The following is a 57,671-nucleotide window of genomic DNA, read 5'->3' on the forward strand; positions in this document are numbered from 1 at the left end:
GGCGTGTTGGCACCACCAGCGTAGTGGCGGCGGGGAGGCACGGTGGCCATTATTCGGTGACCGGGATTGGTCAAAATCGTTTGACTATTAGCGGCTAAAATCGCCCGGCGCTAACAACGCAACTTATCGATTCTCGATGCTACCGATATTTTTGAGCTCGATGGAGATGAGGCCGTTAGGCTCATTGACGAACTCAATGTACTCGGAATTCGAACCCATCTCTGCCGGGAAGCTGATCTCGATGCCCGTATCGGTACGAATCTTGTGATTGCGCACCGCCGCGCGTTCGACCTGCTTGCGCTCCACGGGCACACGCTCAGGCACCTTCTCCTCGGTCAGTGCCGCGCGCACGCTCTCCTTGATGACCGGCTCGTCCTCAAAGACCTCGTCGACGATATCCCAAGGCGGCAGCTCCTCGTCATCCTCGACCTTCTCGGCCACAGCGGCCTTAACCTTTGCGAGCGCCACGGCCGTGTTGGCACCGTGCTCCCCGGCGACTTCCTCGACCACACGCGTCACGGTGTCGATGACCTCCTTGCCCGATACGCCCGTGTCGCACTGCAGCAGGCCATCGGGGATAAGCATACGGTCCTCGCCGGCGATCTTGCGTTTCTTGTCCACATAGCCGATCTCCATGGTGCTCGCGCGCACGATGGCATAGCTCGGCACCTTTTGCGAGGGGTTCGGCAGAATGGCGTAGTGGCGCGCGATGTCGTTGCGCACCTCCCCTTCCTCGCGGCCCACTTCGTGCATAAAGGCCTGCTTGGAGCCCAGCAGCATCACGGCAAACCAGCGGGCATCCTCATCGTCGTCAAAATCAGCCACGAGCACGTCGGTGGACTCAGCTTTCTCGGCCTTGGTGAGTTCGGAAGAGATGAACTCCGCAATCTGCTGCGACAGGTCCACGAACTCACGCTCACCAAAGAAATAGCTCTTGAGCTCGCCGCCGAATGCGGAGTTCTCGGCAAACGTGGCACGCTTGTTATCGGCCGAAGTGCGCGCGCGACGCAGATGTGTGGTCACGAAGTTGCGGACGGTACGGCTCTCGATATCGAGCTCGCGCTGGCTCATGACGTTGACGGCAGAGTCAAAGTCCAGGATATGCAGAATCGCGTGATTGATTTTCATATACGGCATTCCGTTCTAGATCGATTTCGGCACGAATCAGTATAGCGGTCGAGCCCGCCCCAGGCGCTTCGAAGATTGGTGCATCGGGGACAGGTTGCTTGCACCAATGGTTAGCGCAGGAGCTCGGACTGCCAAGCCTCGAGCTGTTCTGCCAAACTCTTGCCGGCAGCGGGCACGTCGATCTGGGGTCGTTTGGGCAGCAGCGCACACTTAAGAATCGCAACGATGGTCTGCGAGACAAAGCGTCGTGTATCCTCGTCAAAGCCTTGCGCAGCCTGGAGCATCACGGGCAGGCTCTCGCGCAGATTCCCAGCGATATCCGCAAACCGCTCAGCACCCGTAGCCTCAAACACGGAGAACAACGCATCTACAAAACGCTCGCGTTCGCTAGGCGACACTGCAAGCAGCATCTCACGAATGGAACCATCAACGTATCGAGCACCGGCAGACAGGCGCTCACAGTACACGAAGTCGTGACCATCAACCACCCAGCTAAAGGGATTGTGCTGCAGCAGGCTGAACTCGGTGCTCTCAACGATGGCATAGTCCTCCTGTGTCTCGAACATCATGCCAAAGATCGACGACCGAGGTAGCGTCTTGTCGATTCGACCGGAAAGATCGGCAAAGGCGTCGCCGTTCAGAAACTCCTCGACGAAGCCCGGGCCATCATGGGAATACGCCCGTTCGATTCGTTCACGGGCAACATCGGAGCACATCGCTGCACCGTACACCGCAAGGTTTCCACCCTTGGAATGACCCCCGCACAAAAGCGGCCCGCCAATCGCATCCGCCGCCTCGTCCACATAACGTGCCGCGGATTCCTGGGCCGGCACAGGACACCGGAACGCCATGTTAAAGTCTTCTTTCCAGCCCACAATCGTACTATCGGTCCCCCGGAAGGAAAGATAACTAAACCCCGCCGGAAACCGGAACGCCATGGCTGCAAACTGCTCCGTCGCCACCATATCGCTCACAGCACGATAGCCGCAAACGTGCACGCCACGGTAGCGAGGACTTGCTGCCACGGCCTCCAACAAGGCCCTGCTCCCCTCCGGGTCCCACAAGTCGTCAATCATGTCCCGGTAGCACTCGGCACGCAGCAGCTCGCGTACGTCTAGGCCCTGCCAGTTCGTCAGCTCCGCCATATCACCCGGCAAACGCAAATAGGACAACCACGCAAAGACGAGGCTATCCACCGCGCAGAACGGCCGCTCCTCAAACGGATCAAACGCCGTCTGGGCATAGGTCAAAAAATTAGGCGAATCCGACATGGCCCTCCCATCAACTATGGTGCATTGGGGTCAGGTTACTTTGCACCAAAAAGGCGCCCGGACCGTGTGGGCCCGGACGCCTTCATTGTAGCTTTTCGCTCTAGCGAGCTTGATTTAGCAGGAGAAATCGACGCTGTCGATGATGCCCTTGAGGGCCTTGGCGGAGACGGTGAGCTCATGCTGCTCGTCGTCGTTCAGCGGCACGGGGACGCGGCAGACAACGCCGTCGCGGCCAACGACGGTCGGCATGGAGATGGCAAGATCGGACAGGCCATACTCGCCCACCATGAGCGAAGAGACGGGCAGAACGGTCTGCTCATCGCGCATGACGGCGGTGCAGATGCGCTTGACGGCCATGGCGACGCCATAGTAGGTGGCGTGCTTCTTCTCGATGATGGTGTAGGCGGAGTTCTTGACGTCCTCGGCGATGCGCTTCTCGGCAGCCTCATGCTCCAGGTGGCCGTGAAGCTCACAGAAGGTGTTCAGCGGAACACCGGCAACCTGAGCGCTGGACCAAGCGACAAACTCGGAGTCGCCGTGCTCGCCCATGACATAGGCCTGGACATCGCGCGGGTCAACCTCGACGTGGGCACCAAGCATCTGCTGCAGGCGACCGGTGTCGAGCACGGTGCCGGAACCGATGACGTGGCCCTCGGGCAGGCCGGACATCTTGATGGCGGCGTAGGTCAGAACATCGACCGGGTTGGAGACGATGAGCAGAATGCCGTCGAAGCCGGACTTCTTAATCTCGGGGATAATGGACTTAAAGATGCTGACGTTCTTGTTGACCAGGTCCAGGCGGGTCTCACCGGGCTTCTGGGCAGCGCCAGCAGTGACGACGATCATGGCGGCGTCGGCGACATCGGAATAATCGCCGGCGTAGATCTTCATCGGCTCGGCAAACGTCATGCCGTGCGCGATATCCAGGGCCTCACCCTCGGCACGGTTCTTGTCCACGTCGATGAGGACCATCTCGGAGAACAGACTACTCTGCATCAGTGCGAACGCCGAAGACGAACCGACGAAACCGCAGCCGACAATAGCGACCTTCTTCTCGTTAACCATTAGAAACTCCCATCTCTCTCCACAAACAAGCCGCCCGGGAACGACCCGAGCGGCTTGTCGTAATCCCAATACATCCAATCGGGACTTTGATTATGCCCCTATTCGCAGCCAAAAATCGACCGTTTACCGAAATTGTTTGCAGTATTCGTAAAATAACTGCGCGAAATCGGTTTCGAGCTATTGACGAGTCGAAATAGGTTTCTAATACAGGCCCGCCTCGCGAATGGCCTCGACAGCCAAAGCGATCTGATCGGGCGGCAGGACCAGCGCCATGCGCACGTGTCCCTCGCCCGAAGGACCAAAACTCGCGCCCGGCGTCACCACAACGCCGGCCTTCTCCATGAGCTCCTCGCAAAACGCCATGGAATCGGTGCGACCACCGGGAAGCTTGGCCCACACAAACATAGAGCCATGCGCGTTGGGACGCTCCCAGCCCAGACCCTCAAGACCATCGCACAGGGCATCGCGGCGCTCCTGGTACTTCAGACGCTGCGCCTCGACCTCATCGCGCGGGCCATTAAGGCACGCGATGGCGGCCTTCTGGATCGGGAAGAACATGCCAAAGTCAATCTGGCTGCGCAGCTTGGCGAAGGCCGAGACCACATCCTCGCGACCGACCAAAAAGCCGATACGCGCACCGGTGACGTTAAACGACTTGGAGAGCGAGAAGAACTCAACGCCCACCTCGAGCGCGCCGGGATACTGCAAGAAGCTGCCGCCCGGCTCGCCGTCGAACACGATGTCGGAGTATGCGTTGTCGTGAACGATGAGCAGGTCGTGCTCGCGGGCGAAAGTGATGATCTCCTCGTAGATCTCGGGCGTGCCCACCGAGCCGACCGGGTTCGCGGGCAGCGACACGATCATATACTTGGCACGATCGGCCACCTCGGGATCGATACCCGCCACATAGGGCAGGTAATTATGCTCGGCAACCAGCGGATAGTATTCGAGCTTGGCATCGGCGATCTTGGCACCCGCCTCAAAGACCGGGTAGCACGGATCGGGAACCAGAATGGTGTCACCCGGATCGAGCAGGGCCAGGCCCAAATGGCCCACGCCCTCCTGCGTGCCGTTGCACGACTGCACCATAGACGGCGTAATGCCCGAAACGCCAAAGCGACGCTCATAGTAATCGCACACGGCTTGCTTGAGTTCGGGCAGGTCGCGCAGGGCATACTTCCACATCTCGGGATCTTGGGCTGCCTGCGTGAGCGCCTCGACCACGTGGTCGTACGGCTTAAAGTCGGGCGTGCCCACGCTCATGTTGTAAATGGTCTTGCCCTGAGCCTTCAGCGCGAGAAGCTTGTTGTTGAGCGAAGCGAAGACCTCCGCGCCAAAGCGGTCGAGACGCTGCGATGCCTGCATGGTGCCACCTTTCGATATAAAAAACGCGGCGCTCCGACAAGAGCGCCGCGCGATACGGGCCATCAGATTGCAAAAGTGTAACGCTTGCAACCCCCGCATTGGTTCAATTTAGCCAACCTTAGTCAATTGGATTGAGCGCGTCGATCTGCGCAAGCCACAAACGCGAACTGGCGTCACTCGGCATACGCCAATCGCCGCGCGGGCTGAGCGTCACCGAGCCCACCTTGGGACCATCGGGCAGGCAGCTGCGCTTAAACTGCTGGGCAAAGAAGCGACGATAGAACGTACGCAGCCACGTGTGGACGGTCTTGGCGTCGTAGACACCCTCGAAACTCTTGAGCGCCATGCGGTAGATCTTGCCCGGCTCAAAGCCAAAACGCAGCAGGTAGTAGAGGAAGTAGTCGTGCAACTCGTACGGGCCCACCAAATCCTCAGTCTTCTGCGCAATCTCGCCGTCGCCCGTGGGCGGCAGAAGCTCGGGAGATACCGGCGTATCGAGGATATCGAGCAAGACCTCGGCAATACGCCCGCCAAAGACATCAGCCGCATAGCGCACCAGATGGCGCACAAGCGTCTTGGGCACGCTCGCATTGACGGCATACATGCTCATGTGGTCTCCGTTATAGGTAGCCCAGCCGAGCGCCAGCTCCGACAGATCGCCCGTACCGATGACAAAACCGCCAGCCTGGTTGGCCAGATCCATCAGAATCTGCGTGCGCTCGCGGGCCTGGCTGTTCTCGTAAGTCACGTCCTGCACGGCAGGATCGTGCTCAATGTCCTTGAAGTGCTGCTCCACGGCCGCGTGGATCGAAACCTCGCGGAAGCTCACACCCAGGTCGCGGGCGAGCGACTCGGCATTCGACTTGGTGCGATGCGTCGTGCCAAAGCCGGGCATGGACACGGCCGTGATACCGGTGCGCGGCAGCCCCAGCGCATCAAAGGCGCGCACGGTCACAAGCAGTGCCAACGTGGAGTCCAGGCCGCCCGAAAGACCGATGACGGCCGCCTTGGTACCCGTATGGGCAAGGCGGGTCTTGAGGCCGGCGGTCTGCAGGTCGAGGATGGTCTCGCAACGCTCGGCCAGGTCGCCATGGTCGGCCGGCACAAAGGGCGCACGGGGGAAGACACGGTCGATGTCGCAGGCGTTGCGCAGGACGGGAGCCTCGGAGAGTGTGCTCTCAAAAGAGAACTCAACGGTCGTGGCCTCCGGCGCATCGTCCGCGCGCGCCCACGTCGTCGAGCGGCGGCGCTCGGCAACCAGACGGTCAAGATCGATATCGGCGACGGCCATATCGCAGGTAAGCAGTTTGGTGGCGGCGAGCTTGGAGCCATTTTCGTAGATAAGGTTCTCGCCCGCAAAGACCATATCGGTCGTGGACTCGCCCTCGCTCGCATCCGCATAGGCATAGGCGCAGTACAGGCGTGCGCTTTGGTTAGAGATAAGGCTGCGGCGATAGTCTGCCTTGCCGATGATCTCGTCGGAAGCAGAGGGATTAAGGATCACCGTAGCGCCGGCAAGCGCCATCTCGGTCGAAGGGGGTGCCGGCACCCACAGGTCCTCGCAGATCTCAACGCCCAGCACCATATCCTCGGCACCTTCATCACAGCAGCGGTAGACAAGCCCCGAACCCAGCGGAACCGGACCCTGACCGGCAAACTCGACCCACACGGGATCTGCGGGCGCCGGAGCAAACCAGCGGCGCTCGTAGAACTCGCCATAGTTGGGCAGATACTTCTTGGCCGTGAGGCCCAAAAGCTCGCCCGCGCAGCACACGGCGGCGCAGTTGTAGATATTCTCGGCAACTGCAACGGGAAGACCGATAGTAAAGACAATCGGCAGCTCACGAGTCTCATCGAGGATATGCACCAAAGCAGCCTCGCAGGCATGCAGTAATGTGCGGTTATGGAACAGATCGGCCGCGGTATAGCCGCACAAGTTGAGCTCGGGCAGTACCAGCGCGCGAACGCCGCGCTCAACAGCCGCGCGAACAGCCGCTAACGCAACCTCGGCATTGCCCTCGACATCGGCCACGCGAATCTGCGGCGACGCCGCCGCCACACGCAAAAAGCCATCGTTCTTATTAGCCGAAACGCAGCATTGCCTTGTTGATCTGGACACTGGAGGCCCCTTCTACCCTGAGATTCAGTCTAACGGACGTTCACATATCTCTAACTAGCCAAAGCAACCTCCCAGTTTACTGAGAGGCCAACCTGTGCTAAAAGCATGTATTTCAAAAATATCTTTAATTAAAAAAGGAGAAATCGATAATCGACTTCTCCTTTAAGCGAGGCGAGTAAATTCCGAAACTAATGGCAGAATTTATCCATGTAGTCCTCAAAGTCGAACACTTCCACCACGACGCCCTCTTCCTGAAACTCTTTCAGTTGCTCCAAGAGATCTTTGTTAATAACGTCCATGCAGAAACCTCCTCTATCTAATCAATTGTAGTATATCTGCTTTCATGCAATTATCAACCAACTTGTTTAATTGCTCCTCGTTTGCCGATAGTCCCTCTTTTTTCAAAATGTCGCGCACCTCGTTCTTAGTAATCGGCTTTTCAAACAACGAAAGCAAAGCGAACGAAAAATCATTAACCGCACACATTCTATGGGTGGCACAACTCAGCAGTACTCTTAACCCCTCTTTTGAGCGTCCGACTTCTTTCACAAACGAACTTTTAACCAATTGAAAACCATTATCGTGCATTACATAATCGGCATCGATATTTGTATTCAGCAATCCATAATGCAACAGTTCTTCTATCGCCCTTGTCAGCTCGAGGTCGCCCTGATCAAGGATAAGAGAAATGCTACAATCGGCCTCCAATAAACGGGCCAACTTAAGGTATACCAACTGGGAAACAGCATAGACATGATGGTATTCAGAATTATAGAAGTAGGCAAATGGCTCAACGAGCACGACAGAGGTCTTGGAATCCAGCCAGATTCGATCAGCTGGATTTAGACTAGTTAGCCGTCGCTTTACTTTGGTCAAATGTCCCTTATACCTGACAGCGTGAATAGAATCTAGGATCCAGGTCACCTCTGAAATATGAAGCCGCTGGGGCAAGTCAATTGTGTCGCTACCGTTTATGACCTCTTGCATATAAAAATCAATATGATGCTCATCAGATAAGGATTTTGCTTCATTTAAAGTTAAACCAGTGCCTGAAACATAATCCACTTCGAGGCGCAAATCCTCATATTGGGACTTCGGCATTACAGAGACACCATACTTATCGGGATGATTCCAAACATCCGACCCCATAACGAGACCAAAATTCGTAAATCCTCTCGTGGAATATGGAACACCACATACCTGTTTTGAATAATTCAAAACATTCTCTGTATAAGCTAAGGTGTTCAGAGCCTCTTCTTTAGTTTCGGTCGGGAAGCCAATCATAAAGAATAGATGAACAGGAATACCCGCATTGAGACAATCATGGATATTGCGATCAATCCAATCAACTCTCGTGTTCTTCTTCATTAGATCAAGAACTCTTTGGTTGTATGACTCGAGGCCAAACTGAATCTGCCTACATCCACTTTGGTATATCTTGTTGAAAACGTCTGTACTTAGGGTTGGAGAGAACCTCGTTTCTCCATGCCAGAAAAACGTTTTTCCCGATGCGTTTATTTCATCCGCGAGTTGCTCCATTCTTTTGCCTTCGAATGTTTCATCCACAAAAGAGAAAACTCTCGTGCCGTATTTTTCATTTAACCGACACATTATTTCAAATACTCTCGATATAGGCATCTTTCGGTAACAACCACCGGTAGCACCGGGAATGGTGCAGAAGGCGCAATGATTAAAACACTGCCTAGAGGAATAAACCGGCAATATTAACTCAGGCATGAAGTATTTAGAAAGGGCGAAGCCATCGAAATCGGGAACTGTATCGTTGATAAATGTTTGCTCAATCCGATGGTTTTTATATATCTTTCCACCTTTAGCATGGCAAAGGTTTGGAACACAGTCGAGATTGTCATCACCGGAGTCAAGAGCCTCAAGAAGACGTGCAAGCGGCTCTTCGCCGTCATACATCATTATCGAATCAATGTATTCAAAAAAGGGATGCCATTCTTTCATGCAGTCATCTGCTAAACGAGTAATGTAATTGCCGCCCAATGAGACGTGTTTAACAGATGGACATTCTTCTTTAATCAGTTTCGCTAACGTAACTGCAGAAATCAATTGGAAACAGCCGCTCACCGAAATCCCAATAAACTCAATTTTTTCCCTCTGAATACGCTTAAGAAAGGCAGTTTCATAGAAGGAAATAAACGGATTATGCAAGGTATCCGCAAGCGATTTCATTATTTCTGGTGTCGAATAATAATCATAGGGCAGATCTATGGAGTTGAACGTGTATTTAACTCCATACGAGACGTGATTTATGATATAGAGTGCATTTCTAAAAATGTTTTCAGCATATTGTCTTTCTTTTAGATTAAAGTATCTCTTCGATCTGAAAATATCTTTTGCCTCGTCAACATTAAGTGCTGACTTTTGTATCAACTCGATTGTTAATTGAACATTCGAACTAAACGAATCCTTTGATTCCCGATACCTTTTACAGCACTCTTCGACATGTCTAAAAGATAGGAGGTCATCGTAAAATTCCACGTTTAAGTCAACAATGTCAACTTTATATTGTTCAACCTCTTGAAGATATGACTTCAAAACAGGCAAGGCAAGATACGGCCCCACTGGACTCCATCCTGGGGGAAATACTAAAAGCGTTTTAGGCATATCAACGTCACATCTTTCGCAAATAATTCAATTGAAACGCAGCTACCATCATAATTGAAAATACACCAAGTCCTGTAACGAGAATTGAGAACATCGCGGTGCTCGTGAACAGCGAAACAAGGAGTGTTGAAATAACAACAGCAACCGATTGCAAAGACTCCCTAATTGAAAACAGGCTTATCGATTCAGATTCGTCTCTCGCCAAATCCTGCAGCGATGTTATGAGAAGCACATCTTGAATGGCGTTTCCGGCACCGACGATAAAAAGGAAAATAAACGATATCCCAGACGCATAACGATAGCCAAACGCCAGATACGCACCGAGCGCAAGATACGTCACAAAACAATATGATTTAACGCAATCGGAACCACTAATTAAACGACCATATATTGTATTTCCGAACAACAGTCCGATTGTAAGACTACTCTGAAGGAATCCATATTGTATCGATGACGAGTCAAATTGCAATTGCGCTATAGCTGGCAAAAGAGAATTCAGAGAGCCGAATGCCACGCCACTAGAAATATCGATTAATAGGAAACCAATTGCCAAGTGCTTCGCGCTAAGATCACTAAATGCAGTCCTGTTTTTTTCATTTTTGCTTATCCCCTCTTTATCATTAACCTCGATAACCGACGGAACATCTCGCAGCAACCAGAACGACGCGGCAAAAGAAAGCGCGTCTAATGCAAGAACAGCCTCCGCCCCAAATTGAGCGACAACAAAACCGCCGGCAACTGGCCCCAGAACCATCATCAAATTCTGCAGAAACCCAAACGAATTATTAATTACGTCGCGATTGATACTATTCGTATTGGCTCTTAACAACGAGTAAAAGCAGGGCATTTCAACCGTTCGGCAAAGCGATACCGCGCACGTAATAGCAAACATACTCCATTTACTATCAACAAAAATATAGCAAACGAATAATCCCGCGCGAATTAAGTCTGCCAATCTCATGGCCTGCAGTGTCCCGATACCCATCTTCTGAGGCAGCTGCGCGAGCGAAACTGAAAACAGAGAGGGGGCAAATCTGCAGCAGACCATCAAAGCAGTTGCAGAAACATCGTGAGTTACCTCGTAAATCAGCATTGGCAAAGCAATATTCGCACACCAATTGCCTATTTCGCTTATCCCTCTAGCAATATATAGGACCCGAACCGGATGGCTAGCTCTCAATACCGTGAACATCACGATTAACCTCGTATTTCAGGCCTCGTTCATCCCTTAATAGGAATCCATAATCAACCAAGTACCGCCTCAACACGGCATAATCAGGATAGAGCTGTGACAGCACACGATTAACCTGAAGCTCCGTATAACTTGTATTTAATTCAAAGAAAGAGACGGCCCATAGCAGCATGATTCTTTTATAGCTTTCCTTTTTTGGAATTGAAACCAGCTCGCCATTCTTGAGAAATCGTTTTTTAAAGTCTATTAGCTCATCCATTCACATCCTCCATTTCATACGCATCTAATACTAAAAATGCATACGCTTTAGGTCATCGCATTCGGCTTCTTTATTCGAACTAAACTCGAACTAATCTAAATGATTTGCTCAAACACTCTTCGAAAGCTCGTTTTTCACTCTGAGTAAAATGCCCTTCCCAGTCAGTCCACGAACAGGAAGGCAACTCACAGCGAGCGGAGTCGAAGCCCTCTGCCGTCGGTCGTTCAAAATGCACGACAACCTTTTCGATATCCTCATCTGCAATCAGGTCAGAATGAACGACCTCGGTACCGTCTTCGAATGTCATATACGGGTACATCACGTAAACCACCTCGCAATCGTAAATCCAGTTTAGCATCAAGCTATTGCACCAAAGACAGCAAGCCCCCCTTGATGAGTTGATGGTATCTGTTAAATGTCACGTACGATTCACATCTGGTGGGTACCCTGATGGCTACACGAAACGAAGCAGATTTACACCGGGAGGACCCCGTATGACAACCAAGTACACCGACGCGCCGCGCACGCGCGTCATGACGCCGGCATCGCTCAACAACGGCGTGCACGAGAACCATTCCATCGGACAGACCATGGCCATCGCGCCCAAAAAGGGCCTGTTTGACGACATTTCCATTCCCCAAATCATCGCCGGCGCCGCAGCTGCCGCCACGAGCGTCGCGCTTGCCTCCAAGATCGGTATCGCCGGATCGGTGATCGGTGCCGCCGTGAGCTCGGTCATCACCGTTGTGTCCTCGCAGGTCTACCGCCACTTTATCTCTGCCAGCGCCGAAGCCCTCAAAGGTACGCACGCCACCGTCGACTACCCCGCCGGCGCCTATGAACCCGTTGAATTAAATGCCGAGGAGCACTTAGGCGGCGCCGCGACTACCCAGGAGATGCGCCAGATTGCAGGGCGCGCGACCACGGCGCGCGTCGCCCCCGACAGCCTGCGCGCCAAGGCGGCGGCAGAGCGCAGCCAGACGCAAAAGAAGGTCATCATCTTCTCGATCGCCATCGCCATCGTCGCGGTTATCGCCTGCACCGCTGCCATCCTTATCACCACCGCCGGTGAGGGTCTGGGCGAGCGTCCCGAGCCGATTCTGTCGTCACGCACGACCGAGCACGACGCGGACAGCACTGGTCAATCGCAAAGCCAGCAGGACGACTCGCAGGGCACCTCCGCATCCACCGACTCGTCCTCGAACACCCCCGATCAGTCGCAGGGCGCCGATTCTTCTGTGAACAACAACGGTACGCAATCCGGCACAACCGACTCAAGCCAAACGACTGACGGCTCTCAACCGAGCACGGGCGACCAGACGAGCGACACCACGTCGGGAACGGGCTCAGCAGACAGCAGCAACACCAGCAACTCGAACAGCTCGAGTGGAACCGCGTCCGGCACGGCATCTGACAGCTCGAGCCAAGGCACGGCATCGGGCAACTAAGCACGTTTGCCCCTCATAGATAATCGACCTGTATAACGGGCGCGAACCGGCAACGGTCGCGCCCGTTTGCCTTGGGCGCCGAGGTAGCAAGCCCCGCGCGATGGTAAGATGCTTTGGTGTGTAAAGAGGAGATTTGCCATGAGCAAGACAATAGTTAAGCCCACGCTATCGCTGGGCAACCACATCTATCTGTATCGTCTGCTGCGTGATGCGATTGGGTGCGGCAAGCAAACGTTTATGACGCAGGTCGAGGAGGCGCTCGCTGCTGGTGACATGGCCGCTTATGACCTGGGCTTCGAGTCCACGCGCGAGCTGCTCGAGGAGCTCGACGACTGCATAAGGCTGACCGTCTTTAAGGGCGGTCGCCTGTATGCCACGCTCATCGCCAACGAGGCCTGGGATGCCGCCCTTGCCAAGGGCGAGGACAAGCCCAAGGCTGCCAAGGGTGCCAAGCAGTCCTACAAAAAGAAAAAGCGCGGCGAGAAGGACCTCAAGGCCGTGCGCCCCAAGCACGTTAAGCGCGCCGAGCCCGAGCCCGTGGCCGAAGTCGCTCCGGAGCCCGAGCCCGAGGCAGAGATCGAAGTCGCTATTGAGGTAACGGCAGAAGCCGACACCGAAATCACCGCCACGACCGATCCCGAAGTCATATCCGAGCAGGAAGCCACTGCGGAGCTCAACGAAGCTCCCAAGTCGACAACCGAAGAAGCCGCTGACCAGCCCGAAACGCCTGCGTTCCAAAACAGCGATGTCTTTGGCGACGAGACCGAGGACGATCAGCCCGACGAGCCCGACGATCAAGGCGCTACCGAGTCGGCGCCGGAGCCCGAGACGCCGCAGCCCGCCATCTCGCTCACGGTCGTCTATGACCCCGAGAACGCAAACGCCGGCATCACCACCATGGCATCCACGCCCATCGAGGCAAAGTCGAGCGTCGAGAACGAGAACGCGACGCAGGTTGAGGTTGAAACCGCAGTTGCAGACGCGCCCGTCACCGTGAAGCCCGCAGATTCCACAACCAAGCCGAAGACGACGCCGGAGCCCGCAGATTCCACGATCAAGCCGGAAGCGACGCCGGAGCCCGCACCCGTCATCGAATCCGTGCCCGCCGCTGTTTGCGACCAAATTCCCGCACCGGCACCGTCTCCGGCCCCCGCTGCAGCACCGGCCCCCGCACCCGCAGCACCGACCATCCCCAAGGACTTCCCCATCGATTTCGCAACCGAGGTCTTCTGCCCCGGCCCGCTTCTGCACGAGCTATCGACCTATCTCCCCTACGGCGCCGACACGCTCGGTATCGTCGGCGAGTACTACTGGATCGCCCGCGAGCGCGGTACCATCGAGGCCGCGCGAAACCGCGCAAGCTTCCCCCTGCACTACACGCAGGCCGGCGAGCGCCACGAAGTCACCGTGCGCATCCGCCGCAACACCACCGGCGGCCTCGGAGCCGCCTGGACCATCGATAAAGTCGAGCCTTCTACCAAGTAACAAAAAGGGACGATAACCTTGGGGTTATCGTCCCTTTCTCGTTAGGTCACCTGAGCTCGACTAATCGCGCGTGAGCTTGCGGTGGATACGATGCGGCTGGGCTGCGTCCTCGCCAAGGCGCTCGATGCGGTTGGCCTGATAGGCCTCGAAGTTGCCCTCAAACCAATACCAGTTGCCCGGATTCTCGTCGGTGCCCTCCCACGCCAGAATGTGCGTGGCGACGCGGTCCAGGAACATACGGTCGTGGCTAATGACCACCGAGCAGCCCGGGAACTCGAGCAGTGCCGCTTCGAGCGAGGACAGCGTCTCGACGTCGAGGTCGTTCGTGGGCTCGTCGAGGAGCAGCAGGTTTCCGCCCTGCTTGAGCGTGAGCGCCAGGTTCAGACGGTTGCGCTCGCCACCGGAGAGTACGCCGGCGCGCTTCTGCTGGTCCTGGCCCTTAAAGCCAAAGCTCGCCACATAAGCACGGCTCGGAACCTCGGTCTCGCCGACCATCATGTGGTCCAGGCCGTCCGAGACGACCTCCCACAGGTTCTTATCGGGGTCGATGCCAGAACGGTTCTGATCGACATAGGAGATCTTGACGGTCTCGCCCACCTCGAGCTCGCCCGAAGTCAGCGGCTCCAGGCCCACGATGGTCTTGAACAGCGTGGTCTTGCCCACACCGTTGGGGCCGATGACGCCCACAATACCGTTGCGCGGCAGGGTGAACGATAGGTCGTCGATGAGCACACGGCCATCGAACTCCTTGTGCAGGTGATGAGCCTCGAGCACCTTGTTGCCCAGACGCGGGCCCACGGGGATGCGGATGTCGGTCCAGTCGAGCTTCTGGCTTGCGCGGGCCTCGGCCTCCATCTCCTCATAGCGAGCCAGACGGGCCTTGTTCTTGGCCTGGCGAGCCTTGGGCGAGCTGCGTACCCACTCGAGCTCGGCCTCCATGCGCTTGGCGAGCTTGGCGTCGCGGTTGCCCTGCGCCTCGATACGGGCGGCCTTGGTCTCCAGATACGTGGAGTAGTTGCCCTTGTAGGGATAAAGGTGACCGCGGTCTACCTCGCAGATCCACTCGGCAACGTTATCCAGGAAGTAGCGATCGTGCGTGACGGCAAGCACCGCGCCCTGGTAGTTGTGCAGGAAGTGCTCGAGCCACAGGATCGATTCGGCGTCCAGGTGGTTCGTGGGCTCGTCGAGCAGCAGCAGGTCGGGAGCCTCGAGCAGCAGCTTGCACAGGGCCACGCGACGGCGCTCGCCGCCGGAAAGCACGTTGACCGGCATGTCGGAATCGGGCAGCTGCAGGGCGTCCATGGCCTGGCCGAGCTTGGAATCGATATCCCAGCCGTCGGCGGCGTCGATCTCGTCCTGGAGCTTGCCCATCTCGGCCATGAGGGCGTCCATGTCGCAATCCGGGTCGCACATCTCCTCGCCGATCTTGTTGAAGCGATCGACCTTGGCAATCATGTCGCCAAACGCCATGCGCACGTTCTCGATGACGGTCTTGTCATCGTCGAGCGGCGGCTCCTGCTGCAGGATGCCCACGGTGTAGCCGGGAGTGAGCCTGGCATCGCCGTTGGAGACCTCCTCGATGCCGGCCATAATCTTGAGCAGGGTCGACTTGCCCATACCGTTGGGGCCCACGACGCCGATCTTGGCACCGGGGTAGAAGCTCAGGGTCACGTCGTCAAGGATCACCTTGTCGCCATGGGCCTTGCGAGCCTGATACATCTGATAAATGAACTCCGCCACTGTCATTTCTCCTTATCTAGCTGCGGAAATCTTCTCCCCCTCTCCGTTTTGGAAAAAGCGGAGAGGCAGTTCGCGCGTTCTAATAAAAAGGGGCATGGTTGCCCACACCCCCTAATACTACCTGGGAAAAGTCCCCCGGAACATACTATGAACTGCGTACGCTAGTTTTCCGCAACCTTAACGAGCGGCTCGCTGCGATTTGCGCCACAACAGATACGAGTAGACGTAGACGGCTCCAACCGAACCAAACGCCAGAACCGCAATCACCGCGGCGACGACTTCACTCGAAAGCACGCTGCCTGCCACGCCCATCACAATCAGGCCAATACCCAGCACCATAAAGCAGGCGCCGCCAAAACGCTGCGTACGGCGCCAGTTCTCGGGATCGGCAAGCGCCCAGGGTGTCTTGATACCGAGCGTATAGTTCTGCTTCACACGCGGCAAGTAGTTGCCTACGCCGATGAACAGCAAACCGACAACACCGGAAATCAGCACGTTGACCGAACCGACCGCCGGCACCACGCCCCAGACCGTAAGCTCTCCCAGCCAGCTTATGGCGCACATGAACAAGGTGAAGGCGATTACGAAGCCCTGGTAGAACTTGCCCGAGGTTCGATATGCCTCACCTTTGGGGTCGATGCGCGGCACCACGCAGAACATTGCGAGAAGCGCCAGAGGCAGCGCGCCGAGCGCGGAGGCCATCCAGCTAGGACCCCAACCGTCGACGGCGCCGTTCGCGCCCCAGTGCGTGGGAATCTGCGCAGGCAAGCTCGGCATCACCATGAGGTGCGCTACGACATTGGCGGCGCACAGAGCGACCAGCGCAATCCACACGCGCGACGATACCCCCGTGGGGTGAATGCCCTTGTTTTCGTTATTCATCCTTATCACCTTCAGTGTTTGTAAAGCCCATAAACCAGCCAATTAAATCCTGCATGACGGTGGTGTTTAAGCTGTATACGATGTTTTGGCCATGGCGCTCGTCGGTCACCAACCCGGCATTTTTGAGCGTCGCCAAGTGATGGCTTAGCGACGGCTTACTGATATCGAAATGCTCGGCAAGCTCCCCCGCCGTGCAATTGCCCTCGCGCAGCAACTCCAAAATGCGCCGTCGCGTTGGATCGGCAAGCGCCTTAAAACCCTCTCCCGGCATAAGACCTCCTCTCATCATCTCTCATGACGCGCACACTATACTCGATATTTAGATGTTTGTCTAACTGTCTAATCGCAATGCTTCAAACCACATCAAAGCAAACGCCATCGCAACCTATGGGCGATTACCTATAATGGCGATAGCTAAAACACGACCTGCTTCCCCATCGGAGGATATTTATGACCGAAACCGCAGCCCCCATCGAGACACGCGACACCAAGCTCGAGATCATCATGGGCCGCGAGGCACTCGATAAGCTCGCCAACGCCACGGTGCTGGTGCTCGGCTGCGGAGGCGTGGGCTCCAACTGCTGCGAGGCACTCGCCCGCGGCGGCATCGGTCACTTCGTCATTCTGGACAAGGACATCATCGCGCCCAGCAATATCAATCGCCAGGCCATCGCATTTCACAGCACCATCGGCAAGCGCAAGGTCGACGTTATGGAGGCCATGATCAAAAACATCAATCCTGCCGCCACCGTCATCAAGCGTACCGAATACCTGCTAAGCGACAACATCGACGAATTCTTCGCAAGCGTTTTGGAGCAGACAGGCGGCAAGCTCGATTACGTCATCGACGCCATCGACACCATCTCGGCCAAGCTCACCATTGCCAAATATGCTCAGGACCACGACATTCGTTTGGTTAGCTCCATGGGCGGGGCCAACAAGCTCCATCCCGAGTGTCTCCGCTTTGCCGACATCTTCGATACGGTACGTGACCCTATGAGCCGCATTATGCGCAAAGAATGTAAGAAGCGCGGAATCAAGAGCCTGCACGTGCTGTTTAGCTGCGAGGAATCGGTTAAGACACAGCCCCGCGACCCTTCCAACATCCACGAGCGTACCGAGCTCGGAACCGCCAGTTTTATGCCGCCCATCATGGGTCAGATGATTGCCGGCGAGGTTATCCGCCAGATCAGCGGCCGCGGCACCGAACGTGTACGCTCCGATGGCCAGCGCCTGGACTAGCGGAACGCGCCGAGATGGAGCCCCGGTTATTTGATGCACACTGCCATCTTGATTTGATGGCATACCCGAATGCTGTTGCCGACGAAACTGCGGCTATAGGACTGGGGGTCTTTGATTGCGGGGTCGACCCACGCGACTTCGCGGCAGCAAAAAAGCGTGCCAGCCGCTACCCAAACATTATCGCGGGCGTCGGCCTCCATCCCTGGTGGCTCGCCGACGGCCGCTGCGGTCCTGCCGAAGTCAATCTGCTTTGCGAAGTTGCCGCCCAAGAGCACTACATCGGCGAAGTCGGACTCGACTTTTCCGCGCGCTTTGCTGGAAGTGAGCCGCTACAAATACAGGCACTTAACCGGCTCTGCGATGCGCTCGTGCAGCATCCTCTTACCGGGCGCGTGATATCAATTCACGCCGTTCGTTCGGCAGGAGCCGTACTGGACGTCCTCGAATCGCATGGACTACTCATCCCAAACCCCGACTCCCCCGTTATCATCTTCCACTGGTTTAGCGGTACTTCGGACGAACTCGTCCGCGCGCGTAATGCGGGCTGTTATTTTTCCGTCAACGAACGCATGCTCGCGACCAAGCGCGGTCGCGAATACGCACGACAGATTCCACTCGATCGTTTACTGCTCGAAACCGATGCGCCGGCGGAGGCAAACACAGAAACAAGCGCGCAGTCGCTCATCAGATCGCTCGCAAGGACCTCGATGCGCATTGCCTCACTCAAAAACTGTGACGCAAAGCGCATCGAGTCGGTAGTTTTAGCAAATGCGCACGCTGTTTTTGACCTTCGCTAACCCCTGTGGGCAAAAATGCCAAGGGTCATGCGAATCGCACAACGCAGTCCCTATTGGTAGGCAGTACAGTTCGGCAGCATTACACCAATTCGTGCATGAGATCACAGTTGCGTGCATACAATTCGTCAAAGATATGACGACGCGACGCATATAACTCGTGGGCAGCCATATCGGGCTCGATTGTTTGCGCAACGCCAAGGACTCGGGCGAGTTCATCCCATGATGCATAAGCGCCACCTGCGAGAGCTGCCATGATGGCATCACCGAAGCATGCGCCCACCGTAACCTTGGCAACCGAGACCTCGCGCCCGCATACGTCGGCGATAGCCTGCATCCAAACTGGATTCTTGGTTCCACCTCCGACAAGCATAATGCGCCCAATTGGCAGTCCATGCTCTCGCTCGATAATGTCGACATGGGATGCAACGGTATACGCGACGCCTTCCAAGGCGGCGCGAACCATATGGGCTCGCGTATGCCTTCCGGTCAGGCCAAAGAAGACGCCACGCGCCTCGGGATCGTTGAGCGGAGTACGCTCCCCCGCAAAGTACGGCAGACACAGGAGCCCATCGGCACCCGGCGCCACGTCGGCGGCATCATGCGCCATAACCGAATAGGCATCGGGACCACCGTGGCCCTCGGCCTCTACGGCGTCGCGATACAGCTCTTGGCGCAGCCACGATGTGAGTGCGCCCGCCGTATTGGTCCCCGCGCAAATCCCGTAAGTTCCGGGAATGATAAACGTCCCCGGCCACAGGCGGGCATCATCGATCATATGATCAGCTAGGTAGATGAAATACGCCGTACTCCCCAACTGAACCATCATATCGCCGGGACGGAATACACCCGTCGAAATGGCCTCGGCACCAGAGTCGCCCGTTCCCACTAAGACAGGTGTCCCTGCCGCGAGCCCCGTCGCCTCAGCCGCACGCTGCGTAATCACCCCGGCAATATCGGTAGCCGACATCACCTCCGCCATCTGGTCAGGCCGGCAGAAACGAGCACATTCCCGAGCATCAACCTTCCAGGTGTAGCGGTCGTATAGGGGAAGAAAATCCTCCGCTAAATAACGGTCCACCGTAAAACGCCCCGTCAACTTTGCGCACAGAAACGATGACGCCGTCAGGAACTTCGCGGCACGTTCGTGCACCTCGGGCATATTCTCCTTAAACCACAAGATCTTGGGAGCAATATCTGACGAACAGGGATCATGCCCGAAAAGCTCGCGTGCGCGATCTGACCCATATTCGGAAAGGAGCTCGTCAATCTGCGGCTTCGAACGTGCATCGACTCCATACAAAATCGCGGGCGCCAGCGCGTTGCACTCGGTATCGACTGGCACACAGTCGCAACCCAATGCGGAAAGGCCCACGCATCCGATCTGTGCCGCGTTAACCCCCGATCGCGCCACCAGCTCGCGCGACAAGCGGCAAAAATCGCCCCACCAAACTGCCTCCGCATCATGCTGGTACCATCCATCACACGGGTTGTCCGTCTCGTGTCCACAAGAAGCTTGGCAAACGATGTTGCATCGATCATCGATTAAAACGCCTTTAGAGGCGCTTGTCCCAATATCAATACCCAGATAGAGCGCCATAGGTGCCTACTCCCCTCGCGCCGTACGAGCGGCAGCCATAAAACGAGCTACCCGCTCAACATCGACCGGGGCATCCAGCTTTCCGTCGCACTTTAAGCACGTGCCGACAAACGCACCATCGTAGTGAGCGAATACGTCAGCCACGGTATTTTCGCGACAACCGGTGCCACATACCACAGGTACTTCGCCAACACGCTCGCGGACTTCATCGGCAAGCTCGCCCGAAGCGCCACGACCGGCAGCCGAACCGCCGATGACCATTGCATCCGGAAGGCAATTAAAGAGAAGTGAATCGGCAATGTCCGCAGTCGTGCGGTCGTTGAGATAAACCTCCCCCTCGCTCGTGATGAAGTGAAAAAGCTTGAGGTCATCCAGGCGCAGCGCCGCCTTGCGACGCATGGTGTGCGCGAAATCTCGATTAATCAGCCCGAGATCACCGGCCCAGGCACCGCAAAAATTGCAGCGCGTGAACTGCGCATCGACAGCAGCGCACAGCTCGATTGTGGCATCACCGTCGTAAATAGCCTCGGCTCCCCAAGGGGTCGACAGATCATGGGACAGAGCTCCGATTACATAGCCCATCGATGCAAGGGTTGAGGGAGAAACGTGCTGCTCATAGGGCATCGAGAGCTCATTGGTAATCAAAATGCCATCGACACCGCCCTGTTGCAACGCCTCGAGATCGCGCTTGGCGGCTTCCACGACCTGCGACACGCTTCCACCCGGGTAATACAGTGGGTCGCCCGGCAGAGGACGCAGGTGCAGCATTCCGATAACCGGCTTTTCGGTCTTGAACATCGAAGTTAGAAACGACATAGCGTGCTCCTTCATAGGGTTATTGCAGGGACGTTACTCCCCCAGCACCTCGACGTACACTTTTCGCTTCTGCGGACCGTCAAACTCCGCAAGATAGATGTTCTGGGCACTTCCGCACACGATGTGGCCATCTTGGACGGGAAAGAAGCAACTGTTCCCACAAATCATGCTCTTGATATGCCCACAGGAGTTGTTGCCGGTGGCTCCATAGCTCGGCAGGAAGTGTGCATGTGCATAGGGGGCATCGAGTGGGGCGATGCGATCAAGCGTTTCCATAAGATCCGTCTCCACGCAGGGCAGCCCCTCGTTTACCACGATTCCACAGGTCGTATGCGACAAAATAATCGCTGCCAAGCCATTGGTCACCGAGCTGCGTTCGATGGCAGCGTGCACGTCTTCGGTAATATCGATGAACTGGTCCGGAGCAGTCGATAGATAGCTCAATGTTTCGAGCGTCACCATGTTTACTCATCCCCTTCAAGAAAACGCAGGGCATTACCCCAGTAGAGCCTTTCTCGCGCATCATCGCGCATGGACACGGTATCGAGCGCCCGCTTGAGTTTGAACGCACGGAAACGCGGCGTATTGCTGGCGAACATCACTTGATGCGATAGCGCGCGCTCATACCACAGCGGCCCCATATCGACCGTGAAAAGACGCTGCATCATCTCCTCGGGCGAATCGATGTAAGTGATAGAGGTGTCCGTGTAGCAGTTGGGATACTTGAGCAGCATCGCCACGGTCTCGCGCACCCAGGGCCAGCCAAAGTGGGTCAAACTAAAACGCACATTTGGATGCGTTGCGATTGTGTGCTCAAATGCAAGCGGGTTACTGCGCGAGAGCTCTGCGCCCGGCTCCCAAGACATACCGGCATGGAAAACCACCGGCTTGTTATAGCGCTCGCACAGCTCGTAAAGCGGCTCAGCCACAGCATCATCGGGGTCAAAACCCTGCTTTGCCGGATGCAGACAAAGCCCCTTTGCCCCCAGCTCGGTAAAGGCGCGCTCCAATTCGCCTGCGGCACTGCTCACCCGCGGATCTACGCTCGCAAATCCCCACAGACGATCGGGATGCGCGGCAACCAGCATGGCAATCTGGTCATTGGTGCCAAAATGCCCTCCGCATGCCGTGGTTACATCGAGCGGCATGAGCAAGCTCTTCTGCACATCGCAGACGTCCATCTCAACTTGAAGCTCGTCCCAATCCATGGGACCCATATGCCCCATACCAAATTCTCGTGACCAAAAACCGAATCCATCAGGCTCATCACCCGGCGTACAGATCTCGCCGTAGAGCATGGGCTGAACCAACATGTCGATAACCATTTCGTACTCCTTTCCAGGCATTTGACCCTAGTACGGCTCAAACGAACCAATCACTCGGGACGACAGCTCAGCGCCCGCCTTCATACACGCCGGAATATCAAGGCCATCGATCACGCCCTTGGTAAACCCGGCAATATACGAGTCGCCGGCACCCACGGTATTAACGACCTTCTCCGCCGGTACAATCCCGCACTCATAGAAGCGCTCACCGTCATAGGCAATGCTTCCCTTCTCGCCAAGCGTGGCAACCGCAACGCGCGGTCCCAATTCCTGCACGTGGCGTACCCAGTCTCGTAGCTCCGGAGTGTCCTCTTCAAACGACATAAATGCGTAGTCAACGTAGGGAAAATGATTCTCACATGCATATTCGGGATCCTGGCTGAACACCGAGAAGTCCATAACCACCGTCTTGCCCGCATCGTGCCATTCGGGCAGGAGGTCCAAACAATTGCCAAACAGGTCGGTATGAATGATGTCATGCTCTAGGATAAACGCCCGGTCATCTTCATTCGGTCGATATGTCTCCATTACGCCATCGATTGCCTCGAGATGCACGCGATCGACGCCGTCTTTCAATGCCATGAGCATCACCGAGGTGTCGCCATCCTCCACCCGCAGATGTGAGATATCGAGCCCCTCAGCGGCCAGCGCCTCTCTCATCTTGTCTCCGTACTCGTCCTTGCCGACAACCGACACGGCGGATACCGAAACGCCCATTCGTGCAAGATGGATACCCCAGTCAATGCCATTACCAGTCGGATAGAACACGCCGATGTTTTGATAGACGTCCGCACAGCAAAAACCAGCCGCGCACGCTTTAATACCCATGGTCTTCTCCAATGTTCAAAAGGGGACCCACCACATGGCGAGCCCCCTTTTCGCGTTTCGCTTATTGTTTTGCATCGGCTGTCCAAGGCCTCATAGCCAGACCGCCGTACGCTTTCTTAAGCTATTCGACGATTGGCGCTCCGTGGCCCCAAGAACCTTCCATACCGCACACGGTCGAGGCAAACCCGGCAGCAAAGTCGAGCGCGCGCTCGATGGCCTCGGCGCCATCCTCACCACGCTTGGCGGAATCGAGATAGCACATCAAAAACGAGGTGAGGAACGAGTCGCCCGCCCCCATGGTGTCCTTCATGTCCGTTACCGGTTTAGCCAGCTGGCGGTAATAGCGCTCGCCGTCGTAAGCAATGCAGCCCTCGGCGCCCGCCGTAGCCGACACAAAACGCGGACCCTGGCCCTTCACCCATGCCAGACGTTCGCGAATCTCGTCCTCACTCGCGGCATCCGCCGCACTAAAGAAAGCGAAATCGACGTAGGGCGCAATCTGCTCGTAGTACTCGTCGGTGGAGTCGTCCGAAAAGTCAAAAGAGACCGTGACGCCCGCAGCCTTCAGCTTGGGCAGCTCGCGCTCGGTAAAGCAATAGTTGCCCGAATGAACCACATCGAACTGCTTCATGTACGAAAGGTCAAAGCGATCGAGGACATAGCGCGCATCGCCACGGATACCGCCCTCGTTGGAGCCGAGGAAGACACGGTCACCGTCAACGACGGTCACGCGAGCCGCTCCGTTCTCGCCAATCATCTGCTCGCACTTGTCAAGCTCGATACCCTCATCCTCGAGACTTGCAATGACATGCTCGGCAGCGGCGTCATTGCCAAAAATGCCCATGTATGCAGAACGTGCGGCACCGCATTTCTTGGCATAAACGGCGAAGTTCACCGCATTGCCGCCAGGATACATGGTGTGGATATGCTCGTAGCGATCGACGACGTTGTCGCCAAATCCGAGCGCGTTAACGTTAAATGCCATGGCCTTTGCCCCTTCTAGTACTCGACAACACCCATATAGCGACGGAAATCGGGATCGTGATCAAACACCTTGCCGCGTGCAGCACGCAGCTCGCAGTTCATGGCGTAGAACAGCACCGGGTCCAGATAGGCACGGACGCTCGCCGGCACGGCTTCCATACCGTACTCCTTGGCATCGAGCACCATCAGCGTATCGGTATGCGTCTTAAGGAACGCCAGGGCGCGCTCGTCCATGGCACGGCACTCGCTGGAGCCCATCTGCAGGAAGTAAAAAACGCCATCCTGAGTAGCCTCGAAGGGGCCATGGAAGTACTCGGCAGAGTGGATGTAGCTGCAGTGCTGCCACTGCATCTCCATAAGAGAGCAGATAGCGAAACCGTAGGTCTGGCTAAAGTTGGGACCGCTGCCCAGAATGTAGAAGAACTCGTGCTCCTGGCAAAGCTTGGCAAAACGATCGCCCAGCTCGGCATTTACCTTCTCGCGTGCCGGGGGAAGAATCTTATCCATCTCGGCGATACCGGCATACATATCGGCAAGATCGGCGTAGCCCTCCTGCTGATCGAGCAGCTCGGCCGCAAGCGACAGCGAAATGCCAGCGGGGACCTCGGCCTGCGGCACGCCCTCGCCCCACGGGTAGACCCACGTGGTCCACTTGCCGGAGTCAATCTTGGATCCAGCGTTGTCGGTCTGGGCGATCACCGTAGCGCCGGCAGCAAGGGCAATCTCGCAGCCCTCGACGACCTCGGGGGTGTTGCCGCTGTGGCTACAAGCGATGACCAGGGACTTCTCGCCCAGACGACGCGGACGCATGATATCGAACTCGCGAGCCGTATAGATATACGAAGTGAAGGTGGTTGCCTCGCGCTGCAGAAGCTCATGAGCCGGGATCAAATCGATCATGGAGCCACCGCAAGCAATCCAGTAGACGCTGTCGAACTTGCCCTTCTCGGCAATTGCCTCTTTGATCAGATCGTGTGCGTTCATATCCAGTTCCTTTCTTGTTTGGCCCGCAATCAATGACGTTGGTTGCGTGGCCGATGGTTTTTTTAGTCAATCAGATATTTCTCGAATGCGGCCATGTTCTTGGCATCTGCCGCCGCCGGATCATCGTAGTAACGACCGTCCGTGATTTCCTGGCCCAGCATGCCGTCGAAACCATGGGCGTTGAGCGTGGCGACGAAGGCGTCCATATCGTGCTTGCCATCGCCCCACACCAGATGGCCATACGGGTCACCGTCGATAAAGTGCATCTCGTGAATTGCCCCATCACCAAAGGCGGCAAACCAGTCCTCGAGCGTCTCGCCTGCAACGCCCATCGCGGTTGTATCAACCATGGGCTGTAAGTACGGGCTCGCGACCTCGTCAATCATGCGCTTCGCATCGGAAACCGTCGTCACAAGGTTGCTCTCCTCGGGACGCAGGCTTTCCATCGTAAGCACCAGACCGTGCTCGCCGGCATACTCCGCCAGAATGGACAAGTGCTCGCGGCTGCGCTTCCAGGCTTCCTCGCGGTCCTCGTCCCAGTCGCCCCAGCCCGAGTTGATGGACATGCGGTCGCACCCAAGTACCTCGGCAAGCTCAATGCCGTGCTTAAAGTACGCCAGGCTGCGCTGCTCATGCAGCGGTTTGCGTGCGCAATACTGCCAAGGATAGACAACATTCTCGGGGCACAGAGTACGATACCTAAGCCCACGGTCTGCAGCCTTTTTCGCCAGGACCTCAGCCTCAAAATAGCCCGTGTGGTCGAGCGTCACATGCGGCTCTGCACACCACAGCTCAATGGACTCAAAGCCCAAGCGCTGCTGCACATCAAGGAAGTAATCGAGCGACCACATGATGTAGTGGATATTCATGCCCGCAATCTGTTCGCGGTGCAGCGTCGGTTTGGATTCAGACATCTTATGCCTCCTTATTTCGATCGAACACGATTTGTCCGTCCGACATCGTCATGTCAACCGCAAGATCGCGTGCGTCGCGATAATCGAGGTCGAACACATCCCGATCGAGCACGCAGATATCGGCAAGCTTGCCAACCTCGAGCGTACCCAGCTCGTCTTCGCGCATCAGGTCGTACGCGCCCCCGGCAGTCCAAGCGCGCAAGAGCTCGACAAGCGTCAGCGTGTTGACCTCATTCACGGGCAGTCCGTCGGCGAAGAATCCGCCGCACGCGCTGTAGATTGACTCGCCCAGGCTCGGAATCAGCAGCGGCAGATCCGTGCCGCAGCACACTGTGCATCCGGAATCTTCCATGCCGCGGCGATTCCAGCTGTGCAAAAGTCGCGTCTCGCCAATTTGTCGACGCATCATCGACAAGCAATCCTCACGCCGGTCCAGCGTCAGAATCTGCGGATAGACCTCGCAAATTCCACCTAACTTGCCAAACTCGACAAGATCGGTCGGGTCAGAGTTCTCGAGATCGGTAATCGCATGGCGGCGAAGCAACCGCCCATGCTCGTCTCGAGGCAACGAGGCATAGAGCGCCACGGTGCGACGAACGGCGCCATCGCCCTGGCAATGCAAGGAATATCGGAAACCGTCAGCATCAATTGCACGCAGCTCGCTCTCAATCAGATCCCACTCTGGCTCCTCGACGACCGTCTTGCCGGCAGCTCCCGCATCGGCCGTGTCCTCATAGGGGTCAATCATCTCGGCAAGCCCCGCCCATACGCCGCGATCGGTCATACGGTTGAAGCCAGAAAAACGAACGAACGGTCCCCGGAAGCGCTCTCGTGCCTCGCGAGCATATGACAGATTTGCACCGGCACCCACCGGCTGCGACATCATAGAGACGCGAACCGTCAGCTCACCAGATTCCTCACGGCGAGCCATTTCGTCGGCAAAGCCGTAGTAGTCATCAAACGCCATCTCCTTGATGGCGGTAACGCCGCGCTCGTTAAGCATGCTCATGTAGTCCGAATACCCGGCACGCACCTCGGGCAGCGCGAGGAAATCGCTCATCATGCGCCAGATCTTCTCGGCATAGCATGCCTGGGGTGTAAAGCCGTATCGCGCACTGGCGGCAGCATTGAGAACGCAGGTCTCCGCACCCGGCGTAAAGCAGACGACAGGGATATCGCCAAAACAATCGTCAAACACAGCTGCCGTATTTGCGTTCTCGGCATCCGATGCCAACGTTTCGGGCAGATTGTGGCCAAAAGCCGCCGGGCAATCCGGATGATCTTCTTTCCATGCACGCAAGAGCGACACGGCCTCTTTGGCATCAGCGATGCCGGACAGATCAGACCCCAACGACCGCAGCGCCCAGCCCGTATAGAAGGTATGCACATCGATCAGGCCAGGCATGACGGTGCGGTCCCCAAGGTCAACTACCTCGTCCGCCTGGGTCAAATACGAAGTCACCTCGCACTTGGTGCCAACCGCCTCAATTCGATTGCCACGGACCGCTACGAAACCTTCAAACGGCAGGTCCCCCGTACCGGTAAAGACGCTCTTAGACGTCAGGACCGTCAAACGATCAGACATCACAACCACCTACACCGGAAGCATGCCAGAGATTGCCGTTACGATCAGGCCAAAGACAACCATGAAAATGAAGAACTTCCAAATGGTCTTCCACCATTGGCCAAACGAAATCCTAGCCACGGCAAGACCGGCGACCGTCATGCCCGCCACGGGGCTGATGGTGTTGATGGTCTGGTTGGCAAACTGGAGCGCGGTGACGGCCGCCTCGGGATTGAGGCCCATGAGCTCGGTCAGGGGGCCCATAACGGGCATGGTGAGCGCCGCCAGGCCAGAACTTGAGGGAACCAGCAAAGAGAGCAGGCCAAGAACGATATACATAAACGTGGTGTAGACGGCGGCGGGTGCACCGGCGAGCGCAGTAGCGAGCGCCTGGAGGATGGTGTCGATGATCATGCCGCCCTCGGCGATGACCAGAATACCGCGAGCGATACCGATAACGATGGCAGCGTACGCAAAGTCGGCGAGACCCTTAACGAACTCCTCTGCGATCGTCTGCTGGTCAAGACCGCCCAGGATACCGGCAAGCAAGCCCATGCCAAGGAACACGGCGGAAATCTCATTCATGTACCAGCCCTGGGTAACAAGACCCCAGACGATAATGCCCATACCGCAAGCAAAATCGATAAGCACGAGCTTCTGACGGATAGTGAACTCTTCCTCGATGGAGGCATCGGTCACGGAAAACTCGATACGCTTGAGCTTATCGTCCTCGTACACAATGGACGACTCGGGGTTTTTCTTGACGCGCATGGCGTAGCGCATGGCCCATGCGATACCGACGGCAGTGAAGATGACCCAAGAAACGGCGCGCAGCCACAGTTGCGGATTGCCCTCGATGCCAATGATGCCCTGGGCGATCAAAACATTAAACGGGTCGATGGTCGAAGCACAATATCCCAGGTTGGGACCAAGGAAGCAGATGATGAATGCCGTCATCGAGTCATAACCGATACCCATCATGATGGGAATGAAGATGGCATAGAACGGCAGGGCTTCCTCAGACATACCAAACGTAGTGCCGCAAATGGACAGCAATGTCATCGTGATGGGAATGATGAGGATGTCCTTGTTCTTGAGCTTTTTAATCACACGGCTCATGCCGGCATTCAAAGCGTTGGTCTTGGTGATGATCGCGAACGATCCGCCAATCAATAAGACGAACGCAACGACGTCGGCAGCCTCTTGGATACCCTTGGTGGGCGCTTGCAGAACCGCGAAGATATCCTGGCCCAGATTGATGGTCTCGCCGGTCTCGGAATCGGTGTAGTTCTTATCGACCTGTTCATAGGTTCCAGCAACGGCGACTTCACGCTCGCCCGCCGCTGTCGAAATCGTCTTGCGCTGATACTGACCAGAGGGAACGATCCAAGTCAGGACCGCAAAGACAACGATCAGCAAGAACATGATCGTATAGACATGCGGTAATTTGAACTTAAAACGTCTGTTTGTCTTCTTCGCCTTCGTATCTGACATAGATACCTCCAAAGAACTCGAGACTGCATCGCATCTCGCTTCAACGTTTGCATAAGGCAAACGTTCTATGACGTCCCATAGATTACATGCAGCTTTTTCCTTCATCAAGATAATTTCAAACTGATTGCCGCAACGCGGTTGAACGGTTGTGTTCGCGCCGTGAACGGTATGGAAGCGCCCGGTGAGATGATCCACCGGGCGCTTCCATTCGCAATGTCCTAGATGTCAAAAACGTAGCGAGACCCAACGATCCGCTGACGACCGATGATAAACGGCCGCCGCTGCTCATCGAAAAAGAAGGCTTCCATATAAAACAAGGGTTCGCCAACGGGAACTGCCAACAGTCGAGCGACCTCGGGCGACGCGCACGCGATCTCGAGCGTGCACGGGTCGGTAAACGCGGGCGTGCGGCCCGTCCGGTTGCGCACGAACTCAAAAATGGATTGGTTAGATAGAGGTGCCGTTGATAGATAGGCGTTGTCCTCGTAAACGTATATGTTGTTCTCAAGCATGACGGGGACGCCATCGGCAGTACGCACACGCTCGACGCAAATCAAGTCAGTTCCAACGGGAACACCAAAGAACTGTGCTTCGGTAGAATCCGCCGGCAGTATCTTTCTCGAAATGACACACGCCCCCGGTTCCATTCCGTTAACGCGGCATGCGTCCGAAAAACTCTGGACGTCATCCTTCTGGCGAATCTTGCGCTTGAGCTTGGGGGCATTGACGAACGTGCCTTTCCCCTGTCGCTTCGTTAGATAGCCCTGCTGGACGAGCTCCTCAATAGCGCGTCGCACGGTAACGCGGCCAACTTTATAGCTCTCAGCCAATTCGAATTCGTTGGGTATCCGCGCGCCTGCCTTGTAGGCGCCGGAGTTGATTTCGTTTTTAATGATATCAATGACCTGTTGGTACAGCGGTATCGCTGCTTTACCGTCAGTTAGCCCTTCAGTCGGTGGCATATACCCTCTCCCAGCACAATTAAGTCAAAAGCGGGCTCAAGGGCATTCAACAAGCCCTTAAGCCCGCATTAGCATAAAGTATGCTTGCTGCCGCACCAAAATGTCGGGTATTTACTCATCTGACCCGAAAAACGCGCAACTACCGCGCTCCTAAGAAAGCGTGAGCAGCTCCGGCAGCTGGTCGATAATCTTGTCCGCGGCATCCTGGCTAAAGCCAAAGCGTTCCTCGCGCTTGGCAATGACCGTCAGGCCGGCTCGCTTACCCGCGGTAATGCCCGGAACGGAATCCTCAACGCAGCAGCAACGATTCGCGGGCAGCCCCAGCAGGTCCAGCGCATGCAGGTAGATGTCGGGCTCGGGTTTGCTCTCCTTAAACTGCTCGCCGCTCACCACATACTCAAAGGCATCAGACAGCCCGCATGCGTTGAGCACTTCCTCGATGCTAACCATGGGAGACGAGCTGGCAAGCGCCACGCGAACGCCACGGCGCGGCAGCTCTCGAATCGTATCCACGGCGCCTGGGTTAATCAAAGCCTGATAGTCACGCGGACGCTTATGCGCCCACTCGTCCCAACGGGCCAACGCCTCCTCGCCAGTGAAGTGTCCCTTACCGGCGCGCTCAAACCAATCGACCAGCATATGCAGGAAGAACTGATGCGAGGTACCGACCTGCCCATTCAACTCCTCTTGAGTCAGATTAAGTCCAAGCTCCTTGGCAAACGCGGCAGTCTCGCCCAAGTAGTAATACTCGGTATCGACAATGACGCCGTCCATGTCAAAGATAACGGCGTCGAACGGAAATGCGGACACGGCACCCTCCCTAACAAAAGGACGCCCGCAAGCAGGCGCCCGAGCCATGCATTAATCGGCGATTCTAACCCAGCAGCTTATCCAGCGCCACCGCAATGCCATCTTCGTTGTTATCGGCGGTCACCATCTGGGCTACAGCCTTAACCTCTTCGACGGCGTTACCCATGGCAACACCGGTGCCGGCCCACTCAATCATGGACTTGTCGTTCTGGCCGTCGCCAAACGATACGACCTCACTGGCATCGATGCCGAGCTTGGGCAGGGCACCCTCGAGTGCGCGGGCCTTGTCGATACCGGGCGCCGTGTACTCAAAGTACCAGTCGGCCGTAAACATGCCCGAAAGCGTCTGCTTAAAGGGCGCATACATCTCCTCGTAATGCGCCTGCAGGTAGGCCGGATCGCCCGCCGTCAGCAGCTTGTCCACGGGATAAGCATCAGCGACCTCATGCAGGCTCTCCACCTCGCGAATCTTAAGATCGCACGCATCGCGCTCGTATTTGACGATGTTTTTCTGCGAGCCGTCAGGCAGCGTGATCATGCAGTGATACGAATCCACGACATGCAAATCGCGACCGAGCGAAATCATAGGGATCACGTCAAAATTACGCAGGTGATCAATCAGACGGTGCAGCTCGTCGACCGGCATGGCCTGGTCGAACAGCACCTCGTCGGTCTGAGCATCGACCACGTGCGCACCGTTAAAGGCCACCAGCAGACCATCGTGGCTCTGAAGATCGAGCTCCTGCGCCAGGGCATGAAGGCCCCACGCGGGACGGCCCGAGGCCAAAATGAGCTTAATGCCCGACTCCTGCGCTGCGAGCAGTTTCTCACGTGTGCGCGGGCTAATGACCTTCTGGTCATTGGTGAGCGTACCGTCGATATCCATCGCGATGGCTTTGATTGCCATATGTGCCTCCTTGCATCGTTTTTATCGCGCACTATCTTATCCGAGCCGGGGCACGTTCGCACAGCGCGCGTATGACGGTTGCAAAACCACCCCATTTGAAACAAAGGCAAAAAAGTACTTGCAAAGACGCGTTCCGACATATAAGTTGATAAAAGACCGCCGTTGCGGTTTTAAGTAGATCGAGCATATGAAGTTTGAGTTTTAGCGTGTAAGAGAAGGAAGATCGGCAAAGTACAACCCCAAACGCAATGACAACTTAATGAGGTAACTGCCACATGTGAGGCACCCAGGGCATTGCTGTCTCGATTTTGAGCACGATGCCTTCCGCCTTGCATGGGCCGTTCCATCCCGCCCCTGCAGCAACTGCCTCATGGGCTCATTGAAAACCGCATAGCACCCAAACGTCAGCACATCACCCACGGCAAGCACATCACTCACGACAACCAACACATCAACAAACAGCACGAACATCAACCGATTGGAGAAGCTATGACAAACCACCACGCTGAAGACGGCGATAAGAAAAGCATTCTGGATGCCCGAATTGAGCGAGCATATGCAAACGAATATGACGCCGCCTTTGCCGCCGCGACCATCAAGAACTACGCGTCGCTACCGCTCGCGACGATCTTGGCCGACCACCCTCAACTGCTGAAGCGCTGCACAAAGATCATGGGCGACCCCGACATTCGCAAGCTGACAGACCCCTATGCCCCAAAACGCGGCAACGATTCGTGCGTTCTTACCGTAGGCTGCCTAGCCCATATGCTTACGGCGCTCGACACGAAACTCAAGCTCGCATGGGAACCCGACGAGCGTCATGAACTCGAAAGCAAGCGGAACACCCTGCGCACCGCACTGTTCCTTCCGTTGGACGGCCTCAAGCGCTGCAACGTCGAGCTCAATACACAGGCGCGGCAAAAGCCTGGGACCACGGGGCAGAAAACTCCAAGACCCCATGCGGCCATCGTCGACCGCAACCGATATAACCGCATGACCGCGCACTTTTCCGCCGAGGGAGCAGCCATAAGGACGCTGATCGACCTGCTGTGCCTCCTGAGCATCAACGAGCTATTTGAGGGCTATCTCGCCCTTGTTCCCGCGACGGCACCCAAGTCGGTAGCAAAGATCATCGAGACCTGCAGACGCCAGTTTGAGCGCCATCGCAATGGCAGCGAGATGAACGCCAGCATCGCGCAGTACTACGCGGCTCATTACAAAAATGACGGATGTGCCCCTATCGAGCATCAGCTGCGGCTCGCCTACACCACGCCCGTCGCAACGCTCCATCGCTTTGGAGCCCTTGGCGCTTGCGAGCCGCACGGACAGGCAGCCTGCCCCACAACCGAGCTCGATCTCAGGCTCGGACGAACCCTGTAGCCCGCCAGCCCCTCCGCGGGCAGCGACTCTATTCCACAACACCACCAACAGAAAGGAGTCCTCATGGACACCAATCATTCCCCCATCATCAGCCCCCTCACCATGCGTGAATCCGCCCGAGGTATCACGCTCACCAGCATTTACGATGAGATGCTCGCCCGTCGCGAGCTCTCCGTCATGGGAAACATCGAAACCCCGATGGCCCACGACCTATGCCAGCAGATCCGCCTGCTCGATGCCACCGACCCCAGCCGCCCCATCACCATATTTGTCGCCAGCGCCGGCGGAAGCGTGCGATCGGGTCTTGCGATCTATGACGCCATGCGCCTCGCATCGTGCCCCATCCGCACCGTCTGCCTGGAATTCGCCGCGTCCATGGGCGCCGTGATCTTTATGGGCGGCGACGATCGCCGTATGGCGCCCCATGCAGAGCTCATGATTCACGACCCACTGATCCCCCAGGGGGCAGGCGGCTCGGCACTTGCGCTGCAGGAAACCAGCCGGCGTCTCATGCAGACCCGCAAGACCCTCACGCAAATCCTCTCGGACCGCAGCGGCCTCACGCCCAAGCGCATCCAGTCCCTCACTGCAAAAGACACCTACCTTTCGGCCGAGCGCGCCGTCGAGCTCGGCTTTGCCCACGAAATTCTCTCGACCACCAAGGAGGTCGCCCATGTCTAACCTCGCCAGCCGCCTCGCCGCATCTGAGTCCGCATCGTCCACCATCCTCGCCAAGGATCGAACGCTCTCCTGCGACACCCGCCAAACGGGACTCAACAACAACGCACTTGTGATCGGCCCCTCGGGAGCCGGCAAGACCCGAAACGTCCTCAAGCCCAACCTGCTGCAAATGAACGCAAGCTACATCGTGCTCGACACCAAAGGCACGCTCTGTCGCGAAGTGGGACCCGTGCTGGCAGCCCACGGTTACCGCGTGCAATGCCTCAACTTCGCCGACCTCAACACCGTCCCGGCCCTTGCGCCCGGCATCGAGCGCTGCGGCTACAGCCCCCTGAGGCACATTCGCCGCAAGGCGGACGGCAGGCCCAACCAGCAGGACATCCTCTCGGTGGCAAAGGCCATCTGCCCCATCGAGGACAACAACCAGCCTTTTTGGGATCATGCGGCGGCAAACCTGCTGTCGTGTCTTATCGCCTACGTCACCGAACAGCTACCCGCCGACGAGCAGACGATCAGCTCGGTCATCAAGCTGATCGAGCACCTGCAGGACGGTGCCACGGGTCGATTGTTTGACGACCTGATCACGACCGACCCCCAAAGCTATGCCCTCTCGCTATGGCGGCGCTACGCCATTACGCAAAATGCCGAGCGCATGCACGCGAGCATCGTCGGCATCCTTGCCGAAAAGGTCATGTGTCTGGGATTCGACGGTGCGGCACAGCTCTATCGTGAGTGCCATCAGGTGAACTTCGCTTCCATGGGACACACCCCCTGCGTCCTGTTTGTAACCGTGAGCGATATTGACCGCAATCTCGATCCGCTGACCGGCCTCTTTATTTCGCAGGCGTTTATGGGCCTCATTCGTGAGGCCGATAGGCAGCCCGACGGCAGCCTGCCCGTGCCCGTGCGCTTTATGCTCGATGACTTCGCAAATCTGCAGATCCCCCAGATCGACAACGTGCTCTCGATTATCCGAAGCCGCAACATCTGGGCAACGCTGCTGCTGCAGTCGACCAACCAGCTCGATGCGCTCTATGGCGAGGCACGCGCACGCTCCATCATGGGCAACTGCGACACGCATCTGGTGCTGGCGTTCCAGGATCCCGAGAGTGCCCGGGTGTTTTCCGACCGCGCCGACGCGCTGCCCAGCACGCTCATGGCGACGCCGATCGATCGCTCGTGGCTCTTTGTGCGCGGTCGCACTCCCGAACAGGTCGAGCGCTTTAGGCTCGAAGACCATCCGCTCTACGGGGAGCTGCCCGAGGCGCAGCGAGACCATGCGGAGGCCGAGATCTAGGCGCAGGGTTCTCGCGGCGCGCGGCGCCCCAGCGATGTTCCACAAAGGCCGTGCGCCCCGGGACTACGGCAAAGCAAAGGGGCCCGCATCCGATAGGATACGGGCCCCTGACTATAAGGCGCGATGCGTTAACAGCAGCGACTACTTACGGTGAGCGCGGTAGAACTCGATAAGCGCCTGGGTCGAAGCGTCCTGCTCGGCCTTGGCGGCGTCATCGTGTAAGGCAGGGGTAATCTGCTTGGCAAGCTGCTTGCCCAGCTCAACGCCCCACTGGTCGTAGGAGTCGATGCCCCAGACCGTGCCCTCGACAAACGTGATGTGCTCGTACAGGGCGATGAGCTCGCCGAGCGCGAACGGGGTCAGCGTGTCGCCGAAGATCGAAGTCGTCGGACGGTTGCCCTCAAAGCAACGGGCCGGGACGATCTGCTCGGGTGTGCCCTCGGCGCGCACCTCATCGGCCGTCTTACCAAAGGCGAGCGCCTTGGTCTGGGCCAGGAAGTTGCCCAGGAACAGCTCGTGGACATCCTGGCCGCTGTCGGTCGCAGGGTTGGCAGTGTTGGCGAAAGCGATAAAGTCGGCCGGGACCACCACAGTGCCCTGGTGCAGCAGCTGATAGAAGGCATGCTGGCCGTTGGTGCCGGGCTCGCCCCAGAAGATCTCACCGGTATCGGAGGTCACAGCGCTGCCGTCCCAGCGGACGTGCTTGCCGTTGGACTCCATGGTGAGCTGCTGCAGGTAGGCCGGGAAGCGGTGCAGATACTGGCAGTACGGAAGCACGGCGTGGCTCTTGGAACCGAAGAAGTTGACGTACCAGACATTGAGCAGGCCCATCAGCGCGACGGCGTTGTTCTCGAGCGGGGTGTTGCAGAAGTACTCGTCGATGGCGTGGAAGCCTTCGAGGAACTGCTGGAAGCGCTCGGGGCCGAGCACGACGATCAGCGACAGGCCCACGGCGGAGTCAACGGAATAGCGGCCGCCGACCCAGTTCCAGAAACCGAAGGCGTTGGCGGGGTCGATACCGAAGGCCTCGACCTTCTCGAGTGCGGTGGAAACGGCGACGAAGTGCTTTGCCACGGCCTCGGCGTTCTGCTCATCGGAGCCGTCGATGGCGCCCTGAGCCTTGAGCTGCTCGAGCATCCAGGTCTTGACCTCGCGGGCGTTGGTGAGGGTCTCGAGCGTGGTGAAGGTCTTGGAGACGATGATCACGAGCGTGGTCTCGGGATCCAGGCCCTTGAGCTTCTCGGCCTGGTCGTTGGGGTCGATGTTGGAGATGTAGCGGCAGTCGATACCGGCGTCGGCATAGGGACGCAGGGCCTCGTAGGCCATGACCGGGCCCAGATCGGAGCCACCGATGCCGATGGACACCAGGTGCTCGATCTTCTTGCCGGTAACGCCCTTCCACTCACCGGAGCGCACGCGCTCGGCGAAGGCATACATGCGATCGAGGACCTCGTGCACGTCGGCGACGACGTCCTGGCCGTCGACGATGAGCTGGCCCTTCTCGGTTGCCGGGCGGCGAAGCGCGGTGTGCAGGACGGCGCGGTCCTCGGTGGTGTTGATGTGCTCGCCGGAGAACATGGCGTCGCGGCGCTCCTCGAGCTTCACCTCGCGGGCAAGATCGCACAGCAGCTTGACGGTCTCATCGGTCACCAGGTTCTTCGACAGATCGAAGTGCAGGTCACCGGCGTCAAAGCTCAGCTTGTTCACGCGCTCGGCATCGGCGGCGAACCAGGCCTTGAGGTCGATACCATCGGCCTCAAGCTTCTCCTGATGAGCCTCGAGTGCCTTCCAAGCGGCAGTCGACGTAGCATCGATAGGTGCGGCAACAGTTGCCATAGAGTCCTCCTCAGCATACGGGCGCACGCCTCCATGCGCCCGGACATTCAGATGCCACTATTCTAGCGCAGGTCAAGACTACAATCAGCGAGCGTTGCCAATCGGCCTCCAAACGGCAACCGATTAAAAAGGGACAGGCTTATTTTGGCAGGTCAAACGCTTTACCAACCAAAAATAACCCGTCCTTTTATGGCAAATATTAGGCCGCGGCGCAGATGCTACCGAGCAACTCACGCAGAGGAGACCCGATGCCCTCCAGCAGTTCGGGCGCGATAATGGCAAAAACGGGAACCTCACCGGTGCCCACGACAGCAGGCGCCTTGCCCTCCGAGAGAATGCATCCATAAGGCACAAAGCCGTCTTCGCCGGCATCGAGCGCCGCCATGCGCCGCGCGAGCTCGCGTGCAAAGCCAGCAGTATCGACATCGCCAATCGCCAGGACAAAGTCCATGCCTTCGTCGGTCGCCAGGGCCACGGCTTCGTCGATCAGTTCGTCTCCCCCGTCACCCTCAACCGAGCCGCAGCGAAAAAGCACGCGCTCGAGCAGAGCTCGATCAAGCGAGCCAAGTGCCGCCGAGACAAGCTCATCGCGCGTATGCTTGTCACCGCCCAGCACGACCAGTGCCTTGGTGCCACCGTAGTGAGCGACCAATCGTCCGCACCAGCGAGCCACGTCTCCATCCGCAACAAGGCGCGTCGGCATACCAAACCCATAATTGACCATCTTTCCCACAACCCTTCCGTGCGCATAGGCGGTATCAATCGTTAGGCTCATGCTACGAGGCGAGGTTTTCCGAGCTGTTTCGCACTCTTTAGAGCTGCGTTAAAACCCGATCCAACCGCACGATCATACCTACCAAAACAAACCAGTCCCTTTTTGACAGGTTTTGACGATGTTCGGACGAGCGGGTATTATCGAACAAGTATTCGATAAGAACATGTGTTTGATGGAGGGACACGGATGGCGCACGAGCAGCACACCTATATCTGCATCGACCTCAAGACGTTTTATGCCAGCGTCGAGTGCGTCGACCGTGGGCTCGATCCGCTCACCACCAACCTAGTCGTTGCCGACGAATCGCGCGGACGCACGACCATCTGCCTCGCCATCACGCAGGCCATGAAGGACTTAGGTATTCACAACCGCTGCCGCCTATTCGAGATTCCCGACGGCATCAACTACATCAAGGCCGTACCGCGCATGCAGCACTACATGGAGGTGTCGGCGCAGATCTACGGTATCTACCTGGAATACGTCAGTCCGCAAGACGTTCACGTCTACTCAATTGACGAGTGCTTTATCGACGTGACACCCTATCTGGACCTCTATCACACCGATGCGGAAGGCTTCGCCTGCATGTTGCGCGACGAGGTCCTGGCGCGCACCGGCATCACGGCGACGGTCGGCATCGGCCCCAACCTATTCCAGGCCAAAGTTGCACTCGATATCACCGCCAAGCACGTGCCCAGCCGCATCGGCATACTCGACGATGAGACCTTTCGCAAGGAAATCTGGCCCCATCGTCCCATCACCGATATCTGGGGCATCGGCCCCGGCGTGGCAGCACGACTCGAAAAATACGGCGTCTACGATCTGATGGGCGTCGCGGCGCTCGACGAAAACCTGCTTTACGACGAGCTCGGCGTCAATGCCGAGTATCTCATCGACCACGCCTTCGGACGCGAGCCGACAACCATCGCCGATATCCAAGCCTATCGCCCGCAAGCAACTTCGACCACCACAGGACAGGTGCTCTCGAAGGGCTATGCCTACGAGCAGGCCTACACCGTCTTGCGCGAGATGGTCGACAACGCCGTGTTGGACTTGATCGACAAGCACGTGGTCTGCGACAGCATCTCGCTCTTTGTGGGCTACGCGAGCGAGCGCGCCGACATACGCAGGCTTGATGCCAGCGGTACTGCACAATATGTGGACGGATGCGGACACCTGCGCTCGAGTACGTCGAGCATCGAACCCACCGCAACCGCCGGCCCCGAGCTCGCGCCCCGTGCTCCCAAGCCCGTCCAGCGCGATGACGAACGGCGCCGCCTGGTGCGCGAAGCGCAGGCAATCGATGGCATCTTTGTGGGAGAGCATGGTGGCAAACCGCGTGGTGGCTATGCCGCGCTCTTTGCGCACTCCAACGCCTCGCGCAAGCTGCCCGAGCGTACCAATTCGTTTAAGAAGATCATGGGCTATTTCGATGAGCTCTGGGCGCAGACTGTCGATCCCAAACGACCGGTCAAGCGCATCAACCTGGGCTTTAGCAATCTTGTGCCCGAGGAATTTGCCACCATCGATCTGTTCAGCGATATCGAGGCCGATGAGCGCGAGCGCGACCTGGCGCGCGCCGTCCTGGCCGTGAAAGGCAAGTACGGCAAGAACGCGCTCGTCAAGGGATTAAGCTTTACCGCCGGCGCCACCGCGCGCGAGCGCAACGATCAAGTTGGAGGACACCGTGCCTAAACCCAAACAACAGCCCATGCGCCCGCCGACCGCCTTCGAGCGCCTGGCGGACCCCGAGGGCAGACGCCGCGCAGCCGACCCCAACCTCACTGCCAACGGTGCCGTGCGCGCCAACCGCGCCGCACAGTTTATGCCCTTTGCCGCCCTCACGGGATACTACGAACTCGTGCGCAAGCAGGAAATCACCGTCGAGCAAAAACGTGAGCTCACGGAAGAAAAAGCCCTCGAGCTTTCGCAAAAGCTCGAGGGCCTCAAACGCGGCGACTTGGTGCGCGTCACCTATTACGATACGTACGGCTATCGTAGCCGCACGGGCATTCTCGACGAAGCGTTACCCGCATTCAAGCTGCTCAAACTCAGGGATATCGCCATCAACTTCGACGATATCCAGGACATTGAGCTACGCGGACGAGCCTAGCGACGAGAACGCTTGCGCAAGACGAGAGCAATGCCAAGCACTGCGGCAGCTGCAACCAGCAATCCCAAGACCAGCGTGAGGGTCGAGTCGCCAGCGCGAGGCAGCGAGCCGTCCTTCGGAGTCTTCTTAGCGGTCGTCGTGACGGTGGTCGTGGTGCTGCTCGACTGGTCGTTGCCACCCGTCTGGCTGCCGCCAGGCTGATCGCCGCCACCCGGCTGCGAAGGATCGGTGGGTTCCGTCGGATCCGGAGTACCGGGATCAACCGGATTCTCCGAATTCTCCTTGCGCTGGATCCAGACCTGGCAACCATAGAACGGGTTGGCGGTACCAAGGCACAGACCCTGGTTGGTCACCGCAAAGGTGCGCAGACCATGGTTATACGGATCGTTAAAGCCATTGGTCGTCAGCGTCGTAAAGTTCACGCCGTCCTCGGTCACATACATATCAAAGCCGCGCTCGGCATCGCGCAGGTAACACATGCACGTAAGGACACTCTGCAACTTCTTGAGGTTCTCCTCGCTCAGCAGCTTATCGAGCGCATCCTGAATATCGCTCGGCAGCTCGGTGCCATAGGCATCCTCGTACTGCTGCTTAAGGCTCTCATAGCTATCGAGCATGTCCTGATACTGGTCGGCAAAGGACTTGAAGTACGCGATCTCGCCATCGATCTTCTGGACATAAGCGGCGTCGTCCTCAAAGTCCTGGGACATCGTCGCGGCCTGATCGCAAAGACCGCCCGCGGCATCCTCCAGCGCATCGCTCAGATCGCCAAAGCCCTTAGCAACCTCGGTCTTCTCGTCATCGACATCGACGGCCTTGTTTGAATCATCAACCTCAGCAGCTTCGTTCGAATCATCGACCTCGACGGCCTCGTTTGAATCATCGTCCGCAAGCGTGTTAACGGGAACGATGGGGTCGTCAGGCGATTTCTTGTCGAGCAGGTGATTGAGCAGGTCCCTAAGGCGCTGAACCTGAGAGTCCCACTCCTCGGGCGTCATATCGATAATGTCGCCATTGGAGAACTGGCCGATCGGCTCAAGCAGGCTCGCGGTATCAAAGGTACCGATATACAGCTTGCCGTCGAACTTCTGCATGCGCCAAATGTACTGGTTCTCGTTTCGGCCAAAGCCCGAAGTCAGGCCGGAAATACCGCCCTCGGGGAACATGTCGGTGCGATCGCCAACGACGAGCTCCATGTTCTCGTCCTTGTCCATGCGATAGATGTTAACCGACTGCTCAAGATTGGCATTCACAAACGAGCAGTCAACGCCACCCATGCTGCTCTTGCCGCCCTCTTCGGTGTTGGATTTGTTGAACAGGATGCGCTCGAGGGCAATCTCCTCGTCGTTGTATTCACCGATATAGAGGTAGTCGTTGTAGACGATGAGGTTGGCAGCGCCAGAACGGGTACGGGCAGGATCGATGCCAAAGCAGTACTTTGCAACGTCCGTCTTCTGATCGCCGACAATGGGAGTCCACGAATAGCTGCCGTCGGCATTCTTGTCGCCACGGACCATGGCAAACGACTGCATGGAATTATCATCGGGAGCGTTCTCGGGCGTACCGGTGCAAATGGTCGCATAGAGATGGCCATTGTACGAGACCATATCCCAAATGGCGCCGCCGTAGATGCTGTCCTGATAGCGAATCGCCGGATAGCCAAACAGCGTCTCCGAGTTGGCAATCTCGGTGAAGCTGTCCTGGCCCTTCGAGGGGTCAGACGACGTCAGGATTGTCGACACAAAATTACCGTTCGCGTCTTTACCCACATTACTGATGACGAGCTGGCCATCATGGACGCACATGCCGCGGATACCGGTAGAAATGCCCTGCTTGTAGGCAGCACCGTAATCCTGCATGCTCGAAAGGCCCTGATAGACAACTTTGTACTCATCCGTCTTAGGATCGATCTCGTATACAGCAGGCAGGCCGCCTTTGCCGTCATTGGTCCTGACGCTGCCGCAGAAATAGAGCTTACCCTTATAGCTCACGGCATTGCGGAACAAAGGAGCGACGCCGTTGAGCGATTCAGAGAGTAGCAGCTTGGTCTCACCGGTCTTGGTATTGATCTTGACCAAGATGCCGCCGCTGTCCTTGTCGGCCGTGCCGTCCTCCTTCTGCTGTCCATAGAAGAAGGTACCGTTAAACATGGCCTCCAGCGTCAGGCGCATGGTTTCGACATCAAAGGAATCGCCCAGCGTGCTGTTCATGAGCGTCAGCGTGTTGCCCATCGCCGCATAGCAGGTGCCCACATAAAGCCAGTCACCATAGCTCGCAGCCGCCCAAGTGTAGCTCTGGCCGCGATCGCCTTCGTTGTTGGCCGTATTACCATCGGCGCCCGGGACGGCAACGGCACCGTTACCCTGGTAGTCGACGATGCCATCCGGCTGCGACGTTCCTACCGTAGGATGCGAGAGCTTCTCAAAGGAATACCCATTTCCCGCATTGTAGGTAACGGCACCCGATGCGTCTTCGGCGTGTGCCGGCAGCGGCGATACCAAGATAGCGGCAAGCGCTGCCACCAAGCCAAGTGTTCCCACTCGTCTCATAAGGTTATAGCCTCCCCTGTCCTAAAGCCCAGTTTTAGCATTCTTCATTTCTGTCCACGGTTAATTGCAATCTGAGCACAGCAATAATCAGTGTATAAATATACACCTGTAATTTTTTGGACGGGTTCATAGATGCTCGATTGGTAGCGAATTCCGCGCAAACCGTCACCAAACTCCACTTTTGCCGCATCTAAAGGTTATTTTTGCGCAAATTTTTGGATGCCGATAGTCACAATGGGCAGGAGGCTGGTACCCACCGGAGAGGGCAACGCCTACATTTTCATAACGTAATAGCCCGCACCCCTCACTGCCGTCTCGAGTGTGTCGCGATCAACCGGGCGCTTCGAGCGCACGCGTGCCGTGTGGTCCGCGTACGTTACCGTAGCCCACACGCCATCAAGCGCATTGAGGGCATTCGTCACATTCCGGGCGCAGCCGTCGCAACTCATGCCGCCGATAAGGAGTTCCTCACGATAGGGGTAGTGGGACTCGTCGGTGTCTGCCACCACAACCTTTTTGGCCTTCTTGCCGCTCGCACCATCGCTGCAGCAACTCTTCCCGTGTGTCGAAGCGGCAATGCGACGCAGTCCAAAAAACATGCCGACGGCAATGACGGTCAGCACGATGAGATTCGCAGGGTTGAGCAAGTCACTCATGCGTTCCCCTTTCAAGTAGCCCTATCTGGATACCCCCATGGGGTGTCTCCATCTTAACCCAAAATCATGTCCGTTCGGTCAATTAGTTTCCCTCTTCAAACTTTTTTGTTGACCATGGCTTACTTTCGTGTATAAGTTTTCCTAGGCTAACAGTTTAGATCCGTAAGGAGCGACGTGACTCGAACCATAGACATCCCAACGTTTCAGGCAGCAGTCGTGCGCAACTGCTCCCCCACGCTCGCGGGCATCAAGCCGGCATCGCTCTTTACCTATCCAGGCACCTACGCCCACGGGGACGGCTCGACCGCAACAGAAACCATCGCAGAACGCCGAGCACGCCTGCTCAACGTTATCGCCCAGTGCAACCGCGAGCTTGACCCGCTTGGCATCCACCTGAGTGTTTTGGTCTGGCGGCCCTGCGGAGCGCTCGTGTACGTGTACCGAGCCAAAAGCCTCACCACCTATTTCGCGGACCCTCGCGCCAAAACGGCGCTCGCCTCGGAAGGCTACGACACGAGAGACCTTTCGACATGCCTTGTGCATTTGGCATCACGCATCACGCTCGCGAGTAATAACGTCGCGGAATGCGCCTGTAGCCAGACTCGATGCGCACTACCCCAGCAAGCTAGCTGCAGCAACGACTGCACCTGCGAGTTTCCGCACGAAATAGGCTACTTCCTAGGATATCCCTACGACGACGTGCACGAGTTTATCGTCCAGCGCGGCGAGAACTATAAGGTCTTTGGGGCCTGGAAGGTCTACGCAAATGTCGAGCAGGCACTTGCGACGTTTGATGCCTACCGCGCCTGCACCCAATACTTCACCTTTGTCTATCAGCAGGGCTACAGCTTGGCGCAACTTGCCCAGGCAACCCGATAGAACATAGAAGCCGTGGCAACCTGCCGCACAACTGAAAGGACTCAACATGAGCAAGATCGCCGTCGTCTACTGGAGCGGCACGGGCAACACCGAGGCCATGGCAAACCTCGTTGCCGAAGGTGCAACCGATGCCGGCGCCGAGGCAGAGGTCATCTCCTGCGCCGACTTCTCCGCAGACAAGGCCGCTGGCTATGACGCTATCGCCTTCGGCTGCCCCGCCATGGGTTCCGAGGAGCTTGAATATGATGAGTTCCAGCCCATGTGGGATGAGGTCAAGGAGACCCTCGGCGACAAGAAGGTCGTCCTCTTTGGCTCTTATTCGTGGGCCGAGGGCGAATGGATGGACAACTGGAAGGCGGACGCCGACGAGGAGGGCGTCAACGTCGTCGATTCCGTCATCTGCTACGACGCCCCCGATGATGAGAGCGAAGCGGCCTGCCGCGCCCTTGGAGCCGAGCTCGCCTAGCGGCAATGAGCTCCGCCCGCAACGCGCATTGCAACAAAACACATTCGCGTCCCAACAAAAACGGGAGCCGGATCACATCCGGCTCCCGTTTTCTGCTATGTCAGTCATATAAAGCGGCTACGAGATATTGCCCAAGAACGCCTTGGTGCGCTCGCTCTTGGGGTGGTCGAAGACCTCGCTCGGCGTACCCTCTTCCACAATGACGCCGCCGTCCATAAAGACGACGCGGTCGGCGACATCGCGGGCAAAGCCCATCTCGTGCGTCACGACGATCATGGTCATACCGTCGTGCGCCAGGTCGCGCATGACGCCCAGAACGTCGCGCACGAGCTCAGGGTCGAGCGCCGACGTGGCCTCGTCAAAGAGCATCACGTGCGGGTTCATCGACAGGGCGCGGGCGATGGCCACGCGCTGCTGCTGGCCGCCCGAGAGCTGGCTCGGCATAAAGTCGATGCGCCCGGCCAGGCCGACCTTGGTCAGCTCCTCGACGGCGATCTTCTCGGCCTCTTCCTTGCTGCGCTTGAGCACCTTTTGCTGCGCAAGCATGACGTTCTTTTTGACCGACAGGTGCGGGAACAGGTTGAACTGCTGAAACACCATGCCCAGGTGCGTGCGCACTTTGTTGAGGTCGACGCCCTTGGCACACACATCCACGCCCTCGACGACAATCGAGCCGCTCGTGGGATGCTCCAGGCGATTGATGCAGCGAAGCATCGTCGACTTGCCCGAGCCTGAGGGGCCCAAGACCACAACGACCTCACCCTTGTGCACATCCAGATCGATATCGCGCAGGACCACGTTGTCCCCAAAGGCCTTCTGGAGGTTCTTGATGCTGACGACGACCTCGTTCGAGTTATTGGTTTCGCTCATGATAGGACCTCCTTACAGACCGGCGATGTGATCGGCGGGCGTCGCGACAACCTGTCCGGCGCTCTTGGCGGGACGCTTCTTCTTGGTCTCGGCCGTGCCCAAAAGCCTCGCCTCAAGACCGCTCACCAAGCGAGCGAGCGGCAGGGTGATGACCAGATAGAACAGGGCGGCAACCACGTACGGTGTAATGGAGCCCGTCGTGGCCACGATGGTACGGGCGTTCATGACGATCTCGACCACACCCACGGCGGCAAGCAGCGACGTATCCTTGTAAAGCAAGATAAACTCGCTGGTCAGCGTAGGCAAAACATTACGGAACGTCTGCGGAATCATGACATAGAGCAGCGTCTGGAACGCGTTCATGCCCAGCGAACGCGCAGCCTCGTTTTGGCCCTTGGGGATCGATTGAATACCGGCACGGAAGATCTCGCATAGGTACGCAGACGAGTTCATGGCCATGACGATAACGCCAAGCACGTAGTCATCAACCTTGACGCCGGCCAACGGCAGACCGAAGAACGCGATATAGATCTGCAGGAACGCCGGCGTACCGCGGATGATATTCACATAGATGCCGGCGAGGCAGCGCAGGATGCGCGACTTGGAGATGCGCATGAGCGACAAGGCAAAGCCAAAGGGAATTGCCAGCGGAAACGCCACAAGCACGATCGAGAGCGACATAAGGAAGCCCTTAAAGACGATCGGCAGGCTTTGGACCAAAATGACTGGGTTTAAGAACAGGCGCAGGAACATATTGGAGTTCCAGGCCTCGACCCACGGCTGCTCCTTAAGATCGGCCAGGAAGTTATCGAATGCCGTCACGCCCTTGATCTCCACCGACGGAATCTTGGAAATCTTCTTGGTCGAACCGTCGGCGAGCGTATAGGTGCCGCTAAAGGCCTCTTCGCCGCCCTCGACGGGAAACGTCACGCCGTAAACCTCGACACGGAAAAAGCCGCCGGCAGGCGCCGTCTCGCCAAAGTCAATCTTGAGCGTCTGGCCGTCAGCCTTGCACGTGGGCTTCATGGGCGTACGATCCATGAGGTCCTCGCCCGAGAGCATCGTCAATCGCGTGTCATCGGTACCAAACGTCGTGCCGTCGACAAACGTCAGCGAAAGACCGCTCAGCTCCTCATCGGCATCGGCCTGGACCTCCCAGGTAATGCGCGTCTCGGTGCCACCGACCACGTCGCTGCCCGAACCGGTATTGGGACGCGCGGTGATCTTTGCGGTCTCGAGCGCCTGAGCGGTCGAAGGCGCGGCTGTCCCCGCGCACAGCAAAGCGAGCGCCACAGTCAGGGCGCAGGCTAGTTTTTGGAGCATCGAGGGCAGCGGGAAGCGCCGACCCATGGCCCCTTCGTTCAATCGAGACAAGGTGGCTCCTATCGTAGAAGTTGCCGGCAAAACGAGACGGAAATGCTCTCCGTCAAGAGAAGCGCAAAGGCCCTCTCCGCCAAAACGGAAAGGGCCCGCGCGCAATCAAGTAGTTATTTTACTTGATGTTGTACTTAGCCATGAGGGCGTCAACGGTACCGTCGTCGGTCAGGTCCTTGATGGCCTGGTTGATGTCGTCCTTGAGCTTGGTGTTGCCCTGGTTGATGGCGATGGCGTACTCCTCGCCGGTGCTGATCTGCTTAATGGTCTGGCAGGTGCTGAACTGCTCGGCGGTCAGCTGGCTGGCAACGGAGCGGTTGGTGACTACGGCGTCGCCCTTATCGGACTGCAGGGCGCTGAAGCACTCGGTGGCGTCCTTGTAGGGGACGATCTTGGCCTTGGGGAAGTTCTCCTGGGCAAAGGACTCGGCGGTCGAGCCAGACTGGACGATGATGGTAGCGTCGGCGTTGTTGAGCTTCTCGCTGTAGTTGTCGGCCGTGATGTCGGTGTTATCGACCTTGGTCACGATAGCCTGATCGTCCATGTAGTAGGAATCAGAGAAAGTGACTTCCTTCTCACGCTCGGGCGTGTCGGTGATAGCCGCGATGGAGACGTCATACTTGGCGCCCGAAGCGACACCCGGAACCAGCGTGTCAAAGTCATTGTTGACATACTCGACATCCAGGCCCAGCTTGTCGCCGATAGCCTTGATGAGCTCAAGGTCAAAGCCCTGATAATCGCCGTTGTCATCCTTGTACTCAAACGGAGCGTACTCGGCAGAGGTGCCGACGGTCAGCGTACCGTCCTTGACGAGCGCGTACTCCTTGGAGCCGTCGACCTTCTCGACCTTAGCGTCGTCAGAGCTGCTGGAACCGGCATCAGAACCAGAGGTGGCGTTAGACGAGCCGCAGCCCGTCAGAGCGAGGGCGAGCGCCATAGCGCCCGTGGCGGCAAATGCGCCAAGCTTCTTCAGCTTCATAATCAGTCTCCTTCCGGTGACCTCGTTTGATTCAGAGGTCTGCAAAAACTGTTGGCTATTATGCACCCGGAATTACGAATCTGCAATGAGAAAACTGATTGAAACAAACCCATAACGTGAATGGAATACTCTACTTTGTGACAGTCATTACTGCTGCAATGACCTTAATAGTCTAATTTCAGTTGCATAACCTGCAAGTTCGTTCGGAGTCTCCAAAATAAACGGCAGCGAACGCAAGTGGCCATTCGATACAATATTCTGCATAACCTGCATACCGCCACCAAATTCCTCGCTGCCAAGGTATCCCTTGCCGATGCACTCGTGACGATCTTTATGGGCGCCACAAGGGTTCTTCGAATCGTTGATGTGTACGGCATGCAAGCGATCGATACCCACCACGCGGTCGAACTCGTCGAGTACGCCGTCCAGATCATGGATGATGTCGTAGCCGGCATCGCTCACATGACAAGTGTCTAGGCAAACGCCCAGCTTGGACGACAGCTCGGGGCGTTTGCCGGCAACACCCTCAATGATGAGCGCCAGTTCCTCAAAGCTGCGGCCCACCTCGGTACCCTTGCCGGCCATGGTCTCGAGCAGCACTGTCGTCTGCTGGCCCTCAAACATCACCTGGCACAGGGTGTCGACAATCATCTGAATGCCGGCGTCGGAGCCCTGCCCCACATGCGCACCGGGATGGAAGTTGTAGTAGTTGCCGGGCAGCGCCTCCATGCGCCGCAGGTCCTCTGCCATAGCCTCCAAGGCGAACTCGCGCGCCCGCTCTTTGGCAGAACAGGGGTTGTAGGTATACGGGGCATGCGCCACCAGCGGTCCAAAGTCGTTTTGCGACATAAGCTCGCGCAGAGCCGCCACGTCATCCATGTCAAGTTCTTTTGCCTTGCCACCGCGCGGGTTGCGCGTAAAGAACGCAAAGGTATTGGCGCCAATGGACAACGCCGTCTCCCCCATTGCCCGATAGCCCTTCGTCGTCGAAAGATGACACCCGATCGTCAGCATCTCCAGCTCCCTCCTCATCAGTTGCGGAAAAATACGGTCTATTGGTGCCTTATTTTGGCGCAAACAGACCGTATTCCACCGCAAGTTATAAAAGGGGCATCAGGAGCAAAGGCCTCCAGGCATTCCAAGCGCTGGCGCCATGCCCCCACGCCCTAAAGTTTCAAGCGAATCGCATCGATGATGTGCGCACAGCGCTGTGTGGCGGCTAGGGACATGATGGGGCTTTCGAGTTTCCCCGCCTGAATGAGCTGCGTCGCATGCGACGCCTCACCGTAAAAATCATCGACTTCAAATGGTGCATCGATTTCGAGTACTCGACCGTCGGAATACTTCACATGGGCGAGCTCGGGGCGATGGAGACGCTCGATTTCCAACGAGCCCCGCTCACAGGCAATCGTTAAGCGGCTTTCATATGCTGCCTTGCCATCGCACACCATATGAATGGGTATACCGCCGACGCTCATATGGATCTCATCGGCCCAATCGACGCGGCCGCCTGACACGTCACGCCAGCGAACTTCACGGGACGAAACCTCGCACGCGCCCGCGAGCAAATCCTCAAACCAACCGACCGCATAGCAGCCCATGTCATATAGACAGCCGCCCTGCAACGGATCAAGCAGATAGCCCGAAGGAGGCTCGCCGTAATCGAGCTTTTGCACGCTTTCAATCGAGACAATACGGCCAAGCTCACCCGACGCAAGCAAGTCCTTCACGCGAGTGCGCATCGGGCAAAACCGATTCTTCATCGCCTCCATAAACAGCACGCCGCGCTCGCGAGAGGTGGAGGCAATCGAGAGAGCCTCTTCCTCACTCAAAACGGCCGGCTTTTCGCACAGCACGGCCTTTCCGGCGCGCAGCGCGCGACAGGCCCAACGCGTATGCATGCCATGCGGAAGAGCCAAGTAGATTGCGTCGACATCGGGGTCGGCAATCAGCGCGTCATAAGCCGCATTGCCGTTATCGTCGACCGAGGCATGGCCATGCGCAGCATCGATCGAAAACGCTCGGCAAAATTCCTCGACATGTGCAGGAGTGCGGCCGGCCGCAGCCACCAGCCGTGCCCCGTCGGCCTTCTTGAGCGACGATGCAAATCGATGAGAAATGTGCCCAGCGCCCAAAATGCCCCAACGAACCTCACGCGAATCATTTCGTAAACCTCGGTCACCCACGATAGCCTCCCATCAGTTGCGGTGAAATAGTTCCTGTTGATGCCTTATTCTGCCGCAAACAGGAACTATTCCATCACAAGATATAAAAGGGTCATGAGGAGCGTGTTTTGCCGAAGGCCTTAAGCACCGCCGTCACGGGACCAGGCTGGAAACGTCGGCGCACATCGTCGAGACACTCGGGAATATCGATGTGCTGTGGGCAGTGCCGCGCGCATTTGCCGCATTTGACGCAATTGCTCACCAACTTGGGCTCGCTTGTGCGCACCGCGCTCGCCGTAAAGTATTGAGACAGCCCCGTAAACCAGCTGTGCGCATAGCTTGCGTTGTAGGCGGCAAAACATCCAGGGATATTGATGCCTTTAGGGCACGGCATGCAATAGCCGCATCCCGTGCAGGGCACGCGATTCGATTTTTCAAACTCATCCAGCACGTGCGCGATCGTGTCGAGCTGGTTGGCAGTCATCGAATTCGGCAACGCGAGGTCTGCCAGTGACGAATTCTCATCCACCTGCGCGGTATCGGTCATACCCGAAAGCAGCATCGTCACCTGAGGATGATTCCACACCCACGAAAGACCCCAGGCGGCAGGAGTGAGCAAATGCGGGTCACGGGCACTATCGAGCACAGCGCGGGCCCGTGGCGGCAGCTTGCCCGCTAAACGCCCGCCCAGCAGCGGCTCCATCACAAACACCGCGAGGCCTCGCTCGGCGGCGGCCATGAGCCCCGCTGTTCCCGCCTGATATCGCTCTCCAGCGTAATTGTACTGGATCTGGCAAAAATCCCAGTCATATGCGTCAAGCATCGTCAGGAAATCCACCGCGCTGCCGTGGTACGAAAAACCAATCTGGCGAATGCGCCCCGCCGCCTTTTGACACGCGATCCAGTCCTCAATGCCCAACGCCACCACACGTTCCCACTGGGCGGGCGAGGTAATGTTATGCATGAGGTAATAGTCGATATGGTCGGTCCGTAGGCGGCGCAGTTGCTCGTCGAAGAACCGGTCGAAATCCTCCGCGCATTTGCACGAAGCATGCGGCAGCTTGGTTGCGAGCAAAACCTGGTCGCGCAAGCCCAGGCGCTCAAGCGACGCACCCACGCACGCCTCGTTGCCGGGATAGAGATAGGCCGTGTCCAGGTAGTTAATCCCCTGCTCCACCGCGCGGGAGATGATGGCATCGGCCGTCTTCGCATCGGGGTGTCCCGGCGCACCGGGAAACCTCATGCAGCCCAGACCCAGAGCGGATATTCGGTTACCACTTTTGGGGTCAACACGGTATTGCACGGCCCCTCCCTTCGCCATCAGCGCCCCGGCAAGGCGAAACACAATGGTCACGCAGCCGAAACATCGTGGAATCGCAATCGAGAACGTATCGTAACGCAGCAGAAATCGAGCCGTCACGGCACCGCTTTAACATCAGCAAAAAGCCCGATGAAAGGAGGCGAGCGTGACCACGCGCGAGGATGCCTACCCCTACCCCGGCGAGCAGTACATCCTCTCGGTCGACCGCTATCAGATCGAGGCCATGGACCATCTGGACGAGCTTCCCGCCACAGGCGCCGTCATCTTCTGCACCTTCCCTAAGGTCCGTGATGGTGTTGGATATCCCGCACGCGTTTTTGCGGTCTGCCCCGCTGCATAAGCGCACAGCGCAATAGTTTCTTTTTTATAACAGCCGCCCCGCGCACCCACCAATCACCCTGGCAGCATACAATCCATCAGGCGTCCCTTACGCGGGCGCCTTTTATATGGGGAGATGATTCACATGCAGATCAACAAGGTCGCTTTTATCGGCAAGGGCGGCGTCGGCCTGCTCTACGGCAGCATGATTGCCAAGGCCCTCGGCAATGACGCCGTCGAATACGTTATGGATGACACCCGTTTTGAGCGTCACGCGGGCGATGCGCTCACTGTCAACGGCAAGCCCTGCGATCTCACGTCCGTCCGCGCCAGCGAGGCGACGCCCGCCGATCTGGTCATCCTGACAGTCAAGACCACCGGTCTCGACCAAGCACTCAAGACTATGGAGCGTGTCGTGGGACCCAACACGCTCATCGCCTCGCTGTGCAACGGCATTACGAGCGAGCAAAAGATTGCCGAACGCTTTGGCTGGGAGCATACCGTTCTTGGTATCTGCCAGGGCATGGACGCCGTGTTCCTCAACGGCGCGCTCACCTTTACCAATGCGGGCGAGATCCGCTTTGGCGCGGCGGCCGGCACGGACCCCGCGACCGTCGCCGCTATCGACGAGCTCTATACGCGCTGCGGCATCGCCCATACCGTCGAGAGCGACATTGCGCACCGCATGTGGGCCAAACTCATGCTCAACGACGGCATCAACCAGACCTGCATGGCCTACGGCGGGACCTACGGAAGCGCCACGGAGCCGGGCTCCGAGCAGCGCCGCTGTTTTGTCTCCGCCATGCGCGAGACGCTTGCGGTCGCCAACGCCGAGGGCGTTGAGCTGACCGAGGCAGATCTGACGCAAATGGTGCACCTCATCGAGGGAATCGACCCCGCCGGTATGCCCTCGATGGCGCAGGACCGCATCGCACAACGAAAAACCGAAGTCGAGGAGTTCGCGGGCACCATTTGCCGCCTGGCCGCCAAACACGATATCCAAGTGCCGCAAAACGATTGGCTCTACCAGAGGATTCGCGAAATAGAAAGCAGCTGGTAGTGCTCGGCATACTGCAGCCAACAGATCCAATGGCAAAGCCGCCGCAAGGGGCACTCCCCTCGCAGCGGCTTCCTTTTTCATCTTTGGCCAAAAATCAGCTTCACAACGGTTAGAGCTGCGACTCCGACGCCTGCCCCTCATCGTCGCGACAAAGGACTACACCCGCACTTCCCAGCAGCGCGGCCGCGATCAACGCGCCGACCACAATAGAGGCAGCCCCACAAGACCCCTGCACACCTGCGACGAGCGCGGCCGTAGGACCAAGGCAACCAAGCGTCAATGCAATGGCGGCAACGGCAATATCTCGAGCATTCACAAGACCACTTCCTCCAAGAGAAAGACCTTATTTCTCAAGAACCAGTGTGCCCCGCATCCATACGCCCAGCGTACCGCCACGGTAAGGGCTCTGTTAACTCAAACGCATACATAGAACGGGCGTCCTTACGTTGCCCTAAAGCTCGGTAAAGACGCCCGTCCGCCAAATATCCGTGATGCAGAAAAATTACCAGCCAGTGTAGTAGTCGGTGGTTCCGGCAGCGCAGCCGGAGTCATAGACCTTGCAATCACCCTTGGAGCCCGTAAAGGTCGAGCCCTGGGCCATATCGCCCGCGGCAACAACGTAATAGCCGTCGGAATCGCGCCAAAAGCCCTCAGAATCCTGAGTCCATTCGCCCGTGCGATAGTGATAAAGCACATTGCTGCTGTAATAGGTCTCGCGGCGCCCGTTGTAGTTATTGACACCCGCAGAGCGCGTCAGGCCCGATCCGTTCGCGTAGGACGCGGCAGACGCGTAGGACGGAGTGTAACCGGCGTTGTAGTACGAAGCCTGGGCGACCTCGGCAGCCTCCGCCTCGGCGGCAGCCTCGAGCGCTTCGCGCTTGGCATCCTCAAGCGCAGTGCGCAGCTCATCGAGCTCGGTCGACTTGGCGTCGACCTTCCCCATCGTCAACAGGCTACCCGCACCGTCGATGCAACCCTGCAGCACAGCGCGCTCGTCATCGGTGGCATAGTCGCCATACATATTCATGATGATCTGAGCGCGCATCTCCAGGGAATCGCGCTTGGCCTCCATCGAGGCGTTCCACTCCTGCATGGAACCATAACCATCGCCGCGATAGTCAACGGGCTGTACCAGCGTCGTCTCGGACGGCGTAGATCCAACCGTATCGGATAGTGTTGCCGCGTGGGCATCAGTTGCACCGGCGCCCGCCAAAAGTGCCACGGTCAGAGCGGCGGAAAGGGCGGCGGCTTTCGGTTTTCGTGAATCGATCCTCATGTAGCTGGAAACCTCCGTAGTGCGTTTTTGCTGCGTTTGAGCTGCGTGTGATTCGATTGCGCTGCATAGTACCCCGAGCAAATCGCGACCTGCGTTTTTACTCAAAAGGCGCACGTCAATTGCGTAAAACTCACATCCTCTTAACAGGAGTTTTCCACATCTCGATTGCATAAAGCATGCCAAAAACCCTGTTTTTGCACCCGCTCTATGCAAAAAAGGCGCCTGTGCAACCATTGTTCGCACAGGCGCCTTGAGCAGGCATTTTATGCAGTTATACCTATCGAGTCGCAAGGGGTCCTTGCACAAGTCGCCTTACTCGTCCAGCGCGGCGAAGGCCTGCTTCAGATCCCAAATGATATCCTCGGCGTTCTCGGTACCGATGGAAAGACGGATCGTGGAGGGCGTGATGTTCTGCTCGGCGAGCTCCTCGGCAGAGAGCTGGGAGTGCGTGGTGGTAGCCGGGTGCACGACGAGCGACTTGACGTCGGCCACGTTGGCGAGCAGCGAGAAGACCTGCAGATGATCGATGAACTTCCAAGCTGCCTCCTGGCCACCCTTAATCTCAAAGGTAAAGATCGAGGCACCGCCGTTGGGGAAGTACTTCTGATAGAGCTCGTGATCGGGGTGCTCAGACAGGCTCGGGTGGTTCACCTTGGCGACATGGCTATCACCAGCCAGGAACTCAACGACCTTCTTGGTGTTCTCGACATGACGGTCAACGCGCAGCGACAGAGTCTCGGTGCCCTGGAGCAGGATCCAAGCGTTGAACGGGCTGATGCAGGCGCCCTCGTCACGCAGCAGGATGGCGCGGACATAGGTTGCGAAGGCGGCGGGACCGGCAGCCTCGGCAAACGAGACGCCATGGTAGGAGGGGTTGGGCTCGGCAATCTGCTCATACTTGCCGCTCGCCTTCCAATCGAAGTTACCGCCGTCGACGATCACACCGCCCAGCGAGGTGCCGTGGCCGCCGATAAACTTGGTTGCGGAGTGGACGACGATGTTGGCACCATGCTCCAGCGGACGGAACAGATACGGGGTGCCGAAGGTGTTGTCGACGACAACCGGTAAACCGTGCTTCTTGGCGATCTCGGAGATGGCGTCGATGTTGGGGATGTCGGAGTTGGGGTTGCCGAGCGTCTCAAGATAGATGACCGTGGTGTTGTCCTTGATGGCTCCCTCGACCTCGTCCAGGTTGTGGGCATCGACGAAGGTGGTCTCGACGCCAAACTGGGAGAGCGTATGCTCCAGCAGGTTGTAGGAGCCGCCGTAGATGGTCTTCTGAGCCACCACGTGGTCACCGGCCTGAGCAAGAGCCTGCAGGGTATAGGTGATGGCAGCAGCACCGGAGGCGACGGCGAGACCTGCCACGCCACCCTCGAGTGCGGCGATACGGTCCTCGAAGACGCCCTGGGTGGAGTTGGTCAGACGGCCGTAGATGTTACCAGCATCGGCAAGACCAAAGCGGTCGGCGGCGTGCTGGGAGTTGCGGAACACATAGCTCGTGGTCTGGTAGATAGGCACGGCACGGGAGTCGGATGCAGGATCGGCGCTCTCCTGGCCAACGTGCAGCTGCAGGGTATCGAAACCAAAAGTGTGCTCGGGGTTGTTGATGAACTGGCTCATGATGATCTCCTTGATCGAACAAAAGTAATAAGCGTAAGAGAAGTAAGTCGCTGTCTCCTGATCACGCCGACGGGCGCAAGCAGGAGCCCGGCATTCGTCTTGGTAAGCAATTCATATGCGGGCCTCCTTTCGCATCCCGGTTCCGTGGTTGGCTTAATTACCTACCGCCTTTGTGTGTTTTGAATAGTACGAGCATTGTTTCCCTCGGTCAATCACTTAAAAGCGCTAACCTGTTATCGGTTTTATAGATAACACTCGAAAGGATGGCGCCGATGACCCTCCAGCAGCTTCGTTTCCTGATCGCCGTAGCAGAGTCCGGCTCAATCAATGCCGCAGCTCAGCGCCTCTATACCGCTCAGTCCAACATCTCAAACGCCGTCAAAAGCCTGGAACAGGAGCTCCATCTGGAGATCTTTACGCGCTCCAGCCGCGGCGTCACGCTCACCAACGACGGCACCGAGCTTTTGGGTTATGCACGCCAGGTCGTAGAGCAGGCCGACATGCTCGAGGCGCGCTACGAGGACGGCGGCACCCCGCAAGCCCGCCTCGCCATTTCCGCCCAGCACTACGCCTTTTCGGTCGAGGCCTTTGTCAACGTGGTCGAGCGCTGCCGCGACAGCAAGTTCGAGTTCATCATGCGCGAGACCACCACATCGCAGATCATCGATGACGTCCGCGCGTTTCGCAGCGACATCGGCATCCTGTATCTGGACGACTTTAACGCCCGCGTTCTGCAGAAGGCCTTCGCCGATGCCCGCGCAAGCTTCCATCCCCTCTTCGACGCGACGGTCCACGTCTTCGTTAGCGAGCGCCACCCGCTTGCCCGCCGCCCGCAGCTGTCCCTTGCCGACCTCACACCCTATACGCGCTACAGCTTTGAGCAGGGAACCTCAAACTCCTTCTATTACGCCGAGGAACCTTTTAGCTATATCCCTTGCGACCGCAACATACGAATCTCGGACCGCGGAACACTTACTAACTTACTTATCACGTCGAACGGTTACACCCTGTCGACCGGTGTCCTCTCCAATGAAATGCAATGGGGTATGGCATCGATCCCGTTAGCAGACGCCCCGACGATGCATGTGGGCTACATCATGCACGACGATCGCAAGCCCTCTCCCCTCTTGCAGCAATACCTCGACGAACTCAACCGCATCATCCATGCCAACCAACTGTCGGAAGACGGGGTAGAAATCGTAGATTGCTAGCCCCCGGCGGGCATGGCGCTACAATGGTCACTCACACGAAACGTACCCAACGAAAGGAACCATGTGAAGGTCATCATCTATACCGACGGCTCGGCCCGATCAAATCCGGGACGCGGCGGCTACGGCGCCGTGCTCAAATACACCAACCCCGCCGGCAAGACCTTCACCTCTGAGCTTTCGCGCGGCTACGCCAAGACCACCAACAACCGCATGGAGCTCATGGCCGTTATCGTGGCGCTCGAGGCACTTAACCGCCCCTGCGAGGTCGAGGTCCATTCCGATTCGCAATACGTCGTCAACGCCTTCAACAAACACTGGATCGACGGCTGGAAAAAGCGCGGGTGGAAAACTGCCAACAAGCAGCCCGTCAAGAACCGCGACCTGTGGGAGCGCCTGCTTGCCGCAAAGAGCAAGCATAAGGTGGAGTTCATCTGGGTTAAGGGGCATGCCGGCCACGAGCTCAATGAGCGCTGCGACGAGCTCGCCACCACCGCGGCCGACGGAGCCAACCTCGATATCGACACCGGCTTTAGCGAGAGCGACCTGTAACGGCGTTTTCGCACGCTTTTATGTCCTCCCGCGCTACACTCGTCCTGTAGGCCAAACAACGCAAGGGGGACACATGCTGCGCATCGCAACCATCGGCACATCCATGATCACCGACGACTTTATCCAAGTCGTCAATGCCAACGACCAGGCTACATTCGTAGGCACGCTCTCGCGCGACGCAGATCGTGGCGCCGCCTTTACCGCCGAACACGGCGGCGAACGCAACTTCACCGCACTTGACGAGCTTGCGTCCGCCGACGACGTCGACGCCGTCTACATCGGCAGCCCCAACGCGCTCCATCACGAGCAGGCGCTCGCCTGCATCGCCGGTGGCAAGCACGTCATCGTCGAGAAGCCCTTCTGCGCCACCGAAGCGCAGGCACTGGAAGTCTTCCGTGCTGCCGAGGCAGCAGGCGTCGTGGCCCTCGAGGCCATGCGCCCGCTTCACGACCCCGCCTTCCACGCCATTGAGGACGCTCTGGGC

53 protein-coding genes (1 of these 53 running past the window's edge) are annotated in these 57,671 nt (G+C 57.5%); 16 read left to right on the plus strand and 37 right to left on the minus strand.

Annotated elements, in window-relative coordinates; all coding sequences use genetic code 11:
* Window positions 1–123: 123 nt before the first annotated feature.
* The 8 genes from I2F59_RS03840 to I2F59_RS03875 form a co-directional block, all read right to left on the minus strand.
* Window positions 124–1,128, minus strand: coding sequence for a nucleoid-associated protein (locus I2F59_RS03840; RefSeq protein WP_195503303.1), 1,005 nt, complete (start codon window positions 1,126–1,128; stop codon window positions 124–126).
* A 110-nt stretch (window positions 1,129–1,238) separates the two neighbouring features.
* Window positions 1,239–2,399 (minus strand): Mbeg1-like protein, encoded by a 1,161-nt coding sequence (locus I2F59_RS03845; protein ID WP_195503304.1) that lies wholly within the window; start codon window positions 2,397–2,399, stop codon window positions 1,239–1,241.
* A gap of 114 nt (window positions 2,400–2,513) precedes the next feature.
* A complete protein-coding gene (locus I2F59_RS03850; RefSeq protein WP_195503305.1) occupies window positions 2,514–3,464 on the minus strand; it encodes an L-lactate dehydrogenase in 951 nt (316 codons plus the stop codon).
* Window positions 3,465–3,665: 201 nt separating this feature from the next.
* On the minus strand, window positions 3,666–4,829 hold the full coding sequence (locus I2F59_RS03855) for a pyridoxal phosphate-dependent aminotransferase (protein ID WP_195503306.1): 1,164 nt from the start codon (window positions 4,827–4,829) through the stop codon (window positions 3,666–3,668).
* Window positions 4,830–4,947: 118 nt separating this feature from the next.
* A complete protein-coding gene (locus tag I2F59_RS03860) occupies window positions 4,948–6,948 on the minus strand; it encodes an NAD(+) synthase (RefSeq protein WP_195503307.1) in 2,001 nt (666 codons plus the stop codon).
* A gap of 312 nt (window positions 6,949–7,260) precedes the next feature.
* Window positions 7,261–9,582, minus strand: coding sequence for a B12-binding domain-containing radical SAM protein (locus I2F59_RS03865; protein WP_195245733.1), 2,322 nt, complete (start codon window positions 9,580–9,582; stop codon window positions 7,261–7,263).
* A 7-nt stretch (window positions 9,583–9,589) separates the two neighbouring features.
* Window positions 9,590–10,774 carry an MFS transporter gene (locus I2F59_RS03870; RefSeq protein ID WP_195503308.1) on the minus strand — a complete coding sequence of 395 codons (1,185 nt, stop codon included), beginning with the start codon at window positions 10,772–10,774 and terminating at the stop codon, window positions 9,590–9,592.
* The gene (locus tag I2F59_RS03875) at window positions 10,752–11,033 is read right to left on the minus strand and encodes a DUF2087 domain-containing protein (RefSeq protein ID WP_055251466.1); all 282 of its coding nucleotides are present in this window, start codon (window positions 11,031–11,033) and stop codon (window positions 10,752–10,754) included. The genes I2F59_RS03870 and I2F59_RS03875 overlap by 23 nt, the downstream gene beginning before the upstream one ends.
* A gap of 494 nt (window positions 11,034–11,527) precedes the next feature.
* On the opposite strand from I2F59_RS03875, the gene I2F59_RS03880 reads away from it, so the two are divergent.
* Together I2F59_RS03880 and I2F59_RS03885 are read left to right on the plus strand one after the other, a co-directional pair.
* Window positions 11,528–12,481 (plus strand): hypothetical protein, encoded by a 954-nt coding sequence (locus I2F59_RS03880; protein ID WP_161144876.1) that lies wholly within the window; start codon window positions 11,528–11,530, stop codon window positions 12,479–12,481.
* Between the two features lie 138 nt (window positions 12,482–12,619).
* A complete protein-coding gene (locus tag I2F59_RS03885; RefSeq protein WP_195503309.1) occupies window positions 12,620–13,966 on the plus strand; it encodes a hypothetical protein in 1,347 nt (448 codons plus the stop codon).
* A 60-nt stretch (window positions 13,967–14,026) separates the two neighbouring features.
* On the opposite strand, the gene ettA is transcribed toward I2F59_RS03885, so the two are convergent.
* From ettA to I2F59_RS03900, 3 genes are all read right to left on the minus strand, one after another.
* Complete coding sequence (ettA, locus tag I2F59_RS03890; protein WP_055251458.1) at window positions 14,027–15,706, minus strand: energy-dependent translational throttle protein EttA; 1,680 nt, start codon at window positions 15,704–15,706, stop codon at window positions 14,027–14,029.
* 177 nt (window positions 15,707–15,883) lie between these two features.
* The gene (locus I2F59_RS03895; protein ID WP_195503310.1) at window positions 15,884–16,588 is read right to left on the minus strand and encodes an SdpI family protein; all 705 of its coding nucleotides are present in this window, start codon (window positions 16,586–16,588) and stop codon (window positions 15,884–15,886) included.
* A complete protein-coding gene (locus tag I2F59_RS03900; protein ID WP_022094448.1) occupies window positions 16,581–16,859 on the minus strand; it encodes an autorepressor SdpR family transcription factor in 279 nt (92 codons plus the stop codon). Before I2F59_RS03900 ends, I2F59_RS03895 begins: the two co-directional genes overlap by 8 nt.
* 179 nt (window positions 16,860–17,038) lie before the next feature.
* Between I2F59_RS03900 and I2F59_RS03905 the strand changes: the two genes are divergently transcribed.
* The gene (locus tag I2F59_RS03905; RefSeq protein WP_195503311.1) at window positions 17,039–17,830 is read left to right on the plus strand and encodes a tRNA threonylcarbamoyladenosine dehydratase; all 792 of its coding nucleotides are present in this window, start codon (window positions 17,039–17,041) and stop codon (window positions 17,828–17,830) included.
* 14 nt (window positions 17,831–17,844) lie between these two features.
* On the plus strand, window positions 17,845–18,627 hold the full coding sequence (locus I2F59_RS03910) for a TatD family hydrolase (protein WP_195503312.1): 783 nt from the start codon (window positions 17,845–17,847) through the stop codon (window positions 18,625–18,627).
* 79 nt (window positions 18,628–18,706) lie between these two features.
* Here the strand turns inward: I2F59_RS03910 and I2F59_RS03915 are convergent, their stop codons facing one another.
* From I2F59_RS03915 to I2F59_RS03975, 13 genes are all read right to left on the minus strand, one after another.
* Window positions 18,707–20,224 carry an FGGY-family carbohydrate kinase gene (locus tag I2F59_RS03915; protein ID WP_195503313.1) on the minus strand — a complete coding sequence of 506 codons (1,518 nt, stop codon included), beginning with the start codon at window positions 20,222–20,224 and terminating at the stop codon, window positions 18,707–18,709.
* A gap of 6 nt (window positions 20,225–20,230) precedes the next feature.
* Entirely contained in the window at window positions 20,231–21,040 is an 810-nt protein-coding gene (locus tag I2F59_RS03920) for a BtpA/SgcQ family protein (RefSeq protein WP_229065328.1), read from the minus strand.
* Between the two features lie 33 nt (window positions 21,041–21,073).
* Window positions 21,074–21,502: a secondary thiamine-phosphate synthase enzyme YjbQ gene (locus tag I2F59_RS03925; protein WP_006234356.1), complete on the minus strand. Its 429-nt coding sequence runs from the start codon at window positions 21,500–21,502 to the stop codon at window positions 21,074–21,076.
* A gap of 2 nt (window positions 21,503–21,504) precedes the next feature.
* A complete protein-coding gene (locus I2F59_RS03930; protein WP_040358369.1) occupies window positions 21,505–22,365 on the minus strand; it encodes an amidohydrolase family protein in 861 nt (286 codons plus the stop codon).
* Between the two features lie 27 nt (window positions 22,366–22,392).
* A complete protein-coding gene (frlD, locus tag I2F59_RS03935) occupies window positions 22,393–23,193 on the minus strand; it encodes a fructoselysine 6-kinase (RefSeq protein ID WP_006234358.1) in 801 nt (266 codons plus the stop codon).
* A 121-nt stretch (window positions 23,194–23,314) separates the two neighbouring features.
* Window positions 23,315–24,178, minus strand: coding sequence for a PfkB family carbohydrate kinase (locus tag I2F59_RS03940; RefSeq protein WP_195503315.1), 864 nt, complete (start codon window positions 24,176–24,178; stop codon window positions 23,315–23,317).
* 14 nt (window positions 24,179–24,192) lie between these two features.
* Window positions 24,193–25,161 (minus strand): SIS domain-containing protein, encoded by a 969-nt coding sequence (locus I2F59_RS03945; RefSeq protein WP_022094440.1) that lies wholly within the window; start codon window positions 25,159–25,161, stop codon window positions 24,193–24,195.
* Window positions 25,162–25,223: 62 nt separating this feature from the next.
* Window positions 25,224–26,075 (minus strand): sugar phosphate isomerase/epimerase family protein, encoded by an 852-nt coding sequence (locus I2F59_RS03950; protein WP_195503316.1) that lies wholly within the window; start codon window positions 26,073–26,075, stop codon window positions 25,224–25,226.
* 1 nt (window position 26,076) lies between these two features.
* Window positions 26,077–27,660 carry an amidohydrolase gene (locus I2F59_RS03955; protein ID WP_195503317.1) on the minus strand — a complete coding sequence of 528 codons (1,584 nt, stop codon included), beginning with the start codon at window positions 27,658–27,660 and terminating at the stop codon, window positions 26,077–26,079.
* A gap of 9 nt (window positions 27,661–27,669) precedes the next feature.
* Entirely contained in the window at window positions 27,670–29,133 is a 1,464-nt protein-coding gene (locus tag I2F59_RS03960) for a YfcC family protein (RefSeq protein WP_006234363.1), read from the minus strand.
* A 218-nt stretch (window positions 29,134–29,351) separates the two neighbouring features.
* Window positions 29,352–30,095 (minus strand): GntR family transcriptional regulator, encoded by a 744-nt coding sequence (locus tag I2F59_RS03965; protein ID WP_035138851.1) that lies wholly within the window; start codon window positions 30,093–30,095, stop codon window positions 29,352–29,354.
* A 150-nt stretch (window positions 30,096–30,245) separates the two neighbouring features.
* On the minus strand, window positions 30,246–30,905 hold the full coding sequence (locus tag I2F59_RS03970; RefSeq protein ID WP_308196326.1) for an HAD family hydrolase: 660 nt from the start codon (window positions 30,903–30,905) through the stop codon (window positions 30,246–30,248).
* A 64-nt stretch (window positions 30,906–30,969) separates the two neighbouring features.
* Window positions 30,970–31,812: a Cof-type HAD-IIB family hydrolase gene (locus I2F59_RS03975; protein ID WP_195503318.1), complete on the minus strand. Its 843-nt coding sequence runs from the start codon at window positions 31,810–31,812 to the stop codon at window positions 30,970–30,972.
* A gap of 489 nt (window positions 31,813–32,301) precedes the next feature.
* On the opposite strand from I2F59_RS03975, the gene I2F59_RS03980 reads away from it, so the two are divergent.
* The 3 genes from I2F59_RS03980 (at window position 32,302) to I2F59_RS03990 (ending at window position 35,170) form a co-directional block, all read left to right on the plus strand.
* Window positions 32,302–33,192, plus strand: coding sequence for a hypothetical protein (locus tag I2F59_RS03980; protein WP_195503319.1), 891 nt, complete (start codon window positions 32,302–32,304; stop codon window positions 33,190–33,192).
* Window positions 33,193–33,255: 63 nt separating this feature from the next.
* The gene (locus tag I2F59_RS03985; protein WP_022094432.1) at window positions 33,256–33,873 is read left to right on the plus strand and encodes an ATP-dependent Clp protease proteolytic subunit; all 618 of its coding nucleotides are present in this window, start codon (window positions 33,256–33,258) and stop codon (window positions 33,871–33,873) included.
* Entirely contained in the window at window positions 33,866–35,170 is a 1,305-nt protein-coding gene (locus I2F59_RS03990) for a type IV secretory system conjugative DNA transfer family protein (RefSeq protein ID WP_195503320.1), read from the plus strand. The genes I2F59_RS03985 and I2F59_RS03990 overlap by 8 nt, the downstream gene beginning before the upstream one ends.
* Window positions 35,171–35,311: 141 nt before the next feature.
* On the opposite strand, the gene pgi is transcribed toward I2F59_RS03990, so the two are convergent.
* Window positions 35,312–37,006, minus strand: coding sequence for a glucose-6-phosphate isomerase (gene pgi, locus I2F59_RS03995; RefSeq protein WP_195503321.1), 1,695 nt, complete (start codon window positions 37,004–37,006; stop codon window positions 35,312–35,314).
* 199 nt (window positions 37,007–37,205) lie between these two features.
* The gene (locus I2F59_RS04000) at window positions 37,206–37,709 is read right to left on the minus strand and encodes an iron-containing alcohol dehydrogenase (protein WP_195503322.1); all 504 of its coding nucleotides are present in this window, start codon (window positions 37,707–37,709) and stop codon (window positions 37,206–37,208) included.
* Between the two features lie 258 nt (window positions 37,710–37,967).
* Between I2F59_RS04000 and I2F59_RS04005 the strand changes: the two genes are divergently transcribed.
* Entirely contained in the window at window positions 37,968–39,473 is a 1,506-nt protein-coding gene (locus tag I2F59_RS04005; protein ID WP_195503323.1) for a Y-family DNA polymerase, read from the plus strand.
* Window positions 39,466–39,891, plus strand: a complete 426-nt coding sequence (locus tag I2F59_RS04010; RefSeq protein WP_227790077.1) for a hypothetical protein — start codon at window positions 39,466–39,468, stop codon at window positions 39,889–39,891. Before I2F59_RS04005 ends, I2F59_RS04010 begins: the two co-directional genes overlap by 8 nt.
* Here the strand turns inward: I2F59_RS04010 and I2F59_RS04015 are convergent.
* Complete coding sequence (locus I2F59_RS04015) at window positions 39,888–42,440, minus strand: hypothetical protein (protein ID WP_195503324.1); 2,553 nt, start codon at window positions 42,438–42,440, stop codon at window positions 39,888–39,890. The two genes, I2F59_RS04010 and I2F59_RS04015, sit on opposite strands and share 4 nt — an antisense overlap.
* 272 nt (window positions 42,441–42,712) lie before the next feature.
* Window positions 42,713–43,096 carry a heavy-metal-associated domain-containing protein gene (locus I2F59_RS04020; protein WP_006234377.1) on the minus strand — a complete coding sequence of 128 codons (384 nt, stop codon included), beginning with the start codon at window positions 43,094–43,096 and terminating at the stop codon, window positions 42,713–42,715.
* A 174-nt stretch (window positions 43,097–43,270) separates the two neighbouring features.
* Between I2F59_RS04020 and I2F59_RS04025 the strand changes: the two genes are divergently transcribed.
* Together I2F59_RS04025 and I2F59_RS04030 are read left to right on the plus strand one after the other, a co-directional pair.
* Window positions 43,271–43,975 carry a DUF3793 family protein gene (locus tag I2F59_RS04025; protein ID WP_055309754.1) on the plus strand — a complete coding sequence of 235 codons (705 nt, stop codon included), beginning with the start codon at window positions 43,271–43,273 and terminating at the stop codon, window positions 43,973–43,975.
* A gap of 46 nt (window positions 43,976–44,021) precedes the next feature.
* Window positions 44,022–44,441, plus strand: a complete 420-nt coding sequence (locus I2F59_RS04030; RefSeq protein WP_006234379.1) for a flavodoxin — start codon at window positions 44,022–44,024, stop codon at window positions 44,439–44,441.
* A 117-nt stretch (window positions 44,442–44,558) separates the two neighbouring features.
* Here I2F59_RS04030 and I2F59_RS04035 read toward each other — a convergent pair whose 3' ends face one another.
* The 6 genes from I2F59_RS04035 to I2F59_RS04060 all read right to left on the minus strand — a co-directional run bounded on the left by I2F59_RS04035 (window position 44,559) and on the right by I2F59_RS04060 (window position 51,132).
* Entirely contained in the window at window positions 44,559–45,311 is a 753-nt protein-coding gene (locus tag I2F59_RS04035; RefSeq protein ID WP_195503325.1) for an amino acid ABC transporter ATP-binding protein, read from the minus strand.
* A gap of 12 nt (window positions 45,312–45,323) precedes the next feature.
* Entirely contained in the window at window positions 45,324–46,685 is a 1,362-nt protein-coding gene (locus I2F59_RS04040) for an ABC transporter permease subunit (protein WP_229065329.1), read from the minus strand.
* Between the two features lie 118 nt (window positions 46,686–46,803).
* Window positions 46,804–47,664 (minus strand): ABC transporter substrate-binding protein, encoded by an 861-nt coding sequence (locus I2F59_RS04045; RefSeq protein WP_195503326.1) that lies wholly within the window; start codon window positions 47,662–47,664, stop codon window positions 46,804–46,806.
* A gap of 147 nt (window positions 47,665–47,811) precedes the next feature.
* Entirely contained in the window at window positions 47,812–48,678 is an 867-nt protein-coding gene (locus I2F59_RS04050; protein WP_195503327.1) for a deoxyribonuclease IV, read from the minus strand.
* A 152-nt stretch (window positions 48,679–48,830) separates the two neighbouring features.
* A complete protein-coding gene (locus tag I2F59_RS04055; RefSeq protein WP_195503328.1) occupies window positions 48,831–49,850 on the minus strand; it encodes a Gfo/Idh/MocA family protein in 1,020 nt (339 codons plus the stop codon).
* A gap of 91 nt (window positions 49,851–49,941) precedes the next feature.
* Window positions 49,942–51,132, minus strand: coding sequence for an aldo/keto reductase (locus tag I2F59_RS04060; protein ID WP_195503329.1), 1,191 nt, complete (start codon window positions 51,130–51,132; stop codon window positions 49,942–49,944).
* A gap of 163 nt (window positions 51,133–51,295) precedes the next feature.
* Between I2F59_RS04060 and I2F59_RS04065 the strand changes: the two genes are divergently transcribed.
* Window positions 51,296–51,490 carry a cyclase family protein gene (locus I2F59_RS04065; RefSeq protein WP_195503330.1) on the plus strand — a complete coding sequence of 65 codons (195 nt, stop codon included), beginning with the start codon at window positions 51,296–51,298 and terminating at the stop codon, window positions 51,488–51,490.
* 123 nt (window positions 51,491–51,613) lie between these two features.
* Window positions 51,614–52,528 carry a ketopantoate reductase family protein gene (locus I2F59_RS04070; RefSeq protein WP_229065330.1) on the plus strand — a complete coding sequence of 305 codons (915 nt, stop codon included), beginning with the start codon at window positions 51,614–51,616 and terminating at the stop codon, window positions 52,526–52,528.
* A 109-nt stretch (window positions 52,529–52,637) separates the two neighbouring features.
* Here I2F59_RS04070 and I2F59_RS04075 read toward each other — a convergent pair whose 3' ends face one another.
* From I2F59_RS04075 to I2F59_RS04085, 3 genes are all read right to left on the minus strand, one after another.
* Entirely contained in the window at window positions 52,638–52,844 is a 207-nt protein-coding gene (locus I2F59_RS04075) for a hypothetical protein (protein WP_195503332.1), read from the minus strand.
* Between the two features lie 186 nt (window positions 52,845–53,030).
* Window positions 53,031–53,804, minus strand: a complete 774-nt coding sequence (locus tag I2F59_RS04080) for a hypothetical protein (protein ID WP_195503333.1) — start codon at window positions 53,802–53,804, stop codon at window positions 53,031–53,033.
* Window positions 53,805–54,116: 312 nt separating this feature from the next.
* Window positions 54,117–55,427 carry an O-acetylhomoserine aminocarboxypropyltransferase/cysteine synthase family protein gene (locus I2F59_RS04085; RefSeq protein WP_117848770.1) on the minus strand — a complete coding sequence of 437 codons (1,311 nt, stop codon included), beginning with the start codon at window positions 55,425–55,427 and terminating at the stop codon, window positions 54,117–54,119.
* Window positions 55,428–55,699: 272 nt separating this feature from the next.
* Between I2F59_RS04085 and I2F59_RS04090 the strand changes: the two genes are divergently transcribed.
* The 3 genes from I2F59_RS04090 to I2F59_RS04100 all read left to right on the plus strand — a co-directional run.
* A complete protein-coding gene (locus I2F59_RS04090; protein ID WP_195503334.1) occupies window positions 55,700–56,638 on the plus strand; it encodes a LysR family transcriptional regulator in 939 nt (312 codons plus the stop codon).
* A 12-nt stretch (window positions 56,639–56,650) separates the two neighbouring features.
* Window positions 56,651–57,187, plus strand: coding sequence for a ribonuclease HI (rnhA, locus tag I2F59_RS04095; protein WP_195503335.1), 537 nt, complete (start codon window positions 56,651–56,653; stop codon window positions 57,185–57,187).
* A 73-nt stretch (window positions 57,188–57,260) separates the two neighbouring features.
* On the plus strand, window positions 57,261–57,671 hold the 5' end (the start) of the coding sequence (locus I2F59_RS04100) for a Gfo/Idh/MocA family protein (protein WP_195503336.1). The gene runs 696 nt beyond the window's last position; the window shows 411 of its 1,107 coding nt (coding positions 1–411); it begins with the start codon at window positions 57,261–57,263; its stop codon lies beyond the right edge, outside the window.

It is taken from the genome of Collinsella aerofaciens (assembly GCF_015556945.1).
In the GTDB taxonomy this organism is placed as follows: domain Bacteria; phylum Actinomycetota; class Coriobacteriia; order Coriobacteriales; family Coriobacteriaceae; genus Collinsella; species Collinsella aerofaciens_AO.

Excerpts from the sequence above, each read along its gene's own strand:
- I2F59_RS03930 (WP_040358369.1), bottom strand. The coding sequence starts at position 22,365 with ATGGTTATCGACATGTTGGTTCAGCCCATGCTCTACGGCGAGATCTGT.
- I2F59_RS04020 (WP_006234377.1), bottom strand. The coding sequence starts at position 43,096 with ATGAGTGACTTGCTCAACCCTGCGAATCTCATCGTGCTGACCGTCATT.
- I2F59_RS04045 (WP_195503326.1), bottom strand. The coding sequence starts at position 47,664 with ATGAAGCTGAAGAAGCTTGGCGCATTTGCCGCCACGGGCGCTATGGCG.
- I2F59_RS03925 (WP_006234356.1), bottom strand. The coding sequence starts at position 21,502 with ATGGTGACGCTCGAAACATTGAGCTATCTATCGACTGCTCCGGACCAG.
- I2F59_RS03955 (WP_195503317.1), bottom strand. The coding sequence starts at position 27,660 with ATGTCTGATCGTTTGACGGTCCTGACGTCTAAGAGCGTCTTTACCGGT.
- I2F59_RS03910 (WP_195503312.1), top strand. The coding sequence starts at position 17,845 with ATGGAGCCCCGGTTATTTGATGCACACTGCCATCTTGATTTGATGGCA.
- I2F59_RS04030 (WP_006234379.1), top strand. The coding sequence starts at position 44,022 with ATGAGCAAGATCGCCGTCGTCTACTGGAGCGGCACGGGCAACACCGAG.
- I2F59_RS03960 (WP_006234363.1), bottom strand. The coding sequence starts at position 29,133 with ATGTCAGATACGAAGGCGAAGAAGACAAACAGACGTTTTAAGTTCAAA.
- I2F59_RS03990 (WP_195503320.1), top strand. The coding sequence starts at position 33,866 with ATGTCTAACCTCGCCAGCCGCCTCGCCGCATCTGAGTCCGCATCGTCC.
- I2F59_RS03895 (WP_195503310.1), bottom strand. The coding sequence starts at position 16,588 with ATGAATAACGAAAACAAGGGCATTCACCCCACGGGGGTATCGTCGCGC.
- I2F59_RS03885 (WP_195503309.1), top strand. The coding sequence starts at position 12,620 with ATGAGCAAGACAATAGTTAAGCCCACGCTATCGCTGGGCAACCACATC.
- I2F59_RS03880 (WP_161144876.1), top strand. The coding sequence starts at position 11,528 with ATGACAACCAAGTACACCGACGCGCCGCGCACGCGCGTCATGACGCCG.
- I2F59_RS04070 (WP_229065330.1), top strand. The coding sequence starts at position 51,614 with ATGCAGATCAACAAGGTCGCTTTTATCGGCAAGGGCGGCGTCGGCCTG.
- I2F59_RS03940 (WP_195503315.1), bottom strand. The coding sequence starts at position 24,178 with ATGGCATTTAACGTTAACGCGCTCGGATTTGGCGACAACGTCGTCGAT.
- I2F59_RS04005 (WP_195503323.1), top strand. The coding sequence starts at position 37,968 with ATGGCGCACGAGCAGCACACCTATATCTGCATCGACCTCAAGACGTTT.
- I2F59_RS04015 (WP_195503324.1), bottom strand. The coding sequence starts at position 42,440 with ATGAGACGAGTGGGAACACTTGGCTTGGTGGCAGCGCTTGCCGCTATC.
- rnhA (WP_195503335.1), top strand. The coding sequence starts at position 56,651 with ATGGCGCTACAATGGTCACTCACACGAAACGTACCCAACGAAAGGAAC.
- pgi (WP_195503321.1), bottom strand. The coding sequence starts at position 37,006 with ATGGCAACTGTTGCCGCACCTATCGATGCTACGTCGACTGCCGCTTGG.
- frlD (WP_006234358.1), bottom strand. The coding sequence starts at position 23,193 with ATGGGTATTAAAGCGTGCGCGGCTGGTTTTTGCTGTGCGGACGTCTAT.
- I2F59_RS04085 (WP_117848770.1), bottom strand. The coding sequence starts at position 55,427 with ATGAGCCAGTTCATCAACAACCCCGAGCACACTTTTGGTTTCGATACC.
- I2F59_RS03975 (WP_195503318.1), bottom strand. The coding sequence starts at position 31,812 with ATGGCAATCAAAGCCATCGCGATGGATATCGACGGTACGCTCACCAAT.
- I2F59_RS03905 (WP_195503311.1), top strand. The coding sequence starts at position 17,039 with ATGACCGAAACCGCAGCCCCCATCGAGACACGCGACACCAAGCTCGAG.
- I2F59_RS03900 (WP_022094448.1), bottom strand. The coding sequence starts at position 16,859 with ATGCCGGGAGAGGGTTTTAAGGCGCTTGCCGATCCAACGCGACGGCGC.
- I2F59_RS03965 (WP_035138851.1), bottom strand. The coding sequence starts at position 30,095 with ATGCCACCGACTGAAGGGCTAACTGACGGTAAAGCAGCGATACCGCTG.
- I2F59_RS03915 (WP_195503313.1), bottom strand. The coding sequence starts at position 20,224 with ATGGCGCTCTATCTGGGTATTGATATTGGGACAAGCGCCTCTAAAGGC.
- I2F59_RS04000 (WP_195503322.1), bottom strand. The coding sequence starts at position 37,709 with ATGCCGACGCGCCTTGTTGCGGATGGAGACGTGGCTCGCTGGTGCGGA.
- I2F59_RS03945 (WP_022094440.1), bottom strand. The coding sequence starts at position 25,161 with ATGAACGCACACGATCTGATCAAAGAGGCAATTGCCGAGAAGGGCAAG.
- I2F59_RS04035 (WP_195503325.1), bottom strand. The coding sequence starts at position 45,311 with ATGAGCGAAACCAATAACTCGAACGAGGTCGTCGTCAGCATCAAGAAC.
- I2F59_RS04050 (WP_195503327.1), bottom strand. The coding sequence starts at position 48,678 with ATGCTGACGATCGGGTGTCATCTTTCGACGACGAAGGGCTATCGGGCA.
- I2F59_RS03985 (WP_022094432.1), top strand. The coding sequence starts at position 33,256 with ATGGACACCAATCATTCCCCCATCATCAGCCCCCTCACCATGCGTGAA.
- I2F59_RS03850 (WP_195503305.1), bottom strand. The coding sequence starts at position 3,464 with ATGGTTAACGAGAAGAAGGTCGCTATTGTCGGCTGCGGTTTCGTCGGT.
- I2F59_RS03840 (WP_195503303.1), bottom strand. The coding sequence starts at position 1,128 with ATGAAAATCAATCACGCGATTCTGCATATCCTGGACTTTGACTCTGCC.
- I2F59_RS03950 (WP_195503316.1), bottom strand. The coding sequence starts at position 26,075 with ATGTCTGAATCCAAACCGACGCTGCACCGCGAACAGATTGCGGGCATG.
- I2F59_RS03920 (WP_229065328.1), bottom strand. The coding sequence starts at position 21,040 with ATGTCGTTTCTAACTTCGATGTTCAAGACCGAAAAGCCGGTTATCGGA.
- I2F59_RS03855 (WP_195503306.1), bottom strand. The coding sequence starts at position 4,829 with ATGCAGGCATCGCAGCGTCTCGACCGCTTTGGCGCGGAGGTCTTCGCT.
- I2F59_RS03845 (WP_195503304.1), bottom strand. The coding sequence starts at position 2,399 with ATGTCGGATTCGCCTAATTTTTTGACCTATGCCCAGACGGCGTTTGAT.
- I2F59_RS04080 (WP_195503333.1), bottom strand. The coding sequence starts at position 53,804 with ATGAGGATCGATTCACGAAAACCGAAAGCCGCCGCCCTTTCCGCCGCT.
- I2F59_RS04090 (WP_195503334.1), top strand. The coding sequence starts at position 55,700 with ATGACCCTCCAGCAGCTTCGTTTCCTGATCGCCGTAGCAGAGTCCGGC.
- I2F59_RS03870 (WP_195503308.1), bottom strand. The coding sequence starts at position 10,774 with ATGTTCACGGTATTGAGAGCTAGCCATCCGGTTCGGGTCCTATATATT.
- I2F59_RS03980 (WP_195503319.1), top strand. The coding sequence starts at position 32,302 with ATGACAAACCACCACGCTGAAGACGGCGATAAGAAAAGCATTCTGGAT.
- I2F59_RS03875 (WP_055251466.1), bottom strand. The coding sequence starts at position 11,033 with ATGGATGAGCTAATAGACTTTAAAAAACGATTTCTCAAGAATGGCGAG.
- I2F59_RS03865 (WP_195245733.1), bottom strand. The coding sequence starts at position 9,582 with ATGCCTAAAACGCTTTTAGTATTTCCCCCAGGATGGAGTCCAGTGGGG.